Source organism: Algoriphagus algorifonticola, assembly GCF_007655305.1.
Taxonomy (GTDB): Bacteria; Bacteroidota; Bacteroidia; order Cytophagales; family Cyclobacteriaceae; genus Algoriphagus; species Algoriphagus algorifonticola.
Map to the genome: position 1 here is coordinate 56,504 of NZ_VLOG01000058.1, position 57,671 is coordinate 114,174.

Annotated in this window: 40 protein-coding genes and 4 tRNA genes (2 of these 44 running past the window's edge); 16 read left to right on the forward strand and 28 right to left on the reverse strand. The window is 40.5% G+C overall.

All coding sequences use genetic code 11. The annotated features are described in order from the left end of the window. The 18 genes from fusA to FL972_RS16075 all read right to left on the reverse strand — a co-directional run. Positions 1 to 985 carry the beginning of an elongation factor G gene (gene fusA, locus FL972_RS15990; RefSeq protein ID WP_144606842.1) on the reverse strand. It extends 1,139 nt beyond the left edge of the window, so 985 of the gene's 2,124 nt are visible here — the first part of the coding sequence; its start codon is at positions 983 to 985; its stop codon lies off the left edge, out of view. Between the two features lie 5 nt (positions 986 to 990). Next, complete coding sequence (gene rpsG, locus FL972_RS15995) at positions 991 to 1,458, reverse strand: 30S ribosomal protein S7 (protein ID WP_091652815.1); 468 nt, start codon at positions 1,456 to 1,458, stop codon at positions 991 to 993. A gap of 22 nt (positions 1,459 to 1,480) precedes the next feature. Next, positions 1,481 to 1,870: a 30S ribosomal protein S12 gene (gene rpsL / locus FL972_RS16000; RefSeq protein ID WP_009034221.1), complete on the reverse strand. Its 390-nt coding sequence runs from the start codon at positions 1,868 to 1,870 to the stop codon at positions 1,481 to 1,483. Positions 1,871 to 1,968: 98 nt separating this feature from the next. Beyond that, entirely contained in the window at positions 1,969 to 2,292 is a 324-nt protein-coding gene (locus FL972_RS16005) for a DUF3467 domain-containing protein (protein WP_091652813.1), read from the reverse strand. A 63-nt stretch (positions 2,293 to 2,355) separates the two neighbouring features. Further along, positions 2,356 to 6,666 carry a DNA-directed RNA polymerase subunit beta' gene (rpoC, locus tag FL972_RS16010; protein WP_144606844.1) on the reverse strand — a complete coding sequence of 1,437 codons (4,311 nt, stop codon included), beginning with the start codon at positions 6,664 to 6,666 and terminating at the stop codon, positions 2,356 to 2,358. A gap of 52 nt (positions 6,667 to 6,718) precedes the next feature. Then, positions 6,719 to 10,594: a DNA-directed RNA polymerase subunit beta gene (gene rpoB / locus FL972_RS16015; protein WP_144606846.1), complete on the reverse strand. Its 3,876-nt coding sequence runs from the start codon at positions 10,592 to 10,594 to the stop codon at positions 6,719 to 6,721. A gap of 155 nt (positions 10,595 to 10,749) precedes the next feature. After that, positions 10,750 to 11,133, reverse strand: coding sequence for a 50S ribosomal protein L7/L12 (rplL, locus tag FL972_RS16020; RefSeq protein ID WP_091652805.1), 384 nt, complete (start codon positions 11,131 to 11,133; stop codon positions 10,750 to 10,752). Between the two features lie 47 nt (positions 11,134 to 11,180). Then, the gene (gene rplJ / locus FL972_RS16025) at positions 11,181 to 11,720 is read right to left on the reverse strand and encodes a 50S ribosomal protein L10 (RefSeq protein WP_144606849.1); all 540 of its coding nucleotides are present in this window, start codon (positions 11,718 to 11,720) and stop codon (positions 11,181 to 11,183) included. A gap of 2 nt (positions 11,721 to 11,722) precedes the next feature. Beyond that, on the reverse strand, positions 11,723 to 12,421 hold the full coding sequence (rplA, locus tag FL972_RS16030) for a 50S ribosomal protein L1 (RefSeq protein ID WP_091652800.1): 699 nt from the start codon (positions 12,419 to 12,421) through the stop codon (positions 11,723 to 11,725). 10 nt (positions 12,422 to 12,431) lie between these two features. Beyond that, positions 12,432 to 12,875 carry a 50S ribosomal protein L11 gene (rplK, locus tag FL972_RS16035; RefSeq protein WP_091652797.1) on the reverse strand — a complete coding sequence of 148 codons (444 nt, stop codon included), beginning with the start codon at positions 12,873 to 12,875 and terminating at the stop codon, positions 12,432 to 12,434. 3 nt (positions 12,876 to 12,878) lie between these two features. Further along, positions 12,879 to 13,436 (reverse strand): transcription termination/antitermination protein NusG, encoded by a 558-nt coding sequence (gene nusG, locus FL972_RS16040; protein ID WP_091652794.1) that lies wholly within the window; start codon positions 13,434 to 13,436, stop codon positions 12,879 to 12,881. A gap of 18 nt (positions 13,437 to 13,454) precedes the next feature. Then, positions 13,455 to 13,643 (reverse strand): preprotein translocase subunit SecE, encoded by a 189-nt coding sequence (gene secE / locus FL972_RS16045; protein WP_091652792.1) that lies wholly within the window; start codon positions 13,641 to 13,643, stop codon positions 13,455 to 13,457. Positions 13,644 to 13,658: 15 nt separating this feature from the next. After that, a tRNA-Trp gene (locus FL972_RS16050) sits at positions 13,659 to 13,732 on the reverse strand. A 111-nt stretch (positions 13,733 to 13,843) separates the two neighbouring features. Then, positions 13,844 to 15,031: an elongation factor Tu gene (tuf, locus tag FL972_RS16055; protein ID WP_144606850.1), complete on the reverse strand. Its 1,188-nt coding sequence runs from the start codon at positions 15,029 to 15,031 to the stop codon at positions 13,844 to 13,846. 60 nt (positions 15,032 to 15,091) lie between these two features. Beyond that, positions 15,092 to 15,163, reverse strand: a tRNA-Thr gene (locus tag FL972_RS16060). Positions 15,164 to 15,196: 33 nt separating this feature from the next. Next, positions 15,197 to 15,269, reverse strand: a tRNA-Gly gene (locus FL972_RS16065). 105 nt (positions 15,270 to 15,374) lie between these two features. After that, a tRNA-Tyr gene (locus FL972_RS16070) sits at positions 15,375 to 15,457 on the reverse strand. Between the two features lie 148 nt (positions 15,458 to 15,605). Then, the gene (locus FL972_RS16075; protein WP_144606852.1) at positions 15,606 to 18,233 is read right to left on the reverse strand and encodes a M1 family metallopeptidase; all 2,628 of its coding nucleotides are present in this window, start codon (positions 18,231 to 18,233) and stop codon (positions 15,606 to 15,608) included. 74 nt (positions 18,234 to 18,307) lie between these two features. Between FL972_RS16075 and FL972_RS16080 the strand changes: the two genes are divergently transcribed. The 4 genes from FL972_RS16080 (at position 18,308) to FL972_RS16095 (ending at position 21,546) form a co-directional block, all read left to right on the forward strand. Beyond that, positions 18,308 to 18,802, forward strand: a complete 495-nt coding sequence (locus tag FL972_RS16080; RefSeq protein WP_091652784.1) for an acetyl-CoA carboxylase biotin carboxyl carrier protein subunit — start codon at positions 18,308 to 18,310, stop codon at positions 18,800 to 18,802. Positions 18,803 to 18,938: 136 nt separating this feature from the next. After that, on the forward strand, positions 18,939 to 19,649 hold the full coding sequence (gene pyrH / locus FL972_RS16085) for a UMP kinase (RefSeq protein WP_091652781.1): 711 nt from the start codon (positions 18,939 to 18,941) through the stop codon (positions 19,647 to 19,649). Positions 19,650 to 19,654: 5 nt separating this feature from the next. Then, positions 19,655 to 20,215, forward strand: coding sequence for a ribosome recycling factor (gene frr / locus FL972_RS16090; protein WP_144606854.1), 561 nt, complete (start codon positions 19,655 to 19,657; stop codon positions 20,213 to 20,215). Between the two features lie 194 nt (positions 20,216 to 20,409). Next, the gene (locus tag FL972_RS16095) at positions 20,410 to 21,546 is read left to right on the forward strand and encodes an ATP-binding protein (protein WP_144606856.1); all 1,137 of its coding nucleotides are present in this window, start codon (positions 20,410 to 20,412) and stop codon (positions 21,544 to 21,546) included. A 325-nt stretch (positions 21,547 to 21,871) separates the two neighbouring features. On the opposite strand, the gene FL972_RS16100 is transcribed toward FL972_RS16095, so the two are convergent. Further along, on the reverse strand, positions 21,872 to 24,511 hold the full coding sequence (locus FL972_RS16100; protein ID WP_144606858.1) for a DUF5686 and carboxypeptidase regulatory-like domain-containing protein: 2,640 nt from the start codon (positions 24,509 to 24,511) through the stop codon (positions 21,872 to 21,874). Between the two features lie 640 nt (positions 24,512 to 25,151). On the opposite strand from FL972_RS16100, the gene FL972_RS16105 reads away from it, so the two are divergent. The 8 genes from FL972_RS16105 (at position 25,152) to FL972_RS16140 (ending at position 42,758) form a co-directional block, all read left to right on the forward strand. Next, positions 25,152 to 28,142 carry a SusC/RagA family TonB-linked outer membrane protein gene (locus FL972_RS16105; protein WP_144606860.1) on the forward strand — a complete coding sequence of 997 codons (2,991 nt, stop codon included), beginning with the start codon at positions 25,152 to 25,154 and terminating at the stop codon, positions 28,140 to 28,142. A gap of 19 nt (positions 28,143 to 28,161) precedes the next feature. Further along, positions 28,162 to 29,649 carry a RagB/SusD family nutrient uptake outer membrane protein gene (locus FL972_RS16110; RefSeq protein ID WP_144606862.1) on the forward strand — a complete coding sequence of 496 codons (1,488 nt, stop codon included), beginning with the start codon at positions 28,162 to 28,164 and terminating at the stop codon, positions 29,647 to 29,649. Positions 29,650 to 29,713: 64 nt separating this feature from the next. After that, on the forward strand, positions 29,714 to 32,992 hold the full coding sequence (locus tag FL972_RS16115; protein WP_144606864.1) for a VCBS repeat-containing protein: 3,279 nt from the start codon (positions 29,714 to 29,716) through the stop codon (positions 32,990 to 32,992). Beyond that, positions 32,979 to 33,542 carry a hypothetical protein gene (locus tag FL972_RS16120; RefSeq protein WP_250161373.1) on the forward strand — a complete coding sequence of 188 codons (564 nt, stop codon included), beginning with the start codon at positions 32,979 to 32,981 and terminating at the stop codon, positions 33,540 to 33,542. The genes FL972_RS16115 and FL972_RS16120 overlap by 14 nt, the downstream gene beginning before the upstream one ends. Then, the gene (locus FL972_RS16125) at positions 33,539 to 36,841 is read left to right on the forward strand and encodes a VCBS repeat-containing protein (protein ID WP_144606866.1); all 3,303 of its coding nucleotides are present in this window, start codon (positions 33,539 to 33,541) and stop codon (positions 36,839 to 36,841) included. Before FL972_RS16120 ends, FL972_RS16125 begins: the two co-directional genes overlap by 4 nt. Beyond that, the gene (locus FL972_RS16130) at positions 36,828 to 40,106 is read left to right on the forward strand and encodes a VCBS repeat-containing protein (protein WP_144606868.1); all 3,279 of its coding nucleotides are present in this window, start codon (positions 36,828 to 36,830) and stop codon (positions 40,104 to 40,106) included. The genes FL972_RS16125 and FL972_RS16130 overlap by 14 nt, the downstream gene beginning before the upstream one ends. A 129-nt stretch (positions 40,107 to 40,235) precedes the next feature. Beyond that, positions 40,236 to 41,579, forward strand: coding sequence for a vanadium-dependent haloperoxidase (locus FL972_RS16135; protein ID WP_144606870.1), 1,344 nt, complete (start codon positions 40,236 to 40,238; stop codon positions 41,577 to 41,579). A 51-nt stretch (positions 41,580 to 41,630) separates the two neighbouring features. Beyond that, positions 41,631 to 42,758 (forward strand): sugar phosphate isomerase/epimerase family protein, encoded by a 1,128-nt coding sequence (locus tag FL972_RS16140; RefSeq protein WP_144606872.1) that lies wholly within the window; start codon positions 41,631 to 41,633, stop codon positions 42,756 to 42,758. Between the two features lie 75 nt (positions 42,759 to 42,833). On the opposite strand, the gene rnhA is transcribed toward FL972_RS16140, so the two are convergent. The 4 genes from rnhA to aroQ all read right to left on the reverse strand — a co-directional run bounded on the left by rnhA (position 42,834) and on the right by aroQ (position 45,483). Then, complete coding sequence (gene rnhA / locus FL972_RS16145) at positions 42,834 to 43,286, reverse strand: ribonuclease HI (protein WP_144606875.1); 453 nt, start codon at positions 43,284 to 43,286, stop codon at positions 42,834 to 42,836. A 31-nt stretch (positions 43,287 to 43,317) separates the two neighbouring features. After that, on the reverse strand, positions 43,318 to 43,899 hold the full coding sequence (locus tag FL972_RS16150; protein ID WP_144606877.1) for a MarC family protein: 582 nt from the start codon (positions 43,897 to 43,899) through the stop codon (positions 43,318 to 43,320). Between the two features lie 100 nt (positions 43,900 to 43,999). After that, a complete protein-coding gene (locus FL972_RS16155; protein ID WP_144606879.1) occupies positions 44,000 to 45,055 on the reverse strand; it encodes an aminotransferase class V-fold PLP-dependent enzyme in 1,056 nt (351 codons plus the stop codon). Between the two features lie 14 nt (positions 45,056 to 45,069). Further along, the gene (gene aroQ / locus FL972_RS16160; protein ID WP_144606881.1) at positions 45,070 to 45,483 is read right to left on the reverse strand and encodes a type II 3-dehydroquinate dehydratase; all 414 of its coding nucleotides are present in this window, start codon (positions 45,481 to 45,483) and stop codon (positions 45,070 to 45,072) included. 140 nt (positions 45,484 to 45,623) lie between these two features. Between aroQ and rlmN the strand changes: the two genes are divergently transcribed. From rlmN to FL972_RS16175, 3 genes are all read left to right on the forward strand, one after another. Then, the gene (rlmN, locus tag FL972_RS16165) at positions 45,624 to 46,691 is read left to right on the forward strand and encodes a 23S rRNA (adenine(2503)-C(2))-methyltransferase RlmN (protein ID WP_144606883.1); all 1,068 of its coding nucleotides are present in this window, start codon (positions 45,624 to 45,626) and stop codon (positions 46,689 to 46,691) included. Positions 46,692 to 46,764: 73 nt separating this feature from the next. Continuing rightward, on the forward strand, positions 46,765 to 49,440 hold the full coding sequence (locus FL972_RS16170) for a TonB-dependent receptor plug domain-containing protein (protein WP_144606885.1): 2,676 nt from the start codon (positions 46,765 to 46,767) through the stop codon (positions 49,438 to 49,440). 55 nt (positions 49,441 to 49,495) lie between these two features. Next, complete coding sequence (locus FL972_RS16175; protein WP_144606887.1) at positions 49,496 to 49,972, forward strand: outer membrane beta-barrel protein; 477 nt, start codon at positions 49,496 to 49,498, stop codon at positions 49,970 to 49,972. On the opposite strand, the gene FL972_RS16180 is transcribed toward FL972_RS16175, so the two are convergent. Genes FL972_RS16180 through FL972_RS16195 form a run of 4 tightly spaced genes read right to left on the reverse strand, consistent with a single transcriptional unit; the run spans position 49,973 to position 53,958 of the window. Beyond that, positions 49,973 to 50,908, reverse strand: a complete 936-nt coding sequence (locus FL972_RS16180; protein WP_144606889.1) for a rhomboid family protein — start codon at positions 50,906 to 50,908, stop codon at positions 49,973 to 49,975. It lies immediately after the preceding gene. Positions 50,909 to 50,910: 2 nt separating this feature from the next. Next, entirely contained in the window at positions 50,911 to 51,702 is a 792-nt protein-coding gene (locus tag FL972_RS16185; RefSeq protein ID WP_144606891.1) for a rhomboid family intramembrane serine protease, read from the reverse strand. Further along, complete coding sequence (gene mutL, locus FL972_RS16190; protein ID WP_144606893.1) at positions 51,695 to 53,557, reverse strand: DNA mismatch repair endonuclease MutL; 1,863 nt, start codon at positions 53,555 to 53,557, stop codon at positions 51,695 to 51,697. Before mutL ends, FL972_RS16185 begins: the two co-directional genes overlap by 8 nt. Beyond that, the gene (locus tag FL972_RS16195; RefSeq protein ID WP_144606895.1) at positions 53,554 to 53,958 is read right to left on the reverse strand and encodes a hypothetical protein; all 405 of its coding nucleotides are present in this window, start codon (positions 53,956 to 53,958) and stop codon (positions 53,554 to 53,556) included. Before FL972_RS16195 ends, mutL begins: the two co-directional genes overlap by 4 nt. 448 nt (positions 53,959 to 54,406) lie before the next feature. Between FL972_RS16195 and FL972_RS16200 the strand changes: the two genes are divergently transcribed. Next, complete coding sequence (locus FL972_RS16200) at positions 54,407 to 57,361, forward strand: glycoside hydrolase family 3 N-terminal domain-containing protein (protein ID WP_144606898.1); 2,955 nt, start codon at positions 54,407 to 54,409, stop codon at positions 57,359 to 57,361. 41 nt (positions 57,362 to 57,402) lie between these two features. On the opposite strand, the gene FL972_RS16205 is transcribed toward FL972_RS16200, so the two are convergent. Then, positions 57,403 to 57,671, reverse strand: partial view of a M24 family metallopeptidase gene (locus FL972_RS16205; protein ID WP_144606900.1) — the end only. It continues 1,051 nt past the right edge of the window; the window shows 269 of its 1,320 coding nt (coding positions 1,052-1,320); the start codon falls outside the window, past its right edge; the stop codon is at positions 57,403 to 57,405.

The window sequence follows — 57,671 nt, forward strand, 5'->3', positions numbered from 1 at the left end:
GGCCTACGAATGGATCTGTAGCGATTTTGAAAGCAAGACCTGCAAAAGGCTCAGTCTCATCAGGAGAAATTCTTACATCTTTCTCCTCATCTTCTAGAGCATGAGCAATGATATCGTCTTTATCCAATGGAGAAGGAAGCAATTCCATCACCAAGTCCAACATGGTTTGAACACCTTTATTTTTGAAGGAAGATCCACATACCATAGGGACAATTTTCATGTCAATGGTTGCTTGTCTTAAAGCATTCAGGATTTCTTCTTCAGTGATTGAGTTTGGATCGTCGAAGAACTTTTCCATCAAAGACTCATCGTAGTCAGCAACAGCCTCAAGCAAATGCTCTCTCCACTGTTCAACTTCTTCTTTCATGTCTTCTGGAATAGGAACTTCTTCGAAAGTCATTCCCATATCCTCTTCGTTCCAAACAATAGCTCTGTTGTTAATCAAATCAACAACACCTCTAAATCTATCTTCAGCACCGATCGGCAACTGCAAAGGAACTGCATAGCTTCCTAGCATTTCCTTCACTTGCTTACAAACCTCTAAGAAGTTTGCTCCAGCACGGTCCATTTTATTAACGAATCCGATTCGGGCTACTTTATAATTATCAGCTAAACGCCAGTTGGTCTCAGACTGTGGCTCAACACCGTCCACAGCACTGAACAGGAAAACCAATCCATCTAATACTCGAAGAGAACGGTTTACCTCAACGGTAAAGTCAACGTGTCCCGGAGTATCGATGATGTTGATTTGATATTTCTGATCTCTGTAGTTCCAAAAAACGGTAGTAGCAGCAGAAGTAATAGTGATACCTCTTTCCTGCTCCTGAGCCATCCAGTCCATGGTAGCAGCACCGTCGTGTACTTCACCTATTTTGTGGGAAACTCCAGAGTAAAAAAGGATTCGCTCTGTGGTGGTCGTTTTACCGGCATCAATGTGAGCGGCGATACCGATATTTCTCGTGTATTTTAAATCTCTTTTCGCCATCCTAATTAAAATCTAAAGTGAGAGAATGCTTTGTTGGCTTCTGCCATTCTGTGCGTATCATCTTTCTTCTTTACTGCAGCGCCTTCGCCTTTTGCAGCAGCGATGATTTCGCCAGCAAGTCTATCCATCATGGTTTTCTCACCTCTTTTTCGAGCATAGTTGATCATCCACTTGATTCCAAGGGCCATCTTTCTTTCAGGTCGGACTTCCATTGGAACTTGGAATGTAGCACCACCAACTCTACGACTCTTCACCTCTACGGATGGAGCAATATTGTTAAGCGCTTTTTTCCAAACTTCAAGACCATTCTCACCTACTTTGGATTCTACCTTTTCTACTGCGTCGTAGAAAATCTTGTAAGCAATACTCTTCTTCCCATCTACCATCAGACAGTTCACAAACTTGGTAACCAAGGTATCATTGAACTTTGGATCAGGAAGAATATATCTCTTCTTTGGTTTCGCTTTTCTCATTTCTTCTTAAACATTAAATAAATTACTTTTTGGCTGCAGCAGCCTTAGGTCTTTTAGCACCGTACTTGGAGCGACCTTGCTTACGGTCTTTTACTCCTGCAGTATCCAATGCACCGCGGATGATGTGATATCTTACACCTGGTAGATCCTTCACACGACCACCTCTAATCAATACGATTGAGTGCTCTTGCAAATTGTGACCTTCACCTGGAATGTAAGCGTTCACTTCTTTTCCATTTGTCAATCTCACCCTTGCCACCTTTCTCATAGCTGAGTTAGGCTTTTTAGGGGTAGTAGTGTACACTCTGGTACAAACCCCTCTTCGCTGAGGACAAGCGTCCAAAGCTCTTGATTTAGATTTGGTTTCCAGCGTTGTTCTACCTTTTCTTACTAACTGTTGAATAGTAGGCATTAACTGATAAAATTTAGTTTTCCTGTAAACTGTTAAATTTTGGACTGCAAAGGTAGAAAAAGTAATAAGACAAACAAAATTAAGCAGTTATATTTTTGTTATGCCTCCCCAGGCGTGCCAAAGGTGATCGGGAACTCCGGAGCACCTCCATTTTGGTTGATTTTACCAAATGCAGCCTCATACTTTTCTATATTATCCTTCAATGCTGCCAATAATCTTTTGGCATGATCCGGAGTCACAATAATTCTTGACTTCACCTTCGCCTTGGGTACTCCCGGCATCAAACGGATAAAGTCAATCACGAACTCTGAATTGGAATGGGCAATCATAGCCAAATTAGAATATACTCCTTCAGCAACTTCTTCTGAAAGCTCTACATTGATCTGTTGATCTGGTCTGTTTTGTCCTTTTTCGTCACTCATTTTGTTGGGATTAAAAAAGGCCTGTACGCATACAGGCCTTTTCATTTATAAACTCACTATGTATTATAAAATCGCTTCGCTAGATCTGCGAGTGGATTTTTCCATGTTTTCAGAAAGCTTATCATACTCTTCCTGAGATCCAACGATCAAGTTTTGCAACCTTCTCTGACCTGTACCGGCCGGAATTAGGTGACCTACGATCACGTTTTCTTTCAATCCAAGTAGCTCATCTCTCTTACCTCTGATAGCTGCTTCAGAAAGTACTTTGGTAGTTTCCTGGAAGGAAGCTGCTGAAATAAATGATTCTGTACCCAAAGAAGCTGCTGTGATACCTTGAAGTGTAGGAGCAGAAACCGCAGTTTCAGCATCTCTCACCTGTACCAATTTCAGGTCTTTACGCTTCAAGCTGGAGTTTTCATCTCTCAGTCTTCTTGAAGAAATAATCATACCTGGCTTCAATGTGCTAGAATCTCCAGCATCCATCACCACTTTCTTATCTAGGATATTGTCATTTTCCTCACGGAAAGCCCACTTATCCACTACCTGTCCTTGCAAGAATCCAGTATCTCCAGCATCAAGAATTTCAACTTTCTGCATCATCTGAGATACAATCACCTCAATATGCTTATCGTTGATCTTCACACCCTGAAGTCTGTAAACTTCCTGAATTTCATTTACCAAATACTCCTGAACGGCAGTTGGTCCTTTAATGGATAGGATATCATTTGGAGTAATTGCTCCATCTGACAATGGCTCACCCGCACGGATGAAGTCATTTTCCTGAACCAAGATATGCTTGGAAAGAGATACCATGTACTTCTTAATCACCCCATCCTTAGACTCGATGATAATTTCTCTGTTACCTCTCTTGATTCCACCGTAAGTTACTACACCGTCGATTTCAGAAACCACAGCCGGATTGGATGGGTTACGTGCCTCGAACAATTCAGTTACTCTTGGAAGACCACCGGTAATATCTCTTGTCTTACCTACAGATCTTGGGATTTTTACCAATACCTGTCCAGATTTTACTTTATCTCCAATTTCAACAGCCAAGTGAGCTCCTACCGGAATATTGTATGCTTTGGAATCTTCTCCATAGTCTACAATAATTGCAGGGTTCTTGGTTCTGTCTTTGGTATCGATGATTACTTTTTCACGGAATCCAGTCTGATCATCGGCAACTTCTTTGTAAGTGACACCCTCTACGATAGACTCAAAGTCTACTTTACCGTCGAATTCAGAAAGAATTACGGCGTTGTATGGATCCCAAGTACATAGAGAATCACCTTTAGCGATTTTCTGACCATCCTTCACGTTCAATAATGCTCCGTAAGGCACGTGGTTTGAAACCAAAGTCTTACCGGATTTCACATCATTGATTTTTATTTCTCCGGATCTTCCCATTACTACTGTAACAGGTTCACCGTCTTTGTTGGTAGTTTCGATCAGTCTTAATTCCTCATCGAATTCTACAACACCTTCAAATTTAGCATTGATGCTGGCCTCAACAGCCATGTTGGAAGCAGTACCCCCTACGTGGAACGTTCTTAGCGTCAACTGTGTGCCTGGCTCACCGATAGACTGCGCTGCAATAACCCCTACTGACTCACCTGCCTGTACCATATTACCGGTAGCCAAGTTACGTCCGTAGCATTTAGAACAAACACCTCTTCTGGTTTCGCAAGTCAAGACAGATCTTATCTCAACTTCTTCAACAGCTGACTCATCTACTCTCTTCGCAATTTCGTCGTCGATTTCAACTCCTGCAGGAACGATCAATTCATCCGTTAGTGGATCATAGACATCATGTACTGATACTCTACCCAAGATTCTTTCAGAAAGTGGCTCAACGATTTCGTCGTTGTCTTTCAATGGCTGAACAACCAAACCTCTTAAAGTACCGCAATCTTCTTCAGTGACGATCATGTCTTGAGCTACGTCAACCAAACGACGAGTCAAATAACCCGCATCGGCAGTTTTCAAAGCTGTATCTGCAAGACCCTTACGTGCACCGTGAGTAGAGATGAAGTACTCAAGTACGTCCAAACCTTCTTTAAAGTTGGAAAGGATTGGGTTTTCAATGATTTCACCTACTGAACCTTGTAAGTTTTTCTGAGGCTTAGCCATCAGACCTCTCATACCACCCAACTGTCGAATTTGCTCCCTAGAACCTCTAGCTCCAGAGTGCATCATCATATAGATAGCATTGAATCCTTGCTTGTCCTCCTCCATCTTCTTCATCAGATTATTAGTCAAATGAGAGTTGGTTCGAGTCCAAATATCAATTACTTGGTTATATCTTTCGTTGTCTGTGATCAGACCCATCAAGTAGTTGTTCCAAACCTGATCTACCTCTTCTTTCGCTTTGGCGATCATTGGCTCTTTTTCTTCAGGAATGATTACATCATTGAGACCCATGGACAAACCACCTTGGTAAGCCATTTGGAATCCTAAGTGCTTGATATCATCCAAGAACTGAGCAGTACGTGCAATACCACAAACTTTCACTACTTGAGCAATAATCTGCTGAAGCTTTTTCTTAGTCAAAAGCTCATTTACATATCCTACTTCAGCCGGAACAAACTGGTTGAAAATCAAACGACCCGCAACTGTTTCAATGATTTGGTTGGTAATTTCGCCATCCTCACCTCTTACAGGAACTTTACATTTGATATTTGCATGCTTGGAAATCTGTCCTTCATTCAAAGCAATAATAACTTCCTCTTGACTGTAGAAAGTCATTCCTTCACCAGGAACTGGCTCCTCTGGAGTAGACTTCTTGCCTTTAGTCACATAATATAGACCCAATACCATGTCTTGAGAAGGAACCGTAATCGGCGCTCCGTTGGCAGGGTTTAGGATATTATGAGAAGAAAGCATCAATGTAGAGGCTTCCAAAATAGCTTCATGTCCAAGTGGTACGTGAACCGCCATCTGGTCACCGTCAAAGTCAGCGTTGAATGCTGTACACACTAATGGGTGCAATTGAATCGCTTTTCCTTCGATCAATTTTGGCTGGAATGCCTGGATACCCAATCTGTGAAGAGTTGGGGCACGGTTCAAAAGAACAGGGTGTCCTTTCAATACGTTTTCCAAAATATCCCAAACCACTGGATCTTTACGATCCACAATTTTCTTGGCTGATTTTACTGTCTTCACAATACCTCTCTCGATCAATTTTCTGATGATAAAAGGTTTGAAAAGTTCAGCAGCCATATTTTTAGGAAGACCGCACTCGTGAAGCTTCAATTCTGGTCCTACTACGATCACAGAACGACCGGAGTAATCCACACGCTTACCGAGCAAGTTTTGACGGAAACGACCTTGCTTACCTTTCAACATATCAGAAAGGGATTTCAATGCTCTGTTTCCATCAGATCTTACCGCATTTACTTTTCTGGAGTTATCGAAAAGAGAATCTACAGCTTCCTGCAACATACGCTTTTCGTTTCTCAAGATTACTTCTGGAGCTTTGATGTCTATCAATCTCTTCAGACGGTTGTTTCTGATGATTACTCTTCTGTACAAGTCATTCAAGTCAGAAGTAGCGAATCTACCACCATCCAATGGCACCAATGGACGTAATTCCGGTGGAATAACAGGAACCATTCTTACCACCATCCACTCAGGACGGTTTTCAATTCTTGTTCTTGCATCACGGAATGCTTCTACTACCTTCAAACGCTTCAAGGCTTCTGCCTTACGCTGCTGAGAGGTATCTGTAGCTGCTTGGTGACGAAGAGAATAAGAAAGATCATCCAAGTCCAATCTAGCCAACAACATTTCCAAAGCTTCAGCACCCATTTTGGCGATGAATTTATTTGGGTCGTCATCATCTAGCATATGATTTTCCTTAGGAAGCTTATCCATGATATCCAAATACTCATCTTCAGTTAAGAAGTCTAGGTATTGAATTCCATCTTCAGCTTTTATACCTGGCTGAACAACTGCATATCGCTCATAATAAACGATTTGATCCAACTTTTTGGTAGGAAGACCCAACAAGTAACCAATCTTGTTAGGCAAAGATTTAAAGTACCAAATGTGTGCTACTGGAACCACCAACTCAATGTGGCCCATTCGCTCACGACGTACTTTCTTTTCAGTCACCTCTACCCCACAACGGTCGCAGATGATGCCTTTATATCTGATGCGCTTATATTTACCACAATGACACTCCCAGTCTTTCACTGGACCAAAGATTCTCTCACAAAACAAACCACCCATTTCTGGCTTGTAAGTTCTGTAATTGATAGTCTCTGGCTGGGTCACCTCTCCATTTGAACTATCCAGAATAGATTCCGGGGAAGCCAAACTGATGGTGACTCTCGAAAAGTCATTGTTTAGTTTTTTGTTTTTTCTGAACGCCATAGTTTTTTGAAAGATATATGAAGGGCAGTTTGACCTGCCCTATTGAGCCAATTTAATCTAAGGTAATTTCAAGAGCCAAGCCTCTCAGTTCATGAACCAATACGTTGAATGATTCAGGGATGTTAGGCTTAGGAAGGTTTTCGCCCTTCACAATTGCTTCGTAAGCTTTTGCTCTACCGATTACGTCATCAGATTTTACTGTCAGGATTTCCTGAAGTACGTGAGATGCACCGAATGCTTCAAGAGCCCAAACCTCCATCTCTCCGAATCTCTGACCACCAAACTGGGCTTTACCACCCAATGGCTGCTGAGTAATCAAAGAGTAAGGTCCGATAGATCTTGCGTGCATCTTATCATCTACCAAGTGACCAAGCTTCAGCATGTAAGCTACACCTACAGTCACAGGCTGATCGAATCTTACACCCGACAAACCGTCGTAAAGATAAGTACGTCCATAAGCAGGAACTCCCGCAGCCTCGAGTTCAGCGGATACTTCCTCCATAGAAGCACCATCGAAGATCGGAGTAGCATATTTCTTACCTAATTTTTGTCCGGCCCAAGCCAATACTGTTTCGAAAATCTGTCCGATGTTCATTCGAGAAGGTACACCCAGTGGGTTCAAAACGATATCCATTGGAGTTCCGTCTTCCAAGAAAGGCATGTCTTCGTCTCTTACGATTCTGGCAACAATACCTTTGTTACCGTGACGACCAGCCATCTTATCACCCACTTTCAGCTTACGCTTCTTAGCGATGTAAACCTTTGCAAGCTGAACGATACCTGCTGGTAATTCGTCTCCAACTTCCAAAGTGAATCTTTCTCTCTTGAATCTACCACTGATCTCATTTCTTGAGTTAGTGTAGTTTTTCACTAGCTGAACAATCAGATTGTTAGTGTGTGCATCATCAGTCCAATCATCCAAGATGATATCAGAAATCAAATTCGCCTCTTCAGGAACATTGTAATTAGACTCATCTCTGTAAGGGTTCTTAGCAGGGAATAAGTTGTTTTCAATGTTCTTCGCGTTGAACTTCATTCCTTTGGAGATGATTTCATCACCAAACTTATGCTTCACGCCCAAGGAAGTCTTGCCATCCAATATAGTTACCAACTTATTGATCATTCTGGCTCTGATGCCCAAAAGATCTTTGGAATACTTGGCCTTCAGTTTTTCAACCTCTGCCTTAGCTTTTGCTCTATTGTCTTTGTCCTTCTTAGGTCTGGAGAACAATTTGGTTTCGATTACCACACCATTCAAGGATGGAGAAGCTTTCAAAGAAGCATCTTTCACATCACCAGCTTTATCACCGAAGATTGCTCTTAGCAATTTCTCTTCAGGAGTTGGATCAGTTTCACCTTTTGGAGTAATCTTACCAATAATGATATCTCCTTCTTTTACTTCAGCACCTACTGCGATGATACCGTTTTCGTCCAAATGCTTCACTGCATCTTCAGAAACGTTAGGGATTTCAGAAGTTAATTCCTCTTCTCCACGCTTAGTATCTCTTACCTCTAGCTGGAATTCTTCAACGTGGATGGAAGTAAAGATATCTTCACGAACTACTCGTTCAGAAATTACAATCGCATCCTCGAAGTTGTATCCTTGCCAAGGCATGTAGGCAACTTTCAAGTTTTTACCCAAGGCCAACTCACCATTGTTGGTAGAGTAACCTTCCACCAATACCTGACCTTTTTCAATTCTCTGCCCCTTCAAAACTAAAGGAGTCAAGTTGATGGTAGTATCTTGGTTGGTTCTTCTGAACTTAATCAGATCGTAAGTTTTGTATTCATCTGTGAAATTCACCAACAACTCATCATCTGACAAGTCATACTTTATGGTGATTTTCTTAGCATCTACATAATCAACTACACCGTCAGCCTCTGCAATAATCAAAGATCTGGAGTCAATAGCAGCTTTTGCTTCTAAGCCTGTACCTACGATAGGTGCTTCAGCTTTCAACAATGGAACTGCCTGGCGTTGCATGTTGGATCCCATCAATGCACGGTTCGCATCATCATGCTCCAAGAAAGGAATCAAAGATGCCGCAACAGATACAATTTGGTTTGGAGCAACGTCCATGTAGCTGATTTCAGAAGGCTCCAACACTGGGAAGTCACCTTCAAATCTTGCTTTTACTCGCTCATTTACGAAAGTTCCTTTTTCATCCAAAGGAGCATTTGCCTGAGCAATGTTATGATCATCTTCTTCTTCTGCAGTCAAGAATACAATATCCTCCTGCTTCATTCCTACTTTACCTTCTTTCACCTTTCTATAAGGTGTCTCAAGGAATCCCATGGAATTTACTTTTGCGTGAACGCAAAGAGAAGAAATCAAACCGATGTTTGGACCTTCCGGAGTTTCGATAGTACAAAGACGACCATAGTGTGTATAGTGAACGTCACGAACCTCGAAACCTGCTCTTTCTCTGGATAGACCACCTGGACCCAAAGCAGAAAGTCTACGCTTGTGCGTCAACTCTGCCAATGGATTGGTTTGATCCATGAACTGAGAAAGCTGGTTGGTACCGAAGAAAGAGTTGATTACTGAAGAAAGCGTACGAGCGTTGATCAAATCAACTGGTTTGAAGTCTTCGTTGTCACGTACGTTCATACGCTCACGGATTGTTCTGGCCATTCTAGCCAAACCAACTCCAAACTGGCTATAAAGCTGCTCCCCTACAGTTCTTACTCTTCTATTGGAAAGGTGATCAATATCATCGACTACTGCTTTAGAGTTGATCAAACCGATCAAATATTTCACGATGGAAATAATATCCTCTTTGGTCAATACGATTTTTTCAGCTTCGATATCCAGACCCAATTTTTTATTGATTCTGTATCGGCCTACTTCACCTAAGTCATATCGCTTATCAGAGAAGAACAGAGAATGAATCACCTCACGAGCAGTAGCCTCATCAGGAGCTTCAGTGTTTCTCAATTGACGGTAAATTACTTCTACCGCTTCTTTCTCTGAGTTAGAATTATCTTTTTGAAGTGTATTGTAGATGATAGAGTAATCGGCAATGTTTACATCTTCTCTGTGAAGAATGATAGACTTAGAGCCAGAGTCCAAAATCATTTCAATATCCTCATCTGTCAAAACGGTATCACGCTCAAGCAATACTTCGTTTCTATCGATGGAAACTACCTCACCTGTATCTTCATCTACGAAGTCTTCAACCCATGTTCTCAAAACTCTAGCAGCTAATTTTCTGCCTGCGGCTTTTTTCAAAGCAGTTTTGGTTGCCGATACTTCTTCAGATAGGCCAAATAAATCCAAAATGTCTTTATCTGAACCGTAACCGATAGCTCTTAGCAAGGTAGTAACAGGGAATTTCTTCTTACGATCGATGTAAGCATACATGACATTGTTGATGTCAGTAGCAAACTCAATCCAAGAACCCTTGAAAGGAATGATACGGGCAGAGTATAATTTCGTACCATTAGTGTGCTTACTTTGAGCAAAAAATACACCTGGTGATCTGTGCAATTGAGATACAATCACACGCTCTGCGCCATTGATTACAAACGAACCCTTCTCAGTCATGTAAGGCAAGTTGCCTAAGAAAACTTCTTGTTCGATTGTTTCGAAATCCTCATTGTCCTCATCATGGCAAAGTAATCTTAATTTTGCTTTCAAAGGTACTGAGTAGGTCAAACCACGATCTATACATTCACCCACACTATATTTAGGTGGATCCACTGCATAATCGATAAATTCCAAAGTGAAGTTTTCTCTGGAATCAGAGATCGGAAAATTCTCAGAAAACACTTTGAATAATCCGTCAGCCCGGCGCTTTTCTGCAGGCGTATCCAGCTGGAAGAAATCTTTGAAAGACTGCAACTGAATATCGAGAAAATCCGGATAGTCTTTGACCACCTTAATGGAGGAGAAACTTTTCCTTTCGGTTTGATTCTTGATAGCCAAGGTAGTGTATGTTTATAGTGAAATTAAATAACGAAATATTAATATTTTCGCAAGAAATAATGCAATTTTTTACCTGTGCATAAACAGGAAAAGACCTGACTTGTATAGTCAGGTCTTAGGGCTAAACCTAAACCAGATGGTTCGGTTTCGCCAAATTATTTGATCTCTACTTCAGCACCAGCTTCTTCTAGAGACTTCTTCAAGCCTTCAGCTTCGTCTTTAGCGATACCTTCTTTCAAAGCTTTAGGAGCAGAATCCACTAGGTCTTTAGCTTCTTTCAAGCCAAGTCCAGTCAATTCTTTTACAAGCTTAACTACTGCAAGTTTCTGACCACCAGCTGCCTTCAAGATAACGTCAAAAGAAGTCTTCTCTTCTTCTGCAGCGCCACCGTCAGCACCACCAGCAGCAGGACCTGCAACAGCAACTGCCGCAGCAGCTGGTTCGATTCCGTACTGATCCTTAAGGATATCTGTCAATTCTTTAACCTCTTTTACAGTCAAGTTTACCAACTGATCTGCAAGTTGTGTAAGATCTGCCATCGTATTATTAATTTAAATTTTTCGTGATTTGTGATTGAATTGAAGTATTATTTTTCTTCTCTGCTTTCGAGGGCCTTAAGCACACCAGAGATGTTGTTTTGGCCACTTTGCAATGCAGAGATGAGGTTCATTGCAGGAGACTGTAGCAAACCGATAAGGTCGCCCAACAACTCTTGCTTTGATTTAAGATTAGAGAGCATTTCAAGGTTTGCTTCTCCTACGAAAACATCCGTATCAATAGAAGCACCTTTGAATTTTGGTCTCGTCTCTTTTTTACCTATTTTTTTTCTGAAATCCAGCAACACTTTTGCTGGCAGGTTACTGGTCTCTTTGGAGAAAATAATTCCAGAGAATCCTTTCAATGAACTATCCAACTGTGAGAAGTCTGCATCCAGATTTTCCAAAGCTTTTTTGATCAATGTGTTTTTGTACACTTTGTACTCAACACCCTTCTCAAAACATGCTCTTCTGAAAGCGTTCACTTCCTTCACACTGAATCCTCCTGCATCTGTGATGTAGAAGAAAGGGTTTTCTCTAAATTTCTCGGTAAGACCGTCGATTATTTCTTTCTTTTCGTCTCTAGTCATGATTATATACCTTGAATACTACCCTTGTCCACTGCGATACCAGGAGACATTGTACTGGATAATGAAATACTCTTGAAATATGTTCCCTTAGAAGATGCCGGCTTAAGCTTGGAGATAGTTAAGATCAACTCTCTCACATTTTCCTGAATTTTTTCAGGGCTGAAAGACACCTTACCTACGCTCGCGTGAATGATACCGAATTTGTCAACTTTAAAGTCGATTTTACCAGCCTTCACTTCTTTTACAGCTTTACCTACTTCTAGAGTTACCGTTCCTGCTTTAGGATTTGGCATAAGACCTCTCGGTCCCAATACTCTACCTAGTCTACCTACTTTTGCCATTACGTTAGGCATAGTGATGATGACATCAATGTCAGTCCATCCGCCTTCGATTTTAGCAATGTAGTCGTCCAATCCAACGTAATCTGCACCTGCTTCTTTAGCTTCTGCTTCTTTATCAGGAGTGCAAAGTACCAATACTTTGATATCTTTACCTGTACCATGAGGAAGGGCAACAACCCCTCTTACCATTTGATCTGCTTTACGAGGATCAACGCCCAAACGAACGTCTACATCGACAGAAGCATCAAACTTCGTCATGGTGATTTCCTTCACGATAGAAGAAGCTGCCTCCAGGGAGTACATTTGGCTTGGGTCGTACTTAGAAAGAGCTTCTTTTTGCTTTTTTGTTAACTTAGCCATTTTTGTTTATTTATACTTCCCAAGGGGCTTTACCAGATACTGTGATTCCCATGCTTCTAGCGGTACCAGCAACCATTTTCATGGCAGATTCCACTTTGAAGGCATTCAGGTCAGGCATTTTTACTTCCGCGATCTCTTTTACCTGATCCCAGGTAACAGATCCTACCTTCTTACGGTTAGGCTCTGCGGAACCGCTTTTAAGTTTCGCAGCTTCCAACAGCATATTTGCAGCCGGAGGAGTTTTTACTACGAAATCAAAAGACTTGTCCGAATAGATAGTAATCAATACTGGCAACGTCTGTCCCATTTTATCTTGGGTACGTGCATTGTATTGCTTACAGAACTCCATGATGTTCAAACCCTTGGAACCAAGAGCCGGACCAACTGGAGGTGACGGATTTGCCTGGCCACCTTTCACTTGCAGTTTTAAATAACCAGTGATTTCCTTAGCCATTGCTTAGTCTTGTTTTTCTACTTGTATAAAGTTTAATTCAACAGGAGTATTTCGACCGAAGATCTTGACCATAACATTCAATTTCTTCTTGTCATCAAATACTTCCTCAATAGTCCCGGTAAATCCACTGAAGGGCCCATCCATTACCTTAACGGACTCTCCGACTATAAATGGTGTATCTAACTTCTCGGCAAACTCATCAATCTCCTCAACCTTTCCTAAGATACGGTTGACTTCTGACTGGCGTAATGGTTCAGGGGTTTTGGAAGCTCCCCCCTGGTTTGATCCAAGAAATCCGATGACGCCCGGAATGCTTGTTATTACGTGATTGGCTTCACCATTGGAGAGATCAGCATTGACTAAAACGTATCCAGGAAAGAAATTTCTTTCTCGAACACGCTTCTTGCCATTACGCATCTCATATACTTTCTCAGAAGGAATCAGGACCTCAGGAATGAATTCTTCAATCTTCTGTCTCTGGATCTCATTGTCCAGATAAGTCTTAGTCTTCTTTTCCTGTCCCGCTACTACTCTGAGTACGTACCATTTATGTTCAGCCATTCTGTAATGTCAATTCAATTAGAACAAATCATAAAACCAAGTCATGATGTTTTCAAATCCCAAATCGATCACACCTATAAATAGCGCGAAGATTAAAGATGCTACCAACACCAATACCGCAGAATTTTGCAGAAATGAAAACTTAGGCCAAGTGACCTTGTTTTTCATCTCATCATACGATTCGAGGACAAAGTTTTTTAGATTCATAGTGTAATAACTTACTGGCACGGGCAGAGAGATTCGAACTCCCATCAACGGTTTTGGAGACCGCTATTCTGCCATTGAACTATGCCCGTGTGAATGAACGCTCCGCTAATGGGAACGCAAAATTAGAGATAACTCTCTTAAGAAACAAATGCGATCCCAAAAAACTTCAGGATCGCATTGTATATTAAAGATTCAGATGATTAGTCTAGAATTTCAGTTACCTGACCAGCACCTACTGTTCTACCACCTTCTCTGATAGCGAATCGAAGACCTTTCTCCAATGCAACAGCATTCAACAAGTTAACTTCGATAGTAACGTTATCACCAGGCATCACCATTTCAACGTTTTCTGGAAGTTTGATCTCACCAGTTACGTCAGTAGTTCTTAAGTAGAACTGAGGTCTGTACTTGTTAAAGAATGGAGTATGACGTCCACCTTCTTCTTTAGAAAGCACGTAAACTTCAGCTTTGAAGTGTGCGTGAGGTTTCACAGAACCTGGCTTACAAATGATCATACCTCTCTTGATTTGAGATTTTTCAATACCTCTCAACAACAAACCTACGTTGTCCCCAGCTTCACCTCTGTCAAGAATCTTACGGAACATCTCTACACCAGTAACTGTAGACTTTAGTCCTTCTGCACCCATACCGATGATATCAACTGGTTCGCCAGAGTTAATTACACCTCTTTCAATTCTACCAGTTGCTACAGTACCACGACCAGTGATCGAGAATACGTCTTCAACAGGCATCAAGAAATCCTTGTCAATCGCTCTTTCAGGAAGAGGAATGTAAGTATCTACTGCATTCATCAATTCCATTACAGTTTCAACCCACTTCTCCTCACCGTTCAAGGCACCAAGTGCTGAACCTGCGATAACTGGAATGTTGTCTCCGTCGAATTCATAGAAAGAAAGCAGCTCTCTGATTTCCATTTCCACAAGCTCAAGAAGCTCAGGATCATCAACCATATCCACTTTGTTCATGAAAACAACCAATTGAGGTACACCTACCTGGCGAGCCAAAAGGATGTGCTCTCTAGTTTGTGGCATTGGTCCGTCAGTTGCGGCTACCACTAGGATAGCACCGTCCATCTGGGCAGCACCAGTTACCATGTTTTTAACGTAGTCAGCGTGACCTGGACAGTCTACGTGTGCGTAGTGTCTGTTTTCAGTCTGATATTCTACGTGAGAAGTATTAATGGTAATACCTCTTTCTTTTTCTTCCGGAGCGTTATCAATGGAAGAGAAATCTCTTAGTTCAGAAAGACCTTTTTTTGCCAATACGGTAGTAATGGCGGCAGTCAAAGTTGTTTTGCCATGGTCTACGTGTCCAATCGTACCGATGTTAACGTGCGGCTTGGAACGGTCGAATGTTGCTTTTGCCATGCGTGAAAATCCTCAGTTTAAGTTTAAAGATATGTTTAGATTTAATTTAAAGCCGTTATGAGCCAACGACGGGATTTGAACCCGTGACCCCTTCCTTACCAAGGAAGTACTCTACCCCTGAGCTACGTCGGCTTATGACCCGATGCTTTTCAGAGAAAAGCATAGAGCGGGAGACGAGGCTCGAACCCGCGACCTGCAGCTTGGAAGGCTGCCGCTCTACCAACTGAGCTACTCCCGCTTTTAATAATTCAACCGACTCAGGTGGTACCCTAATCGATCCGGCTACGCCGAATATTTTTTCGCCCTGCAAAACTAGGAAAAAATTTCACATTTAGGCAATTTGTGGGGGAAACAGGATTCGAACCTGTGAAGACATAAGTCAACGGATTTACAGTCCGTCCCAGTTGGCCGCTTTGGTATTCCCCCAACTAGCGTTAAGAATTCAAGTTTTTTTCATCTCTTGATGTCTTAACGGATGGCAAAATTATAGCCTTTTCCGAAAGATTCAAAGCATGGATTTTATTTTTAAAAATATTTTATCCCTAAATGCTCCAATTCTTTCTAAATCAATGAATTAATTTTCATCCGAAAGGGCCTGCAGGAAATAATCATAGTAATTTTTCACCTGAGACATGCTTTCCTTTGCTGCAATTCTCTTAATTCTGGCCACTACATCCTTATCATCTGCAAAACCCATCAGGCCTTGAAATGCTCCTAAACGAACAAATATCTGATTGCTATTTTCCATTTTGTCAAAAAGAAATGCCAAGGCTTTATCTCTACCTTCCTCAGGAAAGGTTACAAAATATTCTGCGTAATATCCCAGAAAGTAATACAATCCTTCTCCTTTCAAGGATCTAGCCTTTCGCTCAAACCAATCTCCTTTTCCTTTTTTAGCAGTATTGAGGTAATAATCTGCCATTGGGATCACTATTCTAGAATTATCCTCTCCTGCAAAACGCTCCATCAAATCATCACCCGGTCCTTCTTCCCCCAAAGCCACCAAGCCCATCAAGGCAGAACTCGCAATCAGATAAGACTCATCGTTGACATATCTCTTAAGCGCAGCCTGATACTTGAAGGGATCATAAGTCCCCAAAACATCAATAGCCCCTGCCCGAACAGAATTTCTGGAATCACCCTCGGCTATTTCAAAAATCAAATCTTCCAAGTCCTGACTATCAAGCAACCACTCCGGATGGCTTTGTGTAATTCTCAGAGACAATTCACGAATAGACCAAAACTCATCAGTAAGCGCTTTTGGCATCAATTCCTGTAAGACTTCAAAATTTTCCCAAGCTACCAAACTGTCCAAGGCCTCATAGCGAGCAACTCCAACCTGAGACTCCAAAAATTGCTTTCTCATGAATGCTGAATCAACTTTGATTGTTTTTTCGAGCAATAGATTTTTTTCCTCATCCCAATAAACCTGACCTACCGGAGCCTGATTCTCCAAGGCAAATTGCTGGAAAGCCTGATTTAATACAAAGCGTTTGCTTTTCCTGCTGCCCTCCTCGTACCAACTCACTTCAAAAGGAATTTTGTAAAGAGGGAACTCTTTCAAGTCCTGATTCTGACTGACACTAATTAAAATATTTTCGGGAATGGAATAATCTACCTCAACTTCCAATTCAGGATGTCCTTTATCCAAAAACCACTGATTAAAAAACCAATTCAAGTCCTCTCCGGTGGTCTTTTCGAAAGCCAATCTTAAATCATGAACCTCCACACTGCTCAGCGCATGAGTAGTTAGGTAGTAATTTAAAGATTGAAAGAATAGCTCGTCTCCCACATAATCTCTCAACATATGCAGAATCACCCCACCCTTGGAGTAACTATGAGAATCAAACATATCCTCATTATCCTCATAATAGAAGCGGATCAAATTGACTTTTTTTGACAAGGCCTCCTGAAAATAGGTTTCCTTTTCGGTGATCAGCTTCAGCTTTGCCTCGTCTTTCCCATTTTTATATTCGTTCCAGAGGTATTCTGAATAATTGGCAAAAGCCTCGTTAAGCGTCAAATTCGACCAAGACTCTGCGGTAACATAGTCACCAAACCATTGATGAAAGAGTTCATGGGCAATGATATAATCCCATTCAGAATCTATGGCTTCCCGCTCAGTAAGCCGCAATTCTTCCATAAAAATCGAAGCAGTGGTATTTTCCATAGCTCCTGAAACGAAATCTCTTACTACAATTTGATCATATTTTGGCCAAGGGAACATTACGCCCAATTTTTTTTCAAAAAAGGCTATCATTTCAGGCGTATGGGCAAAGACTTTTTCTGCACCTTTTTCATATCCTTTCTCCACATAATAGGCCAAAGGCAAATCACCATGCTTTGCTTCCACCTTCCCAAAATCCCCAACGGCAATGGCAGCCAAATAGGGAGCATGAGAAATACGAAGCTCCCATGTATCCTTTCGCATTCCATTATCCAGTTTTGTCTGTTTGGTCAACATCCCATTACTAATTGTCACCAAAGAGTCAGCCACTGTCAGATGAATTGTTTGGGTAAAGCGCTCATTAGGCTTATCAATTGTGGGAAACCACTTCGAATTATGTTCTGTCTCTCCCTGAGTCCAAATCATTCGGGGCTTACTCGGGATCGTGTCCATAGGGTCAATAAAGTACAAACCTTTGGTATCAGTGATAGCCTCCGAACCCTGTCCGGAATTTCTTTCCGGAAATGCCGTATAAGCAATAGTTAAAAGAAGGGTATCGCCGGGATTTAGAGTCTCAGGAAGATAGATTTCTATCTGCTTTTGATCATAGCGATAATTCAAATTGCTTTCTTGCCCTCGCGTTGTTCCGCTGATCTTCCCCAATTCAAAGTCCTTTGCATCTAGCGTAACCGTTTTTTGACTTTTTGCAAAAGGAGTCAAGCTAATCTTAGCGATTCCAATGACGGCGGTTTTTTGATAATCAAAACTTAAGTCTAATTCTGTGTGTAGGATATCAACCTTACGGGTAGCACTTGCCTGATAACTCAGGAGTTCTCGCTCTTTTCGTTTCTTTAACAACACGTTTTGAAGCGAATCTTCATTGACTTGTTCTACAGGTGGGCTTAAAACCTGAGAGCTTTGACCCGAAGTTTTGCTTGTGGGTTCTGAAGTTTTACAGGCTGAAAAAATCAAAAGCCCCGCCATCAAAAAAAATGAGGCAGGGAATTGCAAAATATTCTTTGGCATCGTAATCATTTATTGGATATTTGGAGAGAAATCTCTTGGAGACTTGAAAGTTCAGGGAGAATTAAAGGCTTAAATTAGCAGGAATGTTTTCAGTTATCATTAAGGACAAGACCTATTCGGTTGAAAAAACCGATCAACACGTCAAAGTTAACGATGAAATTTTTGATTGGGATATGCGATGGATTTCAGATCGAAAGATTCATTTTATCAAAAACCATCAATCCCTTGAGGCAGAGCTGGTTGCTCTGGATCGTGAAAGTAAGACGCTCCAAATCAAATTGAACCAAAAGGTAGTCGAACTGAAATTAAAAGACCGATTCGATCTGTTATTAGAAGAATTGGGAATGGATGCGCTGGAAAATACCGGGATTCAAGACATCAAAGCTCCTATGCCTGGATTGATCCTGGACTTGAAAGTCAAGCCGGGCGATGAGGTTAAAAAAGGAGATGTGGTTTTGATTTTGGAAGCTATGAAGATGGAAAATACCATCAAATCCCCTGGAGATGGAATTGTCAAAGAGATCAAAGTAAACTTAAAACAGAGTGTCGAAAAAAATCAGGTCCTGATTACATTCTAATCAATCCTGCTTGGATTTCCTGTCTAATCCCAGATTCAATCCAAATTTGATTAGCATTCTGAACGGAAGAAATTATATTTGTCGGGTTATTTTGTGTCCAAAGTCAAATGGGCATTCCTTTTAAATCTTTAGAGAAATGAAATATAAACGCATCCTCCTGAAACTGAGTGGAGAAGCCTTGATGGGAGAAAAGAATTACGGAATTGATCCCAACAGGCTGCAGCAGTACACCCAAGAAATCAAAAAAGTAAAAGAGCTGGGAGTAGAAATTGCAATTGTGATCGGAGGAGGAAATATTTTCAGAGGAGTTCAAGCTGAAAAATCGGGGATAGACCGAGTTCAGGGAGATTACATGGGAATGCTTGCTACTTTGATCAATGCCATGGCTTTGCAAAGTGCATTGGAACAAGCTGGATTATATACCCGTCTGATGTCTGGTATTAAAATAGAATCGGTCTGCGAACCCTTTATCAGAAGAAGAGCAATCCGTCACCTTGAAAAAGGCAGGATAGTAATTTTCGGTGCGGGTATTGGTAATCCTTATTTTACCACTGATTCTACAGCCAGCTTAAGAGCCATTGAAATCGAAGCGGACGTAGTGCTGAAGGGAACAAGAGTCGATGGTGTTTACACCGCAGATCCTGAGAAAGACAAGACAGCAACTAAGTATCAAACCATTTCTTTCTCCGAGGTTTATGAAAAAAACCTCAATGTCATGGACATGACTGCATTTACACTTTGCCAAGAAAACAATCTACCAATTATCGTATTTGATATGAATAAGGCCGGTAACCTTAGCAGTTTAGTAAAAGGGGAAAATATCGGTACATTGATCACTTCACTGTAAAAACTATGGAAGAAATCGAATTATATCTGGATGAAGCTCAGGAACTGATGCAAAAAGCAGTGGATCATACTGCTTCAGAACTATTAAAAATCCGTGCTGGAAAGGCAATGCCTAATATTTTGGATGGGATTTTGGTTCAGTATTACGGAGCCCCTACCCCATTGAACCAGGTATCCTCTGTCACCACGCCAGATGCAAGAACTTTAGCTATCAAGCCTTTTGAAAGAAATATGATCGGTGAAATAGAAAAAGCCATCATTAATTCAGATTTAGGCCTTGCTCCTCAAAACAACGGAGAGATCATCATCCTGACAATCCCGACTTTAACAGAGGAACGAAGAGTAACTTTGGTAAAGCAGGCCAAGCATGAGTGTGAAAATGGAAAAATTTCCATTCGAACTGTAAGAAAAGACACCAATGAATCCTTAAGAAAGTTGCAAAAAGAAGGTGCTTCTGAGGATGAGGTAAAGAGAGCTGAAGAGAAAGTTCAAAAATTGACAGATCAATACAGCACTAAAATAGACGAGCTTCTTGCTAAGAAAGAAGCTGAGATCATGAAGGTCTAAAAACAGGACAGTACATTAACTTTCAAAAGCCACTTTCGGAAAGAGAGTGGCTTTTTTTTGATTGGAGGGCAAGAAATCCAATCAACCCGTTTAGCTTTTTGGAGATTACCAAACTCCCAATTTCAGAAATTAGCTAAATTTATGAAGTTATACTCATGTATTTAGCTAAATTTGTGAAGTTTACATTATAAGCAATGGAAATCACAAGAAAAATTCTATCCCTTATTCAAAAACAGCTCTTTAAGGGAAAGGTCATCATTCTCTATGGAGCTAGAAGAACTGGCAAGACCACGCTAGTCAAAAAACTTGTGGAAGACAATCCAGATGATTCCTCCTATTTAAATTGCGAGTTGCAAGAAAATCAAGATCTTCTGTCACACACCAATTCGATCCTTTTAAAGGATTTCATTAGCAAAAAAAAATTAATTATTCTGGACGAAGCCCAACACATTCCGCAAATTGGCTTAACCCTTAAAGTTATGGTGGATACATTTCCTTCAGTCCAAATTGTCGCAACAGGTTCATCTAGCTTTGAACTTTCAAATCAAATCTCTGAGCCCCTAACTGGTAGATCCAGGCAATTTTTATTGCTCCCTTTTTCCTTGCAGGAAATTCATCAGCATTCAGATTTGATAAAACTCAAAAGCGAGCTACCAAACTACCTTCGTTTTGGCTTGTATCCTCAGGTAGTTATGGAACATGGGGAAGAGAAAATAGAGGAATTAATAGACATCAGCACAAATTACCTATACAAAGACATATTCCAGTTTGAGTCGGTTAAAAAGCCAGAAATACTTCAAAAACTCTTGAAAGCATTGGCCATGCAGCTTGGGAGTGAATCTTCGTTGAATGAGCTAGCACAAATTGCAGGAACTAATGTACATACGGTTAGTCGCTATTTAGATCTTTTGGAAAAAGCTTTTGTTATTTTCAGGTTACCCGCTTTTAGTAAAAACCTCAGAAAGGAAATTAATAAAAGCCAAAAAATTTACTTTTATGATCTGGGAATTCGAAACGCCATCATTAGGAATTTCAGTGCTTTGGATTTACGGATGGACTTGGGTGGCTTATGGGAAAATTTTTGTATCAGTGAACGATTAAAGCACAATCAAAACAACAGAAGGTTTGTCAATACTTACTTTTGGAGAACGTATGACCAACAAGAAATCGATTATATCGAAGAAATAGATGGAATGTTTTTCTGTTTTGAATTCAAATACAATCCTAAGTCCAAATCTAAATTTCCAAAGATTTTCAGCCAAACCTATACCAATTCCAGCTTTCAGGTAATCAGCCCAGATAATTTTTATGAGTTATCTGATTTGGGATAGAAAATCCATATTGAATCTGAATAAAAGTAGCGATCCCAAATCGCATTCCTCCTGGTAATCAACCCCCTAAAAATTACCTAAAATTCAAAGGAAGCCATTTTTCAATTCAACCGATGGATTTTTTTGAAGTTCATATATCGGTATCCTATTAAAAGCCAATCGAAAGTTCAAGTTGTAGGAAGGACCTCAGACGGGGAGCTGATAGACCAAGTAATTCAAATTGAAAAATAAGGGTATAATTGGGTGTTTATTGTAACCCAAATAACCTACGGTTGATCAAAATCGAATAAGCCATTCTTGAAAAGAAGTAAGCCTACTCTTTAATTTACTGAATCTGAATGAAAGTCGCCACCCCAAACCTAACTCCTCCTCTGAGGTAAGTTCCGTTTTCAAAACCTGCTCCCAACTCCAACCTGAAAATCCTGAATAAATTATCCAGAGAATAGCCTACTTCAACATAGTGAGGGCTATTTTCGGTTTTGAGGTAGTTCAAAAACAGATTTTCACGTAAACCTGAAAAACGCAACATAGGCAATTGAGTCAGGAGAAATTTTCTAAACTGATAATGAAAAATACCTGATACATAAGATCCTGCTGTACTGTATTTATAATAATCCATAAATCTATAATTGGAAGCAGGGCCGAAATTGGAAAAGATGGTTCTATTTCCTCCAAAGTGCTGAAAATCGGGAAAGTATACCTGATTACTGTTGAAAAATGTACCAGCCATCACATTGAAATCCAGCTTTCCGCTGACCCCAAACCTAAAATCATGTTCTATTCCTAGCTCCACATGATTAAAATCCGCCACAGAATTGGATTGCAATATATTCGGGAAAGCCCTGTCATAATTGAACTTGATCAAAGGAACTCGGTCTGAAATAGGGTATTTCCTTCCGTTTCTGATGCCATAACGAATTCCCGGTTTCCACTCTATATTAAAATTAACTTTTGCAGTCGAATGGTCTTCAAAAGCCGCAGTTGAAGCTTCAATGTTTTCAGGCCTATTCGGAATGTAGGTCCTCTCCTGCTTTCCGTACAAGCTATAGTCCGAATTATTGAACAACTCTCTTCTGTCAGCTAAGGTGAAATTAATCCTGTAAGTAAAGCCATAATCTACTCGGTGTGCCCAATACACTCTAGCAAAATCCTGTTCGTAGAGTTTCATATAATTCTGCCTGAATAGAATGGAGTACAATGCATTTACTTGCTCATTGATCGGCTCTCCTCCATTGAACTGATATATATACCTTCCCCCTTGAATCCCCCAAGAAGTTCCTGAAATAGGAAGTGTTCTAGACCATCGGAAATCAACAGTTCCATAAGCTCTTTTACTGGAAAATCCATACCGGAATTCCGGTTCTATATTGAAACTTTTCCTTAAAATCGAGACGCTATCAGCCAGCTTTTCTTCTTGATATTTTCTGTAAAATAGGCCAAGGCCTGCCTTCCATCCTTCCACAGTATTGAAAGAAATTTTTGTCCAGTTTTGACGGAAACCAACTGAAACTCCCTTTCCAAAACTATAACTGGCACCATTAAGAAAATCCAAAGGCTTATACTTTCTTCTTGCCTTTTCTGCGATGGAATCTACATCACTGAGCTTGGCAGCCTCTACAGTTGCCAAACTATCATCTCTTTGATAGCCTTGAATTTCTTTTAGCGTCAGTGGAACGGGACGAATACTCTCCCAATAGCTCAAATCCCTTTTCTTAGCCATCGAATCAATCTCATAATATCGCTCAGTGACCACTTCCGGATTCTTCTGCTCCTTGAGCATTTCTTTTTCATACTCATTCATGAGCTTTCGGTACTCCTCTCTGGTTTTTGGGGATTCTGAAGATAGTTTTTCGACTACCGACAATCCTGTGCTCTGAGCTGAATTTTTCTCAGGAATGGTTTCCAAAGTTTCATCTATAATCTCTGGAGCTTGTACCAAATCCGGGTTGAGTGTCACTTGATAATCCCGAGTTGAAGCCAGATACTGAAACTCCCCTTCAAAACCAAAAAACTTACCCCCGAAAGTGTAGGTATGAGTCAAAGGCATCCATACATTCTCAGCGACAGGAGCATACTGTTGGGTAGCTCGTATTTGAAAGCCTAAAAGTGAGGTCTTGAGATCTAAGCTGTGTATGGCCCATAAATCCTCAATGATATATATGTATCCTTCAAAAACACGTTCTCCACGGGAACGGGGAGTTACCTTGATTTTATTAACCATCACATTTTGATCAAAGAAACTCCCCTCATATTTGAAGCGATAGTAATTAAATGCTGCTCGGGATAAAGGAGAGATTATTTCATTGATTTGGTCCTGATAAAAACTGGTTTGAATGTAAGGGGCCGGAGAGGTTGCCTGATTATCCCCATTGGTCCGAATTGAAATGACTTTCTCCTCCACCTTATCGGGTTGGGTAAAGGTGATTTTCGATACAGACTCCGAAGTATAGGCTTCGTTCAAATTAAGCCCGTCTTTCTCCAAGGATTTTCTGAGGAAAAAGGGCGCATCAGTCAATTGGCCTGTTCCTTTGAGATATACCATCATGGAATACTTTTGAAGCTGAAGTCTGTGATATTTTGCTTTAGCGATCGCTTTTCTCATGATGGTCAATGCTGGATCTTCTGCCCCGGCTTTCACTTCCACCTGACTCAAGGTGTAAACCTGTAGTTCCAACTGCACATTAAATTCTACCCAATCATCCTGAACTATTACGGTTTCTATTCTGGATTTATAGCCTAAATACTGGAAAAGGACATCGTATATTCCTTTTTTAAGTTTGATTTCATATTTCCCATCCAAATTGGTTGGTACCCCATCTCCCAAATTTCTAATGTAAACCGAGGCGTATGGTAAGGGATTCCCAGCATCGTCCTTCACTACCCCTTTGATACCTTGAGAAAAGGCGTTAAGAGAAATGATCAAAAAAGCCAAAAAAAACAGGAGTTGCTTGCTGTATTGAGACATCCAAGAGATAGATTAAAATCTAGGTCAATATAAGTACCTGTTAATAAGCGAAAAAGATTGACCAATGGTTTTAAGTTTTTTTGAGAAAAGTTTATCCTGATAAGGACTAAATGAAAATTACAATTCTATCAAGTTATTATTATAATATCTGAACTAACTTCAAAAACTGACAATAACTTCTCTTTATATGAAAATAATCCCTAGTATTGAAAAACGTAAGGGAAGATTACTGGCAAGTTTCATAGAACAATTAAAAACCCTTTTCCAAAATAAGAAACCACAAACTACAGTGAGTTAAGCTGAAATTTTCAATAAAATTAAATACTTAATTAATTTTTTTAAAAAAGGCTCATTTGTGCTCAATTCGATGATTTTGTTTCTTTAAGAAATTTTCATTTTTTTAATAAAATTTCAATTTTTTAATATTCAGCAAATGGAAAACGATTTCCTTTACTTATTCATTAATATTAAGTTAACTTTAATGAATTATTATTAAAATATACATTATTCTGTTAAAATTGGCTATTTTGGGATGAGTGTAGGTGAAAAGTTAATAATTGCAAAATTAAATTTAATACTTCACCTTAGGTTTGAAATTAAGTACTCATACCTATTTCGCTTTTTCAAAACAAAAAACCCTATGAGAAATTATTTACAACAACTTAAGTCATTGATGCTGGTGATGGCGCTCGTATTCGGAGCTTCGCTGGTAGCCAATGCCCAAAGCAGAACCATCACAGGAACTGTCCTGGATGCTTCACTTGGAGACCCTGTACCAGGTGCTACTGTTCTAGTAAAAGGCACCACCAGAGGCGTGGCGACTGATTTGGATGGAAAGTTTACGCTTGAAATCCAGTCCGGAGACCGTGTCTTGGTAGTATCATTTGTTGGTTACCTCACCAAAGAGGTGGAGATCGGTAACCAAAGCACTTTCACCATTAATTTGGAAGAAGATATCCAGAGCTTGGAAGAAGCAGTCGTAATCGGATACGGCTCCCAAGACAAAAAGGAAATTACTTCTGCTGTAGTCGGTGTAAAACCTGAAGACTTTAACAGAGGTAACGTAGCTAACCCTACTCAATTGCTTCAAGGTAAGGTAGCAGGTCTATCAATCACCCGTGCTGGAGGTAATCCTAATGGTGGCTTTGACATCCGATTGAGAGGTTTATCTACTTTCGGAGCTAACTCCTCTCCATTGATCGTATTGGACGGTGTAATCGGTGCGTCTCTTGACAACGTTGACCCGAATGATATTCAGTCTATCGACGTATTGAAAGATGGATCAGCTGCAGCTATTTACGGTGCCAGAGGTTCTTCCGGTGTAATCTTGATTACGACAACTAAAAAAGGTACAAGAGAACCATCTACAACTGTTTCCATCAACTCTTTTGCGACTTTGGATCAAGCTACTAACCTAATCCCAATCCTTTCTCCTGAAGAATTTGTGGCAAGAGGCGGTCAGGATTTTGGTAGCAGAACTGATTGGAGACAAGAATTGATTGATGACGCATTATCTTATACTACGAATGCCAGTGTTTCTGGAAGTTTTAACAGTACCACTTACATGGCTTCAGTTAACTACCGTGACAATAATGGTATTGTAAATGGAGTAGGTAACGAAAGATTAAATACAAGAATCAACCTTTCTCAATCAGCAATCAACAATCGATTGAGAATGAATGTGAACTTATCATTCACGAATGTAGACTCTGAGTCTATCAACGATGCTGCTTTCAGATATGCAACTATCTATAACCCTACTGCTCCAATCTTCGAAAACACCGAAGATGCAAATCAGAGATTTGGTGGTTATTTCCAGAGAGATTTGTTTGACTTCTATAACCCAGTTGCTTTAGCAAATCAACAAAAATTTGTGAATGAGATTAAATCTGCATTGACTTCATATAGAGCAGAATTTGATATACTTCCGAATTTGACTGCTTCTGCTCAGTACTCTCAGGATAGAAGAAATGAGTTGATTGGTGGATTTTGGTCCATCCAAGATTTCCAAGTAGGCCTAGGTGCCAGAGGTTCAGCTGAAAGAATCACCAATGACAGACAGCAGAAAATCTTTGAATCTACCTTAAGATATGAAACTGAGGTAATGGATGGTTTAAACATGACCCTCTTAGGTGGTGTTGCTTTCCAGTCAACCAAAAACCAAGGATTCGGAGCTAGAGTTAGACAATATCTTTTCGATTTGGGATGGAATAATTTAGGTGCTGGTGCTATCAGATTGGGTAACAACACGAACTTATATTCTTATGCCAACGAAGATCAGTTAAATTCTGCTTTCGGTAGAGCTAACTTCAATTACAGAAACTTGTTTTTCCTTTCTGCTTCAGTGAGAGCTGAAACTTATTCTGGCTTTGGTGAAAACAACCAAACAGGTGTATTCCCGGCATTCTCTGTAGGTTCTGACTTCACTCAGATTTTTGATATGGGAGTATTCTCTCAGTTCAAACCGAGAGTGTCCTATGGTGTAACTGGTAACCTTCCTCCATCTCCAACCTTGGCATTAGGTGTATTTGGAAACGGAAACAGAATTGACTTGGATGGTGATCCATTGACAACAGACGATATCTACGTGGGTATTGTACAGAACTCCAACCCAAACAGATTTTTGAAGTGGGAAACCAAGAAAGAATTCAACGTGGGTGTGGATTATGCGATGTTCGACGGAAAAGTAAATGGTAGCGTAGACTATTACGTTAGAAATATTTCTGATTTGCTATTCAACGTACCAGTTTCTGGTGGTCCAAATATTTTCGATCCAGGAAGATTCAACACTGTGGGAAGTACTTGGGTGAACTTGGCTGATTTGAGAGCTGCGGGTTTTGAATTCGCAATAGGTGTTGCAAGAATTGGAAAAGGAACATTGAAATGGTCTCCGAATTTCAACTTTACTATTTATGACAAAACCACTATCGAAAGCTTATCAGCAGGTGGTCTTGGATTTGACGAATTGAGATTTGCTACTCCTGGTTCTCCAGGACAGAACAACAACCCTATTATCTACAACAGAGTAGGTCAAACTTTGGGTGACTTCTACGGACCAAGATTGTTGGGTATCAGTGAAGCAGGTGAATACATCCTTTCTACAACCAATCCTGATGAATTCGAAAGATTAGGTAATGGTCTTCCACAGGGTGAATTCGGTTTTGCCAACGGATTTGAATATGGACAGTGGTCATTAAACGTATTCTTAAGAGGTGCTTGGGGACATGACTTGTACAATTCTTACAGAGGTTTCTACGAAAACGGTGATGCTCCGTCTAACACTTGGAACTCTGTAATAACTGAAAAAACTCCAACCAGTCCATTGATTACCTCAACTCCGACCTTCAACAGTTCGTATGTAGAGGACGCAAGTTTTATCAGATTGGATAACATGGAATTAGGATATAATTTCAAAACTAATTCTCCTAATTTGAGTTCTTTCAGAGTGTACTTCGCAGCACAAAATCTATTTACTATTACCAATTATTCTGGTATAGACCCTGAAGTAAGAGTAAGAGACTTAGAAAATAATGATCCTTTTACGACTTCTTTGTCTCCTGGTATTGAGAGAAGAAACACCTATTTCCAAACCAGATCTTTCACTTTGGGTCTTAGTTTAAACTTTAAGTAATCAATCAAACAACAGAGATATGTTAAAATCAATTAGTAAAACCTTTCTGTTGATTCCGGTAGTATTCCTACTGGGATCCTGTTGGGAATTGGAGCAGGAGGTACTTGACGGTATTACTCCTGAGGATGTGGCGAATAGTAATAACCCAGCCTTGATTGACGTTTTGAAAGCTTCTGCTTACTCCCGAATCGTGGGTAGCTGGGGTGGACACAACAGTATCTGGTCTATTTACGAGGTATCATCTGACGAAATGGCAATTCCTCAAAAAGGAGCTGACTGGGAAGATGGTGGATTATGGTTAAGAATGCACAGACATACTTGGCAGCCTTCTGATGAGGCTTTCAATAACTCTTGGGCTTATTGCTACACTGCAATTGGTGAAATCAACAACCTTATTGTGAGTTATAGAGATGTAGAAGCTTTGACAGCTGAATTAAGAGTGCTAAGAGCCTTAATCTATTCTTGGTTGATAGACAGCTTTGGAAATGTACCTATCGTCACCGAAGACGACTTGGAAGGTAATCCTACCAATAATTCCAGACAAGAAGTATTTGACTTTATCGAGCGTTCAGTTTTGGAAAACGTAGACTTACTTCCTAAGTCTGATACTAAGACTACTCTGAACTATTACAGTGCCCATGCTATCCTAGCGAAGTTATACTTAAATGCTGAGGTCTACACCGGAACTGCAAGATGGGCTGATGCTAAGGCTGCAGCAGATGTGGTTATTTCAGGTCCTTATTCTTTGTCAGCTAATTTCTTTAGCAACTTTGCTACAAGAAATGGCGGATCAACTGAGAACATTTTGACTTTGCCATATGATGAGAACAATGCACAAGGATTCAACTTGGTTCAAATGACTTTGCACTACTTGAGTCAGAATACTTACAATTTGCAGGAGCAGCCATGGAATGGATATGCATCTTTGGAAGAATTCTATAATTCTTTTGATGATAACGATGTAAGAAAGAACTCCTTCATTGTAGGTCCTCAATTCGCTGCTGATGGTACTCGTTTGAATGACATTTCAGCGGAAGCAAATGACCCTGATGGTCCTCCATTAACCTTTACTCCTGAGATCAACATGTTGGCTCCAAATGCTTTCAGACAAGCTGGTGCGAGAGTTGGTAAATTTGAGTTTGCTTCGGGTGCTGCATCAAGTTTGAATAATGATTATCCATTGTTCAGACTGGCTGATATGTATTTGACTAAAGCTGAAGCTGCGTTCCGTCTAGGACAAACCTCAGAGGCTCTAACAGCCCTTAATATGGTGAGAACTAGAGCGGGTATGCCTGCATTCACTACCGTGACTTTGGATACTATCTTTGAAGAAAGAGGAAGAGAAATGTTTGCTGAAGCTTCCAGAAGAACTGATCAAATCAGATTCGGAAAGTGGAATCAACCATGGTGGGAAAAAGGACAATCTCAGCCTTTCAGAGCGCTATTCCCAATTCCATTGCAGCAGATCAATGCTAACCCTAACCTGACTCAGAACCCAGGTTATTAATCAAAAAATAATATCTAATGGAAAGGAAGTGTACATTTGTGCACTTCCTTTTTTTTACAAAATCATGAAGTTCAGTAAAAGCATACTGCCTCTTTTAATGATCATTTTGCTTGCTGCCTGCAAAAAGGAAGAAGCACAGGAAAAGCAACTTTTTAAACTTATTTCAGCAGAAGAAAGTGGGATTGATTTCAGAAATGATCTCACCTACAATGAAAAATATAACCCTTATACATTCAGGAATTTTTATAACGGTGCTGGTGTAGCCCTTGGAGACATCAACAATGATGGGCTCTTGGATATTTTTATTGCCGGAAATCAAACCTCTAATCGCCTCTATTTAAATAAAGGCAACTTTAAATTTGAAGACATTACAGATCAAGCAGGCTTAAATTCTTCCGGAGTTTGGTCTACTGGAGTCAGTATGGCAGATATCAATAACGATGGTCTATTAGATATCTATGTTTGCAAATCCGGACCTCCCGGAGGAGACAAGAGATACAATGAATTATTCATCAATCAGGGAAACCTAACATTCAAAGAAGAATCAAAAGCTTATGGAATTGCCGAAGAAGGCCTCTCCCAGCATGCTGTATTTTTTGACATGGATAAGGACGGGGATCTGGACATGTACCTACTTAGTAATTCTGGAAGATCTGTTGGACTCTTTGATTTAAGAGAAGGCCAAAGAGAAATCAGGGATCCAGAAGGAGGAAATAAATTATTCAGAAATGATGGAACATTTTTTACAGATGTCAGTGAAGCAGCAGGAATCTTTGGAAGTAGCATTGGCTATGGACTTGGAGTAACAGTAGCAGACTTGAATGAAGACACTTGGCCTGATTTGTATGTATCTAATGACTTTTTTGAAAGAGATTATCTCTATCTCAATAATCAAGACGGGACATTCAGAGAGGTGCTTCCCGAATTGATCCCGGAAATTTCTATGGGCTCCATGGGTGCAGATATTGCTGATCTGGATAATGATGCAAGGCCTGACATATTTGTGACTGAAATGCTTCCTGAAGACTGGAATCGGGTAAAAACAAAAACTCCATTTGAAGATTGGGATAAATTCCAAGCTAACCTCAAAGCAGGCTATCACAGACAATTTACACGAAACACCTTACAAAAAAACATAGGTAAAAACCCCAATACAGGAGCGCCTATGTTCACAGAGGTTTCTCGAATGACTGGTATGCATGCCACAGATTGGAGCTGGGGAGCCTTAATTTTTGACGCAGACTTAGATGGTCTGAACGATGTTTTTGTAGCCAATGGAATAGTAAAGGATCTCACTGATTTTGACTTTGTGGATTTTTATGTAAATAAGCAATCAGATATTACCCGTTTTAAAAAAGACTCAGTTTTGATCACCAAAATGATTGATGAGTTTCCCTCCACTCCATTACAAAATTATTGGTTTAAAAACCTTGGCAATTGGTCTTTTGAAAACAAAGCCATGGAAGTTGGCCTCAATCAATTAACCTTCAGCACAGGAGCTGCCTATGGAGATTTGGATAATGATGGAGATCTGGACTTAGTTGTCAATAACCTCAATGATTTCCTGGGAGTCTACAAAAATCAAAGCATAGAAAATCAACTCGGAAATTATATCACCATTGATTTAAAAAATGCTTTTGGTGCGAAAGTAGAACTTCATACCGAAGGTCAGATCTTGTATAAAGAATATCAACCTGTCAAAGGCTACATGTCATCGGTAGACCCTAGAATTCATTTTGGGATAGGCCAAACCACAACTATAGATAGTCTAATTATCGCATGGCCAGATGGTAGCCGGAGTATCCAGAAAAACATTGCTGCAAATCAGGTAATCAGTCCTCAAAAAAATCAAATTCAGAATTCGACTGAAAAGACTTCTAAGCAAACGCCACTCATATTAGCTTCCAACCCTATCCCCTTTAGACATCAGGAAAGTCAGTTTATTGATTTTGACCTGGATAGATTACGATTCTGGTCTATCAGCAATGAGGGCCCCAAAGCTGCTGTCGGAGATCTAAATCAAGACGGAAGAGATGATATTTTCCTTCCAGGTGCAAAAGGGCAGGCAAGTCAACTCTTTTATCAACAGCCAAACGGAAGCTTTCAAACTGCCTTAGAGAGTTTATTTCAGCCTGACAGTCTTTCTGAAGATGTGGATGCTTTAATTTTTGATGCTAATAACGATCAACTTCCCGATCTATTGATTGCCAGTGGTGGCATTGAGTTTGGAATGGGGAATCCACTCTATCAAAATAGGTTGTATATCAATCAAGGAAATGGCAAATTCCTTAAGTCCCAGCAATTATTTGATCCTGTACCCAGCTCATTTATTCTGGCAACTGATATTGATCAAGATGGAGATTTAGACTTAGTCATTGGTGACAGAGAGCAGCCTTTTGCTTATGGAATTCCAACTGGATTTAACACATGGCTAAATGATGGTAAAGGGAATTTCACCAAAGCAGCAACTTCACAAGAGTTCAAAGAAGGAATGCTGACATCAGGAAGCTTGGCTGACTTGGATGGTGACGGTCAGCTTGAGCTAATTATTGCCGGAGAATGGGCTCCTATTCGAATTTTTTCTATCAAAAATGAACAATTCTATGAAAGAACAGAGGAATTCGGTTTTTCCCAGACGAGGGGATTGTGGAATACACTGCTTGTAGAGGATTTAAACGGAGACGGAAAGCCGGATATTTTAGCGGGAAATATGGGTTTAAATACCCGATTGAAACCGCCAACTGGAAGCAAGCTAAGAATGTATATCAATGATTTTGATCAAAACGGAAGTTTAGATCAAATTCTCTGTTTCTATGACGGAAATAGGGCTATGCCTTTAGTAATGAAGAATACCTTACTCAAGCAGATTCCTTCTTTGCGAAAGCAATTGACTACTTATGCAGCTTACCAAAATAAGACAATGGAGGAACTTTTCCCTGCCCAAATTCTTTCAAAATCCCTAAATTTGGAAGTCGACATCTTGCAAACCTCCCTGTGGATCAACGATGGAAATGGGAAGTTTAAACTCCAGGAATTACCTGTTGAAGTTCAGCAAGCCCCCATATACACCAGCCTTTTCTTTCAGGATTCAAAAAGCAATGATTTCATCATCTTAGCAGGAAATCAAAGTCGGAACAAGCCGGAGATGGGATCCAATTTGGGAAGCTATGGATGGCTATTAAGCTATTCAAAAAACGACACTTGGAAGGTTTCCCTCCCGGAAGAAAGCGGATTGGTTCTTCCCGGAGAAAGCAGAGATCTTCATCGAATAATAATTGATAACAAACCCTATATAATAGCAGTAAGAAATAATGATGAACCGATTCTTTTTGAGATTCGCTAAGGCAATTTTAATAGTTACTACGCTTGGTGCCTGTAAATCTGAGTACCAAAAAATTGAAGATAGGGAATTGAGCTCCGGAAAAGAAGCTAATGAGCTATTCTTGGGGTTGGAATTGGGGATGGATAAAAAGGAGTTCTTCGAAACTTGTTGGGATCTTAATAAACAAGGAATTTTAACCAATGGCCCGACTGAATTATCTGTAGAATATCAGGCTGAAATGCCCTCTGGTAATCCAGCTAAAATGCGCTTTTACCCAAGATTTGAAGAAAATAAAATTTACATGATGCCCATGGAGTTCACCTATGAATCTTGGGCTCTTTGGAATGAAGAGTTAAGCGTAGAAAAACTCAGGGATGACGTTATCACCTTATTAGAAAGCTGGTATGGAGATGGCTTTTTTGAGGTTTCCAATGAGGATAAATCATTGATCGCATTTGTCAAAATTGACGGAAACCGAAGAATCCGTGTTTTCAAAAAATCTATTTCCTCAGTTCGAGTAGAAATAGTGGATTTGCCTACCCAGAAACAACTAGAAGCTAACCCATCATGAAAAACAATATAATTGGCTTTTGTGCACTTATTCTTTTGATTTCCTGCGGAAAGGAAGAGGCTAAAACTCCAAGTCTCTTTGAACAAATATCTCCGGAAGAATCTGGGATAACCTTTAGTAATGATCTTTCATTTGATGAAAAATTCAACATTTTCACCTACCGAAATTACTACAATGGAGGTGGCGTTGCCTTGGGAGATATTAATAATGACGGCTTATTAGATATCTACTTCACAGGAAATCTAACAGACAATAAGTTGTACCTCAACAAAGGCAATTTTCAATTCGAAGACATTACTGAAAAAGCCGGTGTCAAAGGTAACCGGGCTTGGAGTACCGGAGTGGCTATGGCCGATGTAAATGGAGATGGATATTTAGACATTTATGTTTGTAACTCGGGAGATATAACAGGAGACAACAAGCAAAATGAGTTATTCATTAATCAAGGGGATGGCACTTTTTTAGAAATGGCTGAACAATACGGTTTGGCTGACCAGGGATTCTCAACCCATGCTGTATTTTTTGACTATGATAGAGATGGAGACCTGGATGTTTATCTTTTGAATAACAGTTATCAGGCAATTGGAAGCTTCAACAAAATGCAGAATAAGCGCCCTGAACGAGATCCTGTAGGTGGAGATAAATTATTCAGAAATGATGGTGGAAAATTTACCGACGTAAGTGAGGAAGCTGGGATTTATGGATCAGTAATTGGATTTGGATTAGGAATCACCATTGGAGATGTGAACCAGGACGGCTGGCCAGATATCTTTATTTCCAATGATTTTTTTGAAAAGGACTATTTATATATCAACAATCAAGACGGCACTTTCACAGAATCTATGGAGTCAGCCATGAGATCTATTTCTGCAGCTTCCATGGGTGCAGATATTGCGGACATCAATGGAGATGGGCTGTTGGATATATTCGTGACAGACATGCTTCCTGAGCCTATGGATAGATTGAAACAGGTCACCACTTTTGAAAATTGGGATAGATTTCAATTCAACAAGAATTACGGCTATCATTATCAATTTTCAAGAAATATGCTTCATATCAATAATGGAGACGGCACTTTCAGTGAAATGGGCAGGATGGCTAACGTAGAAGCCACTGACTGGAGCTGGGGAGCATTGATTTTTGATATGGACAATGATGGCTTGAGAGATTTATTCGTAGCCAACGGCATATATCAGGACATTACGGATTTGGACTATTTGAATTTTATTGATGATGAGGAGACCAAAGTAAAAATCATCACCCAAGAGGGGGTGGATTACAAAGCCCTTATTGATCCTATTCCTATCAACCCAGTACCCAACTATGCATTCAAGAGTTTGGGAGATCTTCAGTTTGAAAACAAGGCTCAAGAATGGGGATTGGGAGAAGCCATTCATTCAAATGGCTCTGCCTACGGAGATTTGGATAATGACGGAACTTTGGACTTGGTCATCAATAATGTAAATAAGCCTGCCCAGATTTTTAAAAACCTCAGTAAAACTCAATTACCCGAAAATCATTCCATCCAATTCGAATTGATCGGAAAAGGAATGAACACACAGGCAATTGGAACCCAAATCTTGGCAATTGCAGGAGATCAAAAGTTTTACTTGGAACAAATGCCTAACCGGGGATTTCAGTCCTCAGTGGACCCTAAATTGACTTTGGGTCTCGGCAAAATCACAAGTCTTGACCAAATCTACATTACCTGGCCTGATGGAAAAGTAAGTTTATTGGAGAATCAATCAGCAGACCAATTATTACAGTTGAAATGGGAAGATGCTCAAGAAGGAATTGAGGTACCTAGCTCGAAAGGAATCAAGCCTTTGTTTAGCAAGGAAGAGCAGCCCCTAATTGATTTTCAGCATCAGGAAAATACTTTTGTGGACTTTGACAGAGATCGCTTGCTGTATCATATGTTTTCTACCGAAGGTCCTGCTTTTGCCAAAGCGGATGTCAATGGAGATGGTATAGAAGACCTATACTTCGGAGGATCGAAAGGGTTTAGCGCCAAGTTGTATCTTGGTTCTAGCTCTGGGAAATACTCCTTATCAAGACAAGCTGCATTTGAAGCTGATTCCACTGCAGAAGACTCTGACGCTTTATTCTTTGATGCCAATGGGGATGGTTTTCTGGACTTATTGGTGACTTCAGGTGGGAATGAATTCCCACTCAATGCACCTGAACTTGCAGACAGGCTTTACATTAATGACGGAAAAGGAAATTTTAGCAAAAGCGTCCAAACTGGCTTCCTAACTATAAGAGGAGTAAGTTCATCTGTTCAGCCCATAGATATCAATGAAGATGGGGCTTTGGACCTAATTATCACCGAAAGATTGGTGCCTTTTGTCTATGGTGCACCCGCAAGCAGTCATATTTGGATTAATGATGGAAAAGGGAATTTCACCGAACAAAGCCAAGATTTTGCTCCGGGACTTCAGGAGATTGGTATGATCACTGATGCCGCAGTAGTGGATATGGACCAAGACGGAAAAGAAGACTTGGTACTTGTCGGTGACTGGACTGAACCCATTTTTTTCAAAAATACCGGGAAAAAATTGGAAAGGATGGAGCTTCCCGAACTAGCGAAATTAAAAGGCTGGTACAGATCCATTGAAGTTGCAGATTTGGACGGAAATGGTTTTCCAGATTTGATACTAGGGAATCAGGGACTTAATACCCGGTTTAAGGCAAAATACGATAGCCCTATTCGGATGTATTTGAATGACTTTGACCAAAACGGATCTATAGAGCAAATTTTCACAGCTACCCAGGGCGAAGTACAGGTCCCTTTTACCTTGAAGCACGAGTTGGAAAAACAAATCCCGACTATCAAAAAGAAGTACATGCGGTACTCGAATTACAATAATCAATCCTTAGAACAGATTTTCGATCCCGCTATTATTTCCAAATCCATCGTCAATGAATTAACCCATTTAGAATCAGGTGTATTGATGAATCGAGATGGAGCACAGTTTGAATGGGTTTCTTTCCCGAGAATGGCTCAGAGATCCTGGGTGTTTGCAAGCGAGATACTAGACATCAATCAAGATGGAATAATAGATTTGATTTTAGGAGGAAATTTAAGTGGAGTGAAGCCTGAGATTGGAAAATCCGATGCCAGTTTCGGGGAGGTGTTGATAGGAAATGGAGATGGAACTTTCCGGTACCTTCCTAATGCACAACATCAACTCAATCTTTCCGGAGAAATCAGGGCAATCAGCCGATTAAATGACCAAAAACTCCTGATCGTAAAAAATAACAGTGCTGCAGAAATCTGGAAATATGACAATTATTAAATTTTGGAAATTTACAGGCTGCATCCTGGCTGTTACATTGCTTTCCTGCAAAAAAGAGGAGAAAAAAGAGAGGCTCTTTGAGTTACTTTCAGCTCAGGAAACGGGGATTGATTTTCAAAATAATCTTACCTCAAGCCCCGAGATAAATATTTTAGAATATCTCTATTTCTACAATGGAGGTGGGGTAGCTGCGGGAGATATCAATAATGATGGACTGGTTGATTTGGTTTTTACTGGCAATCAAGTCCCCAACCGTCTCTACCTCAATAAAGGCGAATTCAAGTTTGAAGATATCACCGAACCCTCAGGGATATATGAAGAGGGCAGCTGGTCCAATGGCGCCACATTTGCAGATGTCAATGGAGATGGCTTGCTTGATTTATACATCAGTCAAGTTGGAGATTACAAAGGGATTCAGGGTAAAAATAGACTTTATATCAACCAGGGCGATCTGACTTTTATTGAGCTCGGCGAGCAATATGGAGTAGACTTCAAAGGTTTCGGTACCCATGCCGTCTTTTTTGATTACGACAGAGATGGAGATTTGGACCTTTATCTGTTAAATCATGGAGTGAAATCACCCGAGGTTTTCGCAAAGTCAGAAAACAGGGTAATTGCTGATGAAGGTGGAGATAAGTTATTAAAAAACCTCGCATCTGAAGGCCAAAGAGGCTTTGTAGATGTAACCGAAGAAGCTGGGATCTACTCCAGTGTTTTGGGTTTTGGACTAGGGGTAAGTATAGAAGATTTCAATCAGGATGGCTGGTTAGACATTTATGTTTCCAATGATTTCACTGAGAATGATTACCTCTATATCAACCAGCAGGACGGAACATTTTTAGAGAGTCTGCAAGCTATTATTTCTAATACTTCCAGATACTCAATGGGCAATGATGCTGCTGATATTGACGGAGACGGATATCCGGATATTTTCACCACGGACATGTTTCCTGAGCATCCGGAAATTTGGATGAAATCTGTTGGAGAGGATAAAGCCGAAGTTTACTCCATCAAAAAGCAGTTCAATTATGGGGATCAATACGTAAGAAATCACCTCCAACTCAATACAGGCAAAGGAGAGTTTAGTGAAGTAGCCTTATATGCTGAAGTTTTTGCTTCTGACTGGAGCTGGTCTCCTTTGATATTCGATATGGATAATGACGGGCTGATGGATATTCATGTCACCAATGGAATTGTGAAGAGGCCCAACGATCTGGATTTTATCCAATACTCTCAAGAGGCGGATCCCAATCTGAAAATGGATGAGCTAAGGAAGCGGCAAATTGAAATGTTACCTTCTGTCCAGCTCCCGAATTATACTTTTCATAATCAGGGTGAATTGAAATTTAAGTCCAAAGCAAAGGAATTCGGTTTGGATCAGGCCAGCTATTCCAACGGAAGCACCTATGCTGACTTGGACAATGACGGAGACTTGGATTTGATCGTCAACAACCTTAAGCAACCTGCTTTTATCTACCGCAACAAGTCCGAGAATCTTGGACATAACTATGTAAGTGTAGAATTAAAAAGTGCGGGGAATAATCCATTTGCGATCGGAGCTGAGGTTAAGGTTATTATTTCCAGGAAAATTTATCGACAACTTTTGAGTACTTCCAGAGGATTCCAGTCTGGAACTTCTACGAATTTAATCTTTGGATTAGGCAAGGTGGACAAAATTGATGCTATCCAAGTCAGATGGCCGGATGGAACTTTTGAGCAATTCGAAGGGCTCTCTATCAATCAGAAGCACTTATTAATCAAAGGTGGGGGGAAAGAATTTATTCCTGAGGGGAGAATATCTGAAGCCAACAACTCTGACTTTTCAATCTCATGGAATCATCAGGAGAAAAATGAACTGGACGAAACCAAAAGAGAATACCTAATCCCAAGAAGTTTTGCAGCTGAAGGTCCTGCATCTGCTAGCGCTGACATCAACGGAGATGGACTTACAGACATTTTTCTGGGTGGAGCCAAAGATCAGGCAGGTGCATTTTTCCTCCAAAAGGAAGATGGCAGCTTTGAACCCATAGAAAGTAAATCATTCTTGCAGCTTGCTAAAGCCGAGGATGTGGTAGCTACTTTTGAAGACTTTAATGGAGATGGGTATTTGGATTTGTATGTAGGAAGTGGGGGGAATGAATACGAAGCTGATAACCTCTTTCTCTTTGATCGCATACTTTACGGAAATGGAAAAGGAAATTTTGCCTTCTTTCCCAATGCACTTCCTCCAATTGGACAAAATACCTCCTCACTGGCCATTCATGATGTCAATGGAGATGGGTTTCCTGATATTTTTGTCGGCGCATCTGTCCTAACCGGAGATTATGGAGCTAGTCCATACAGCTATCTTTTGATCAACAATGGTCGCGGTCAATTCATGGACCAAACTCAAGAATGGTTTGGAGTTGGCAAAGATTTGGGAATGATTCAGGATGCTACCTGGAGTGATTTGGATGGTGATGGAAACAAAGAATTAATCCTTTCAGGAGATTGGCAGGCCATTCGGGTTTTCAAGAATAAGAGCAAGCAATTGGAAGAGATTTTTCCAGGTGGTTTAGAAAAGTCTGCTGGATGGGTCAATGAGATAATGGTGGAAGATATCAACGGAGACGGACTCAAAGATATTTTGGTGGGCAACCTTGGACTAAATTCCAAGCTAAAGGCAAGTCATGAAAAGCCAGTTGTTTTTTATCATCATGATTTTGATGGAAATGGACAGGCAGATCCTTTGATATTCCATTATATGGGAGAAAAACTGGTTCCTTTTGCTACGAGAGATGATTTGATCAAGCAAATTCCTGGGGTGAAAAGAATGCACTCTTCCTATCAAGAATACGCTAAGATTTCCAAGCCAGAAGATCTTTTTGGGAAAGATATAATTGGAAAACTCAGTCCTAAATATGCCTATGAGTTTAGATCCGGGGTTTATTTTCAAAAAGAAGATGGGACGTTTGAGTTTGAAGCCTTCCCATGGCAAGCACAACTTAGCCCCATCAAAGACATGAAATGGTTTGCTGCAGCTCAAATACTTTGGATAGTTGGAAATGATTCAGGATTCAGAGTAGATCTTGGGAAAAACACCTCTAGTTCCAATTTAAAATTGAAATGGACAAAGCAAGGGTGGGAAGTAATCAAAGAGGAAAACAAGGTTCCTTCTCAAGCCGAAATAAGACGAATTGAGCAAATCAAATCCTTGAAAACCAGCTACATTATCGGAATCAGCAATAATGGCCCGGTATATTTGCTAGGGAATTCTGAAAATTGACAAAAATCATTTGAGAGAGCTGAATTTTAACATACTTTTGGCTTCACCCTAGCGGAGAACCAGTCCAAAAACTTGAGTCTCCCAGCACTATTCAGTAAATTTAAGATTCATTAAAAGACAGTAATTCAAATGATTAGATTAAAAGGGCTGCTCTTTTCGCTACTACTCCTGACGATTTTCTCTTGTCAGGAACCAGTGGATTATAGCGATGCAATTACCGACGGCCATTATTTAAGTGAAGCACAGGATAGGATTACGGAAGTAATTATTCATGATATATTTTCTCCTCCTGTAGCAGCACGAATTTATTCCTATTCTTCCCTTGCAGCCTATGAAGTTGCAGCGGCAGTGGATCCAGGCTATAAGTCCCTTATGGGACAATTAAATGGCTCAGAAGCTATTAATATTCAAGTTCCGGAGAACATTTACCCACCTCTTGCTTCTTTGGCAGCCTATTACAAAATGGGAACGGCTTTGATCTTTTCAGAAGAAATGGTTCAAAACCACAAGGAGAAAGCTTTTGCAGAATTAAAAGAAAAAGGCATTCCGGATGATGTATTTGAAGCATCAGTAAAGTTCGGAGAAGAAATCGCCGAGCACATCAAAGCCTATTCATCGAAGGATAATTACCATCAAAGTAGATCCTTCCCGAAATATACCGTAACCGGACAACCGGGAACCTGGGAACCAACTCCACCAGCCTATATGGAAGGAATTGAGCCCCATTGGAATAAAATCAGAACATTCGTAATTGACTCTGCTGCCCAATTTAAGGTTTCCCCTCCCCCAGCCTATTCTACTGATCCGAATTCTGAATTTTACCAATTGGCCAAAGGGGTTTATGATGCGGTAGTCAATGCTTCCAAAGAGGAATTGGACATCGCCATGTTCTGGGATTGTAATCCCTACAAGATGAATGTGAAAGGACATGTGATGTTTGCAGAGAAAAAAATCACACCTGGTGGACACTGGATGAGTATCGCTGCTATTGCAGCAAAAACTGCAAATGCAGACTGGAAAAAAACAGCTGAGGCATTAGCAATGACTGGGATTTCCCTGCACGATGCCTTTGTTGCTTGTTGGGATGAGAAGTACCGTAGCAAATTGGTAAGACCCGAAACCTACATCAATCAATTTATAGATCAGGAATGGGTTCCTTATTTACAAACGCCTCCTTTTCCTGAGCATACCAGTGGCCATAGCGTAGCATCAACCTCTGCTGCTTTTACACTGACTCAGATATTTGGTGAAGACTTCCATTTTGTGGATAGCTCAGAAGTCAACTATGGACTTCCAATAAGAGAGTTTGACTCTTTCATGGAAGCATCAGCGGAAGCGGCTATTTCAAGATTTTATGGAGGTATCCACTACATGCCGGCCATTAATGAGGGTGTTTGGCAAGGAAGAAAAGTTGGAGAGCTCATTTGGTCCAGAATTAGTACCAAGCCTGAAAATTTGGCAGAAAACAAGTAATTTAAGCAGCCCTTAGGGGCTGTTTTTTTTAACCCAAAAACCTATTAACCCATGGCCAATCCAATTTGGATTATGACTTCAGCTTTTGATCAGCTGAACTTAGAACAGACTATAGAAAAAGCCAATGAAATTGGAGTTCAAGGACTGGACTTATGTGTGTTCAGAAGAGATGGAACCCGGGATGATTTCGTGGCTACTCATTTGGATTATGAGAATTTCGGAGTAGAGGAGGCAAAAAAATTAATCGATCAATTTAATGCTGCTTCTTTAAGACTTTCCATAGGAGCTTTTGAAAATCTAATCGGTGGAGATCCTGCGCAAAGAATTAAAAACCAAAATCATCTTTTGAGATTGATCCGAATGGCTTATTTGCTAGGCGGAGATGAAAATGATGTCAAAGTTGGAACCTTCGTGGGCTACAACCATGAGTTGGGAAATGAGGATGGAGGATTTGAAAAAAATCTTTTGGAATACCAGCGCATTTTTAAACCCATCATCCAATATGCCGCTGATTTAGGAGTAAGTATTCTGTATGAAAACTGTCCAATGGAAGGCTGGAGAAGTTCTGGCCATTTTGGTACTTTCAATAATTTGCCGGGAGTCTTAGCCGCCAGAAAACTGATGTATCAACTGATTCCGGAAAAGAACCACGGTGAAATTTATGACCCTTCCCATGATATTTGGCAACATACAGATCCTGTAGAAGTCATCAAGCATACAGATATGACTCGCCTTCACAGAATCCATGTCAAATCGACTCGAAATAATCCAGATCCATTCTGGGGAAACATGTATCCCATGCATCAAATCCCTGCCGAATGGGCCAAATCTGCTGGAATTCCTGCAAGCACCAATCCATGGGATAGACATCATTATGAAGCCACACTCCCGGGTTTTGGATTGGGAGATGATTTGGACTGGAGAGCATTTGTGAATATTCTAAAAGAAAAAGGATTCACAGGGCCATTTGAAATCGAAAATGAGGCAGTATTGTCCAAGCAGACCGGCAAAATGGGCGCTATCGTCCAAGGCTGTAAGGCGGCTGTTCAAAATTTGGCCCCTTTGCTTTATGAGTTGACGGATGAAGGCTGGGTATTTCCAGCATCTGAGCATCAAACTCTAAAAGAAGTCAATCGAAAAGATATTCCAATTGTAACAATGGATGCCTTGCAAGTCTAGAGTTTATATTCACAGAATATAAAAGTTTATACTGATAAAATAAACTAGGACAAGAGGTAATTCAGGGTTGGGGAATTACTTTCCTGACTCATAGCCCACATCCACTTTCAGTCCTGTTCCTTCAGCTGCGGCAACAGCCAATTGGTCGCAGCGTTCGTTTTCAGGATTACCAGCATGTCCCTTCACCCAAACGAATTTAGGTTTGTATTTTAAATGAAGGGGAATGTACCTCAACCAAAGATCAGGGTTCTTTTTATCCTTGAAACCTTTTTTCTGCCAGCCCCACAGCCAGCCTTTTTCAATGGCATCCACCACATATTTACTATCAGAGTAGATGGTTACCGGAATTCCGGTCAACTTCAATTCCTGCAAGGCCCTAATCACCGCTAAAAGCTCCATGCGGTTATTGGTAGTAAGACGGAATCCCTCGGATAGCTCTTTTCTGTGTTGGTTGAATTTCAAGACTGCTCCGTAGCCTCCTGGTCCAGGATTGCCCTTAGCTGCCCCATCTGTGTAAATGGTAATCATGATGCAAAGAAAGTAAATTCAGCCCACTGTCTTAGACAATATCCATCGGGAATGCATTTGTCTTGAAAATCTTCACAGCTATCGATAATAGAATAATACCGAAAATTCGTCTTAAAACATCAAGACCTGTTTTTCCCAGCTTTCTTTCCAGCCAGGTGGTACTTTTCAAAACGGCATATACAAATACCAGGTTGAGCAAAATCCCGATGGCAATATTTACTTGGGCAAATTCCGCTTTCAAAGTAAGAATGGTGGTCAATGTGCCTGCACCCGCGATCAAAGGAAAGGCAATCGGAACAATAGAGGCTCCCGCTGTGGCATCTGGATCCGGTTTAAACAATTCAATCCCCAAGATCATTTCAGCGCCCAAAGCAAATATGATCAAGGCCCCAGCAATGGCGAAGTCCTCCACTCCTATACCAAAAAGCCCTAAAATTGACTTTCCTGCAAGAAGGAAAAGAATCATCAAAACACCTGCGGCGACTGTAGCCTTCTCCGATTGGATATGGCCTACTTTTTTACGCAGATTGATGATGATCGGGATAGAACCGAGTATATCAATTACCGAAAACAGGATCAATGATACGGAAAGTATTTGCTTTAGGTCAATCATACTGCAAAGCTACGCCAAATAAAATTTGCTTTGCAAATATGTGAGGTTAGGATTTTTTAAGCAATCAGTTAAGTTTCACTCCCTAACTCCTCTACTTTTTTCAATATTGGCTCAGAAAGGCAATCAGTCTTTCCATTTCAGCATCGGTAACTGCAGGGAAATTTGCTATACGAAAAGAAATAGGCTTCAATGGCCCATATCCCGAACCTAATTGCATTCCTTCTTTTTCGGCTGCTTTTTTTACTTGGGAAATCGTATCCTCCAAACCAGTTACACCAAGTACAGTAGTACTTCTGGCTTGTTGGTTATCCACCAAAAGTCGAAGGGTTTTAGTCTTGGCTATACAATCCTCCAATAGACTCATTCGTCGGCGGAGATTTTGATCTATATGCTGAATTTCCTGCATATCCTGCAGCACTCTATTAAGCAAATAAATTCCCAAGACATTCGGGGTGTAATGAGTCTGATAGGAACGCGCATTTTCTAACATAAAGCTCAAACTATTATACCTGCCTTTCTCTCCTTTTCTTTCTGTTTGAGCTATAGCTCTAGGAGATAAAATCAAGACTCCTAATCCTGCTGGAAGACCAAAGCATTTTTGAACCGAAGCATACCAGATATCTCCCAAGCTAAAATCCAGTTCTATGCCTGCCATACTAGATGTGGTATCCACCGCAATTAATTTCTCCGGATATTTTTCACGGATTTCTTCCAGGTACTCCGTCCTTACCTGGGAAGCATTGGATGTTTCATTTTGAGTGATTGCAATTAAATCGAACCCTTCAGAAATCGTTAAAGAAGCTACATCAATCGTTTCATTGGCCTGGATTTTCAGCCCATCTGTAGCAGGAATAATGTGCTTGGCAAACTCTATCCACTTTTTTCCAAAAGAACCCGAATAGATATGAAAGCTGGCTCTTTCTACAATAGATTGGGAGATAATCTCCCAGTTTTCAGTGGCAGAAGAGGTAAAAATCAATTTGTAATCTTCAGGCATATGCAGTTTTTGCCGCATCAAGGATTCGGTTTCTTGATAGAGCTGCATAAATGCCCCACTTCGGTGATTGGCGCTTAATATTCCTTCTTGATAAGCTTCTTGCAAATAAGTTGGCAAAGAATCATAGACTTTGGAAGGTCCGGCTGCAAATGTGATCATAGGAATTAGAGGTATTAAAGAAAAAAACGGATTCCGAGTTCATAGCCTTTTAGGCCTAAGCCTGAAATCATGCCCACACAAGATTTGGAAATGATACTCTTATGACGAAACTCTTCCCGTTTATAAATATTCGAAATATGAACTTCCAAAACAGGAGTATTTACACCCGCTATGGCATCGGATATGGCAACAGATGTATGGGTATAGCCACCGGCATTCAATAGAATCGCATCAAAAGTGAAGCCCACTTCATGAATCTTATTGATCAGCTCTCCCTCCACATTGCTTTGAAAATAATGAATCTCCACTTGGGGGAAGGTTTTTCTCAAATTTTCCAAATATTCTTCAAAAGAGGTACTTCCATATACTTCAGGCTCTCGTTTTCCCAAAAGGTTCAAATTAGGACCATTAATGATTTGAATTTTCAAAATTTAATTTGGTTTGAGAGTAATGACTGATTTTCACTCAAAGTTAAAAAGTAGCACGATAAAACGAGCCAAGATGTCCGAATCAGGAAGGATTTATTTTTAAAAGGGATAAAGTCAATGCTTGTTTGTAGCTTTGCAGTATGGAAGAAATTCAAAAGCGGGACATTAGAAAACTCAGCCTGAGTGAGTTGGAAGAGTTTTTTTTGGAGCATGGAGAGAAGAAATTCCGGGCCAAACAGGTCTATGAATGGCTGTGGAATAAATCCCTGAAAAACTTCGATGACATGAGTAATATTTCTCTTTCAACCCGAGAATTACTCAAACAGCATTTTTCTATCAATCACATTCTCGTGGATTTGATGCAACATTCTCAAGATGGCACCATCAAGAATGCGGTGAAGCTTTATGATGAAAAAATTGTGGAGTCTGTTTTGATTCCAACCAGTAAAAGAATCACTGCCTGCGTGTCCTCCCAGGTGGGTTGCAGTTTGGATTGTAACTTCTGCGCAACTGCCCGCCTGAAACGAATGAGAAACCTAAATCCTGATGAAATTTATGATCAGGTAGTGGCCATCAAAGAGGAGGCGGAAACATATTTCAACCGCCCTTTGACCAATATCGTATTCATGGGAATGGGTGAGCCTCTCCTGAACTACAATAATGTAATTGCTGCAATAGAAAAAATTACTTCGCCTGAAGGATTGGGTATGGCCTCTAGAAGGATTACGCTATCCACAGTGGGGATTCCAAAAATGATCCGAAAAATGGCGGATGATGAAGTGAAATTCAATTTGGCTATTTCCCTTCACTCAGCAATCAATGAGACTAGATCTCGATTGATGCCCATCAATGATAAAAGTCCTTTGGAAGAATTGGCGGATTCATTGAAATATTGGTACGAAAAGACCAAGCGAAAAGTAACTTATGAATATGTGATTTGGGATGGAATCAACGATGATGAAACACATGCCCGAGCGCTAGCCAAATTCTGTAAAATTATTCCTTCCAAAGTCAATATCATCCAGTACAATCCCATCGATGAGGGAGAATTTAGACAAGCAAGTCAACAAGCCGTAGAGATGTACGTTAGAATTTTAGATTCTCAAGGAATCATTGCAAAAGTCAGAAAATCCAGAGGACAAGATATCGATGCGGCCTGTGGCCAACTCGCCAATAAAAACGAGGTTAGCCAGCTAACTAATATTTAAGATTTTTTCACTTGTTTTTCATAGGATCATTATGTTTCTTAGTCCATTAATTCAAAATTCTGCGTGAGTTTATATGAAAAACATTACTTTTAAAGTCATTTTTGGCTTTTGCTTTTTTTGCCTGAACCCAGTTTTCCCTCAAGGTTTTCCGGAAAAAGTTCAGCAATTCTTCGAAGAGTATAGAAATGAAACCCCTCCAGAAAAAGTCTACTTACAATTAGATAAACACACCTATACATTAGGCGAGGATGTTTGGTTTAGTGCCTTTTTGGTGGCAGGTTCTTATCAAATTCCATCCCCATTAAGCCAGACCCTTTATGTTGATCTTTTCGACGGGGATGGCTTGCTATTGGAGCAGAAGATTATCCGCTTAGAGAATGGGAGAGGAAATGGAGATTTTACCTTACCATCTTTCGGCAAACCAGGAAATTATCAGATCAAAGCATACACCGCCTGGATGAGAAATTCAGGGGAAGAGTTCTTTTTCGAAGGAGGCTTTTCAGTAATTGACGGTGCAGGTGGTAGTTTTCTACCTAAAATGACAATTAGCGCAATTGAAAGCTCAGGAGGAAAGGCAACTTACAGAACTGAACTTTTGGCAATCGACAAATCCGGAAATCCCCTTGCGGGAAAAGCTCTTCAAATGAAAGTCTTTGGAGGGGATGAAGAGGTTCACAGTCAGGACTTATTATTAAATGAAGAGGGAATTGTCAGCTTTTCCTTTTCTATCCCAGAAAAACCTTATCCATCCCAACATGTAGAATTGATCTATTTGGAAAATGAAAACTATTCCGTTTCCCAGAAAATCAGACTTCCCTACAGTTTCAATTTGGCAGATATCCAATTCTTACCGGAAGGAGGAAACTGGGTAATTAGTAAAAAATCCAATATAGCATTTAGGGCTATAGCTCCAGATGGAAATCCACTGAGCATTCAGGGAACTATTGCTGGTACCGATATTTCTTTTAAAAGCAATTTTGCCGGCCTGGGGAAATTTGAAATCACTCCGGACAAGCAGGATTACCAGGCAGAAATTAGTCATCCTGTCTCTGGGCAGAAGAGAACTATAAATCTACCAAAAGCATCTACTGATGGTATTGCATTACAGGTTATTAATAACCCTGCCGCAAGCTATCTTACAGCATTTATTCAGGGAGTTTCGGACGCCAATTCTCTCCTGCTAGTAAGCCAAACCAGAGGCTTAATCAATTATATGATTGAAGGAAAATTGACGAATGGGGTTTGGGGCGTAAGAATCCCCAAAGAAAACTTGATTTCCGGTATCAATCAGATCACTGTTCTGACTTCGGAGGGCACACCTCTCTCTGAGCGCTTAATCTTTATCCGAAAAGAAGAAAACGAGCTAAAACTTGATTTGAATTCCAATTCATCTTTGAATCCAAGAGAAAAAATCAAATTGGAAATCACGAATCAAAGTGCAGGAAACCAGACTTCTGGAAGCTTTTCTGTTTCAATTGTAGATGCAGAGCAAGTGTCAGATGAAAGTGAAGTTTACGGTACCATTTATTCACATCTTTTACTGAGTTCAGATCTAAAAGGTCAAATCCACCAACCTGGTTATTATTTCCAAAACCAGGATGAAAGTACGTCAGAGGCATTAGATCTAGTGATGCTGACTCATGGTTGGAGACGATTTACTTGGGATCAGGTGGTTGAAAACAAAAAAGCAGATATCAACTACTTCATTGAAAGAGGAATAAATATAGAAGGTCAGGTTAGCGACCAGGAGGACACCAGAAAGGGATTATCCGGAGGTAAAATTACCGCAATGGTAGGAAATGGAATCGAGATTGTGACCACTGAATTTGGCTCTAATGGGCGATTCATCATACGCGATTTAGATTATCAAGATTCCGCCAGTGTCACCTTGACAGCAGTGGATAATAGACTAAAAAACTTTGTCGATATCAAAGTCACACAACCGGAGGCTGTTTTCACTGGTACTTCTGGTAACTATTCTACTGAAATAGAATGGCCTGAGAATCTAGCTGCTACTTATGAGGAAAGAGCTCTTATGAGGAGAATGAATGAGGATCCGGATATTTTGGACTTGGAAGGAGTCACGGTAGAAGCTCAGACCTTCAAAAAAGAGGACGAAGAAGTGCAAAAAATTTATGGTCCCGGAGACGTCAGCATTAACCCAGAAAAAATCCCCGGTTCTGTGGGCTTTACCAATATCTTCCAATTAATCCAAGGAAGGGTTTCCGGTGTTCAGGTATTTGTATCTGGCCTGGATGTGAGCGTTCAAATCCGGGGAGTGGGCTCTATCAATGCTGGCACAGGACCTCTGTATTTATTGGATAATATTCCTGTAGATGCAAACACCCTACTTCAAGTCAACCCAAGAGATGTAGCAAGCGTGGATGTATTCAAAGATCCTGCAAGAGCGGCTATTTTTGGTGCTCAGGGAGCAAACGGAGTGATTGCTGTTTATACCAAAAGAGGAAGTGGATTTACTCCGAGTGTAGGAGGAACCCTGGTCACTACCTATGGGGGTTATTCTGTAGCTAAGGAGTTTTATCAGCCTAATTATGATGAAAAAGGAACATCTACCGCTTTGAATGATAAGCGTGCTACAATTTTCTGGAAACCAATTTTAGAAATTGGGGAAGACGGAAAAGCAAATTTGGAATACTTTAATACTGATGTAGCCAAGAAGCATTTGATCTTTATAGAAGGAATAGACGAAGAAGGGAGAATAGGGAGACTAGTACGTATTTTAGAATAATCCTTGCAATGTTCACCAAAGCCTTCTAATTTTTGTGGAATTAAATCTGAATGGTATGAAAAAGGCTTTGGTGATTTTGATTTTAGGGGTATTACTTCCCCTAGGGCTAGAGGCTCAATCCTTGGAACAAGGAAACACCCGTTTCCATACCTTTGGAACCTATGGTCTGAGATGGAAAGATTTTGGTGTAGGTGCTGGTGTGGAATATTTTTTCCTGGACAATTTTGCCATTATGCCAAGCTTCACTTATCTCATGCCGAATGTTGGTAACAGAACTAATTTTAGCATGGATCTACGCTACTATGTTTCTGACGGTCCGTCCCAACTCTTTTTTCTGGCAGGTTATAGTCAAAATTGGGAGAACCTCCAACCCGGAGACCCCGGTGTTAGACGATCCTTCAAAGGTGCCAATGTAGGCGTGGGGGCATATATAAGAATCGTGGATTGGGTGGGACTGAACACAGAATTCAGAGTTCAAAGTCAAAACCCTCAGGAAGCAGGATTTAAAGTTGGATTTGCTTTCCCGCTTTGATCATTTCTTACTGAACTCAAATAATTTCCTCTTCTCATCTTTGGTCAGGGCTTCATAGCCGCGGTCCGCAATTTTATCCAGTATTCTATCGATTTCTTCCTGACTTGTTTCTTCAGAAGACTTATTTGTACTAGGCTTAGATTTTGGGCTGGAAAAAGAACCAAAAGCACCTGACTTCGTTTTAGCTTTTCTATAGCTTACTTTCACTTTCGTTGGGCTCTTTTTGAAAAGGTTCTCGAAGAAAATCCCCACTTTCTGAACGGGAACACCCCAATCATTTCCTTTTCTAAGCTGGGTGATATACAAAAAGCCCATCAAAGCTCCTCCTAAGTGTGCTAATTCACCACCTGCATTTGCTCCAGCGGAATTTGCGAAAGAAAGGACCACATAGAAAATCGCTATGTATTTAATTTTAACAGGCCCTAAAAGAATTAGGAAGAAGGTAGTATTAGGGGTTAAAGTAGCAGCACCTACCACAATTGCAAAGACACCGGCACTAGCCCCAAGCATCAGGGAGGTATCAACTGAATTACTGAAGTAGGGAGCTAAATTATAGATCAGCAAATAAAACAATCCCCCTGCTAAGCCTCCAAGAATATATAGATTAGCCAATTTTCGGCTTCCCAAATATTGGTGGATCAGCAATCCAAACCAATAAAGGAAAAGCATATTGAAGAGGATGTGAAAAATCCCCTCATGTAAAAACATATAGGTGAACAGGCTCCAAGGTTGTGTTGCCAATTTGGGAAGCGATGCCGGCATCATAAAGTAGGAGATCAGGGAAGAGTATAATTCTCCAAAACCTCCAATAGTCATAATGACTCTGGAAATCATAAATACCAACCAAACAAGTATATTAATAGCAATTAGTTTATAAAGGCTATTATCACCGTGCTTGAAAGCGTTTCTAAGATTTTCCCAAAAGTTGCCGTACATAATTAATAAAAACTATTTCTATCTTTTTTCCACTTATAAACCAACGCACCTCCTATTATCAGCCCACTCAAATGGGCAAAATGGGCCACATTATCCAGCGGATTGTTTATCAATACGTTGTAAATCGTATAAAGTCCATAAAAAAGGACCAAATATTTCGCTTTGACAGGCATAGGAGGAAACAGCAAAAAGAGCTGGGTGTTTGGGAAAAGCATTGCAAAAGCAATCAAAATCCCAAACAATGCACCTGAGGCACCCACCATGGGAATATTCCCTTGGATTTCCGAAATAGCCGCTAAAGTTTGATTAGCCCGATCAATTTTCACCTTGTCTTGTGGGTCTCTGCTGAAATCATCCACAAACTCAAATACTCTCCTGTCGAAGAAATTTCTGTTTTCTAGTACAATCTTGTTGAAGTATTCCGGGTCTGGATTTGCCTGAAATCGCTCTACTTTGGCTTCCAGATTATTCATCCGGTAAATATTATATCCTGAATAGAGAACCCCCGATCCTACTCCACAAACCATCCAAAGAATCAATAGCTTCTTTGGTCCGAGGAACTGCTCCAACAAAGGGCCGAAGATCAATAGGCCAAACATGTTGCTGAATAGATGCCAAAAGTCGGCATGCATAAACATGTAAGTCAGAAACTGAAAGGGCTTGAAATACTGGCTTCCAATGTAATACAAAGCAAACCACTCATTGAGCACAGGGAAAATGAATGCGCTGACGATAAAAAGTATAATATTAATCAGCAGTAAATTTTGAACTACAGGTGTGATATTTCTAAACATGAGATTTTCCGAAGAATGAATGTATGCTGGATAAATCCAATTTTACGAAGGTTTTGTTCCCTCCAAGGCCATAATTTGGATTCTGGCAGGCAAAAAGCTGTCCAACCAAAGTTTCCATTTCCTGAGAATTGAGTTTTTGACCCTTTTTCAAGGAAGATTTACGGGCTAAAGACCGGGCAAGATTTTCTCGATTGTCTAATGAAAGCTCATTTTTGAAATTCTTGAATTGCTCGATCAATCCTTCAAATAATTCTTTTTCATTTTTTACCTGAATATCGGCTGGTACTCCCTGAACCAATACGGCATTATTGCCAAATTCAGAAATCATAAAGCCAAGGCTGTGCAGCTCCCCCATTAATCCAACCACCAACTCATAGTCTGAAGGATTTAATTGAACTACGGGTGGAAAAAGACATTGTTGCGACGGACCTTGTGCCAACTTCAATTGTCTTAGATAGCGTTCGTATAATATCCTCTCGTGTGCTGCCTGCTGATCCAAAATCAATAAGCCAGTGGACATTTGAGCTACGATATAGCTTAACTCCACCTGAAAAGTTGTCCCAGTACCCTCGCCTTCCGCTGGTTTGGGAAAAGAACTGCTCTCTTCTTCTGGATTTGCCTTACTAGAAAAAGTCAAGACTTCAGAATCATCTCCTTCCTCAGAAACAGGTCTTTTTTGCTCCTGAATAAATGTTTGATTCCCTTCAAACAGTCTTTCCCAACCACTGGCACTTGATTTTTTGAATTCAGGAGTATTGAAAGTCTTATAACTATATTCCCGATCCACATCTGCTTTCTTTTGGGCATCTGAACTCCAGTTATCTTCAAAATTCACATCCACGCTAAAATCCAATGCCGGAACCACGTGATGTGCTCCCAAAGCCTGTTTGACAGCTGCCCGAATTACTGCATAAACCGTTCTCTCATCATCGAATTTGATTTCGGTTTTAGTCGGGTGTACGTTGATATCTATATGGGATGGATCAATTTCCAAAAACAACACATAAAAGGGGTGCTGATCTGGCTGAATGAGATTTTCAAAAGCATTGCTTACCGCATGATTCAGGTAGCTGCTTTTGATGTATCTGTTGTTTACAAAGAAGAACTGCTCCCCTCTCGTTTTTTTGGCTGATTCAGGCTTTCCTATGTATCCTTTGACATTGACGTGGGGAGTCAATTCTTCGCAGGGGACCAGCTGAGTCTGATAATTTTTTCCAAAAATCCCCACAATCCTTTGGCTGAGTTTGCCAGGGTGGAGATTGTAGATTTCCATGTCATTTTGCATTAATGAAAATCCAATTTCTGAATAGGCCAAGGCTACTCGCTGAAATTCCTCTACGATATGCCGCATTTCTACGGGATTTGATTTCAGAAAATTCCTTCGTGCAGGCACATTGAAAAAAAGATTTTTCATGGAAACAGAAGTTCCGGGAGTGGTGGCAACAGGTTCCTGTTTTTTAACCTCTGATCCTTCGATATGAATTAGAGTTCCCAGCTCATCCGCGTTTCTTCTGGTTTTTAACTCAACCTGTGCAACCGCCGCAATAGAGGCCAGAGCTTCTCCACGAAAACCAAATGTTCGGATTGAAAATAAATCCTGACTTGTTCGAATTTTGGAAGTGGCATGCCTTTCGAAACTCATCCTGGCATCGGTAGCCGACATCCCTTTGCCATTATCTATGACTTGGATCAATTGTTTACCTGCTTCTTTGACAATTACCTGAACTTTAGTAGCACCTGCATCAATTGCATTTTCAAGCAACTCCTTCAGCGCGGAAGAGGGTCTTTGGACCACTTCTCCAGCTGCAATCTGATTGGCTATTGCATCAGGTAATAATTGGATTAAATCGCTCATTTCTGGGCTTTAGATTTGAGCTTTGAGAAATAATAAATTGCTGCTATGAAAGCCACTAAATACAGGAGATATTCAAAAATCACAGGTCCAAAGTAAATATATCCACCTAACCCGCCGACTAAAATCAAAAAGATCAGGGATCTGATCATTGCTGTGGAAGCAAACACGCTTTTATCTCGGGGTTTGATTCCTTGATAATTAGAAAAAGCCCCTCTTAGACCAGATTCATAATTTCTCAATCTATCTTCTTCCTTGATATCTCCTAATTTCCCTTCAGCTTCTAGCTGCTTTTTGATACGAGACTCCCGCTGATCCAATTCCTCCTTGACTGGGTCATAGTAGCGCGGCTTGATATCAAATCGACTTGGGCTGGCTGTTCGAAATATGGAAGGAAATTTCATCTGTTTTAATTTTGCTTTTTAGAGGTCAGATGGAATCTCGCACATTTTACAATCATCCCCCTGTGTGTCGTTTTGGTCATGCTCGATTTCATCTGTTTATAATTTGTTTTTCAGTTGTCAGATGGAATCTTCGCATTGGTTCCCCGATACATCGGAGCGTCTCTCTGTGTGTCGCTTGAGTCGTGCTCGATTTCATTTAATCAATTTTTGAATGTGGATGCTTTGATCTTCAACAAGGAACAAGTTAGGAGACTGCCCACCGACAATCAAATTTATACCATTTTTAACCCAAAAACAGGTCTAATGTTGACCTTTCTTTACTATCTTCAATCGATTAGTCAATCTAATCTTCTATAACTTCAGGCTAAAATGTAAGTCGCTACGTTGAATACGTTAGAATTTGAAGTAAGATTTTCCACAAATTTAAAGATTAAAAATTAACTCAGGTATGAGGCATAAGCTGGCAGGCATCTTTCTTCTTTGCTTTGTTGCACTATCATTTACATCCGGTAAAATGGATGTAGCTGTGGTAGTGGATGACCCTTTAAATGCTCCCGATAGATTTGCGCAGAAAAATTGGGTGGACTCGGTATTTCAAAGTCTAAGTTCGGAGGAGCGCTTGGGCCAACTTTTTATGGTTGCAGCTTATTCCAATAAAGATCAAAAGCATATAGATGAAATCAGTCAGCTAGTAAAAGACGAGAATCTTGGAGGTTTGATATTTTTCCAAGGAGGACCTGACAGACAAGCTCGATTGACCAATTACTATCAAGCCTTGGCTAAAACACCTCTTTTCATCGCAATGGATGCAGAATGGGGAATCAGCATGAGACTGGACTCAGTCCCTGATTTTCCGCGAGCTATGACTTTGGGTGCGATTCAGAATTCGGATCTGATTTATGATATGGGAGCTGAAATGGCCCGTCAGTTTAAGGAACTTGGCATGCACATCAATTTTGCCCCAGTCGTAGACGTCAACTCTAACCCGGAAAATCCAGTCATTGGCTTTAGGGCTTTTGGAGAAAACAAAAAAGCCGTGGCTCAAAGAGCGGTGGCTTACATGAAAGGTCTTCAGGATAATGGGGTCATTGCTAATGCCAAGCATTTCCCCGGACATGGAGACACAGAATCAGACAGCCATTATTCCCTTCCATTGATCAAACATGCTGAAAAGAGAATTTGGGATATAGACTTATATCCTTATCAGGAGTTGTTCAGGGAGGATTTGATGTCGGTGATGGTTGCCCATCTCAATATCCCAAGTTTGGATAATAATGGACAAACCCCGACCAGTCTCAGCAAAAAGGTGGTGACAGATCTGCTCCAAAAGCGAATGAACTTTCAGGGTTTGATCTTTACAGATGCCTTGAACATGCGGGGAGTAACCCAATCTCACAAACCGGGAGAAGTGGATGTAGAAGCTCTACTGGCAGGTAACGATATTCTACTGTATTCTCAGGATGTGCCGAAAGCCAAAGCTTTGATCAAACAGGCCATAGAAAGCGGTAAAATATCCCAAGAAGAAGTAGACAGAAGAATACGAAAAATCCTTCGTGCCAAGTATAAAGTAGGGCTTCATGAGTACAAACCCATCAAAACCCATGGCTTGGTAGAAAGACTAAACACTCCAAAAACCGAAGAGATTCGGGAAAAGTTGTATTCCGAAGCCATCACAGTTGCTTCCAATAAGGGAGAATTACTTCCTTTCAAGCAGCTGGATTTAAAAAGATTTGCAAGTCTTACCATAGGAGGAGAGGGGAAAAACTTCCAGCAAAGCCTTAGCAAGTATAGCAAATTCGATCATTTTGAAATTGAAAAAGCAGCGAGTGAATCCGCTCATTATAATTTAATGAAGCAATTGGAGGATTATGATGTGGTCGTGGTTGGCTTGATGGGAGTGACCAACAGTCCTAAAAGAGCCTTTGGAATCGCTCCAGGAGACGTAGCACTTCTCAGAAAACTGGAACAAAGACAAAAAGTAGTCACGGTTCTTTTTGGAAATGCTTATGCTTCCCGATTTATTGAAGGATTGGGCAATGTGGTTTTTGCTTATGAGAATAATGACATGACTCAAAAACTCAGCCCTCAGGTTCTGTTTGGCGCTAGACCGGGAATGGGAATTTTACCGGTATCCGTTAGCCCTACTTTTTCTTATGGAGTAGGAGGATATATGGAAGGATTGAGAAGGCTCGCTTATGGAACTCCTGAAAGTGTGGGGATGAATAGCCAAACACTGAACGAGATCGATGAGGTAGTAGAGAAAGCGATTAAAATGCAAGCTACTCCTGGCGCGAATGTGTTGGTTGTCAAAGACGGTAAAGTTGTTTTCGAAAGGTCATATGGACAACTGGAATACAAGAATAGCCCTAAAGTCAATAGTGAAACTCTGTATGACTTAGCCTCTATTACTAAAGTTCTGGCGACTACTCAAGCCGTGATGTTTTTACATAGCCGAGGAGAATTGGATATGGACAAGACTTTGGGTGATTATCTTCCAGAGCTTAAAGGTACTAATAAAGAAGATCTGGTTCTGAAAGACGTAATGGCCCATGAAGCAGGATTGAAGGCTTTTATTCCTCATTATGTTAAAACTGTTCAATCTGGACAATGGAGACCGGAGTATTATCAAGCCTCAGCGGCTCCCGGATTTTCTAGGCCAGTCTCAAATGACATGTACGCAGTAGATGGACTTCGAGACAGTATTTGGAATTGGACTGTAGAGTCGGATTTACTACCAAAATCAGGAGGAAGAAACAGATATGTTTATTCAGATTTGACCATGTATTTCATGCAGGCAGTCGTTGAAAAAATCGTCAATCAACCCTTAGATCAATTTTTAGAGCAAAATTTCTATGCTCCTCTTGGACTTTACACCATGACTTTTAATCCATTCAATAAAATGTCTTTAGACAACATCGCTCCGACAGAAGATGATGTAGCCTTTAGAAAAAGACAGGTGAGAGGCTATGTCCACGATCCGGGAGCTGCCATGTATGGAGGAGTTGCCGGACACGCTGGACTTTTCGGAAGAGCAAATGATTTGGCAGTCATGATGCAGATGATGCTTAATGAAGGCTATTATGGAGATGTCAGCTTGCTTAAACCTGGAACAGTCTCCCAATTCACGAAGAGGCAATCCAATCAAAGCAGAAGAGGATGGGGCTGGGATAAGCCAGAACCAGAAGCTGGACGGGGAGGAAGTGCCGGGGATTTAGCACCAAAATCTACATTTGGGCATACTGGATTCACTGGAACTTGCGTATGGGCAGATCCTAAAAATGATCTGATTTATGTCTTCTTGAGTAATCGGGTATATCCGGATGCTGAAAACAAAAAGTTACTGAGTTCGAATATCCGGACAGACATCCATGATATTATTTATAAAGCAATGGCTAAAAATTAAATAAAAATGGTCCCGCTGATAAAGGGACCATTTTTTTGTGATCATTTAATGAGGATCAAATCCTCCTGAGGCTGAATCAAATACTCCGCCCCATTCTCTGTTACCACAGCCATCTCTTCCACAGAAATGGTCTTTTCAGTTCCATCTTCTCTCTTCCAGGTATGAAAACCATCAAAGGCGAATACCATTCCCTTTTTCAATAATTTTTGCGCAGCTGGCCTGGGAGTTTCCAGTCTTGCTCCTCCTAAATTTGGTCCAACATCATGCGCCACATAGCCAACCGGATGCCCAGTGCTCCAAGGAACATAAA

What these genes read in the sequence shown, in the direction of transcription:
- rpsG (WP_091652815.1), bottom strand. Translation starts at nt 1,458, where the DNA reads ATGAGAAAAGCGAAACCAAAGAAGAGATATATTCTTCCTGATCCAAAG.
- rpsL (WP_009034221.1), bottom strand. Translation starts at nt 1,870, where the DNA reads ATGCCTACTATTCAACAGTTAGTAAGAAAAGGTAGAACAACGCTGGAA.
- FL972_RS16005 (WP_091652813.1), bottom strand. Translation starts at nt 2,292, where the DNA reads ATGAGTGACGAAAAAGGACAAAACAGACCAGATCAACAGATCAATGTA.
- rpoC (WP_144606844.1), bottom strand. Translation starts at nt 6,666, where the DNA reads ATGGCGTTCAGAAAAAACAAAAAACTAAACAATGACTTTTCGAGAGTC.
- rplL (WP_091652805.1), bottom strand. Translation starts at nt 11,133, where the DNA reads ATGGCAGATCTTACACAACTTGCAGATCAGTTGGTAAACTTGACTGTA.
- rplJ (WP_144606849.1), bottom strand. Translation starts at nt 11,720, where the DNA reads ATGACTAGAGACGAAAAGAAAGAAATAATCGACGGTCTTACCGAGAAA.
- rplA (WP_091652800.1), bottom strand. Translation starts at nt 12,421, where the DNA reads ATGGCTAAGTTAACAAAAAAGCAAAAAGAAGCTCTTTCTAAGTACGAC.
- rplK (WP_091652797.1), bottom strand. Translation starts at nt 12,875, where the DNA reads ATGGCTAAGGAAATCACTGGTTATTTAAAACTGCAAGTGAAAGGTGGC.
- nusG (WP_091652794.1), bottom strand. Translation starts at nt 13,436, where the DNA reads ATGGCTGAACATAAATGGTACGTACTCAGAGTAGTAGCGGGACAGGAA.
- secE (WP_091652792.1), bottom strand. Translation starts at nt 13,643, where the DNA reads ATGAATCTAAAAAACTTTGTCCTCGAATCGTATGATGAGATGAAAAAC.
- tuf (WP_144606850.1), bottom strand. Translation starts at nt 15,031, where the DNA reads ATGGCAAAAGCAACATTCGACCGTTCCAAGCCGCACGTTAACATCGGT.
- FL972_RS16075 (WP_144606852.1), bottom strand. Translation starts at nt 18,233, where the DNA reads ATGATTACGATGCCAAAGAATATTTTGCAATTCCCTGCCTCATTTTTT.
- FL972_RS16080 (WP_091652784.1), top strand. Translation starts at nt 18,308, where the DNA reads ATGTTTTCAGTTATCATTAAGGACAAGACCTATTCGGTTGAAAAAACC.
- pyrH (WP_091652781.1), top strand. Translation starts at nt 18,939, where the DNA reads ATGAAATATAAACGCATCCTCCTGAAACTGAGTGGAGAAGCCTTGATG.
- frr (WP_144606854.1), top strand. Translation starts at nt 19,655, where the DNA reads ATGGAAGAAATCGAATTATATCTGGATGAAGCTCAGGAACTGATGCAA.
- FL972_RS16095 (WP_144606856.1), top strand. Translation starts at nt 20,410, where the DNA reads ATGGAAATCACAAGAAAAATTCTATCCCTTATTCAAAAACAGCTCTTT.
- FL972_RS16100 (WP_144606858.1), bottom strand. Translation starts at nt 24,511, where the DNA reads ATGTCTCAATACAGCAAGCAACTCCTGTTTTTTTTGGCTTTTTTGATC.
- FL972_RS16105 (WP_144606860.1), top strand. Translation starts at nt 25,152, where the DNA reads ATGAGAAATTATTTACAACAACTTAAGTCATTGATGCTGGTGATGGCG.
- FL972_RS16110 (WP_144606862.1), top strand. Translation starts at nt 28,162, where the DNA reads ATGTTAAAATCAATTAGTAAAACCTTTCTGTTGATTCCGGTAGTATTC.
- FL972_RS16115 (WP_144606864.1), top strand. Translation starts at nt 29,714, where the DNA reads ATGAAGTTCAGTAAAAGCATACTGCCTCTTTTAATGATCATTTTGCTT.
- FL972_RS16125 (WP_144606866.1), top strand. Translation starts at nt 33,539, where the DNA reads ATGAAAAACAATATAATTGGCTTTTGTGCACTTATTCTTTTGATTTCC.
- FL972_RS16130 (WP_144606868.1), top strand. Translation starts at nt 36,828, where the DNA reads ATGACAATTATTAAATTTTGGAAATTTACAGGCTGCATCCTGGCTGTT.
- FL972_RS16135 (WP_144606870.1), top strand. Translation starts at nt 40,236, where the DNA reads ATGATTAGATTAAAAGGGCTGCTCTTTTCGCTACTACTCCTGACGATT.
- FL972_RS16140 (WP_144606872.1), top strand. Translation starts at nt 41,631, where the DNA reads ATGGCCAATCCAATTTGGATTATGACTTCAGCTTTTGATCAGCTGAAC.
- rnhA (WP_144606875.1), bottom strand. Translation starts at nt 43,286, where the DNA reads ATGATTACCATTTACACAGATGGGGCAGCTAAGGGCAATCCTGGACCA.
- FL972_RS16150 (WP_144606877.1), bottom strand. Translation starts at nt 43,899, where the DNA reads ATGATTGACCTAAAGCAAATACTTTCCGTATCATTGATCCTGTTTTCG.
- FL972_RS16155 (WP_144606879.1), bottom strand. Translation starts at nt 45,055, where the DNA reads ATGATCACATTTGCAGCCGGACCTTCCAAAGTCTATGATTCTTTGCCA.
- rlmN (WP_144606883.1), top strand. Translation starts at nt 45,624, where the DNA reads ATGGAAGAAATTCAAAAGCGGGACATTAGAAAACTCAGCCTGAGTGAG.
- FL972_RS16170 (WP_144606885.1), top strand. Translation starts at nt 46,765, where the DNA reads ATGAAAAACATTACTTTTAAAGTCATTTTTGGCTTTTGCTTTTTTTGC.
- FL972_RS16175 (WP_144606887.1), top strand. Translation starts at nt 49,496, where the DNA reads ATGAAAAAGGCTTTGGTGATTTTGATTTTAGGGGTATTACTTCCCCTA.
- FL972_RS16180 (WP_144606889.1), bottom strand. Translation starts at nt 50,908, where the DNA reads ATGTACGGCAACTTTTGGGAAAATCTTAGAAACGCTTTCAAGCACGGT.
- FL972_RS16185 (WP_144606891.1), bottom strand. Translation starts at nt 51,702, where the DNA reads ATGTTTAGAAATATCACACCTGTAGTTCAAAATTTACTGCTGATTAAT.
- mutL (WP_144606893.1), bottom strand. Translation starts at nt 53,557, where the DNA reads ATGAGCGATTTAATCCAATTATTACCTGATGCAATAGCCAATCAGATT.
- FL972_RS16195 (WP_144606895.1), bottom strand. Translation starts at nt 53,958, where the DNA reads ATGAAATTTCCTTCCATATTTCGAACAGCCAGCCCAAGTCGATTTGAT.
- FL972_RS16200 (WP_144606898.1), top strand. Translation starts at nt 54,407, where the DNA reads ATGAGGCATAAGCTGGCAGGCATCTTTCTTCTTTGCTTTGTTGCACTA.